At 74.4% G+C, this 56,226-nt stretch carries 49 protein-coding genes and 2 pseudogenes (1 of these 51 cut by a window edge); 29 read left to right on the top strand and 22 right to left on the bottom strand.

The window, feature by feature from the left end:
* Window positions 1-1,231, bottom strand: partial view of a Tex family protein gene (locus ACGF13_RS04805; RefSeq protein WP_392868978.1) — the 5' portion only. The gene continues 1,250 nt to the left of window position 1, outside the view; the window shows 1,231 of its 2,481 coding nt (coding positions 1-1,231); it begins with the start codon at window positions 1,229-1,231; its stop codon lies beyond the left edge, outside the window.
* 260 nt (window positions 1,232-1,491) lie between these two features.
* Here ACGF13_RS04805 and ACGF13_RS04810 point away from each other — a divergent pair, with 260 nt between their 5' ends.
* The 4 genes from ACGF13_RS04810 (at window position 1,492) to ACGF13_RS04825 (ending at window position 4,518) form a co-directional block, all read left to right on the top strand.
* Window positions 1,492-2,391 (top strand): aminoglycoside phosphotransferase family protein, encoded by a 900-nt coding sequence (locus ACGF13_RS04810; protein WP_392868980.1) that lies wholly within the window; start codon window positions 1,492-1,494, stop codon window positions 2,389-2,391.
* 96 nt (window positions 2,392-2,487) lie between these two features.
* Complete coding sequence (locus tag ACGF13_RS04815; RefSeq protein ID WP_392868982.1) at window positions 2,488-3,123, top strand: TetR/AcrR family transcriptional regulator; 636 nt, start codon at window positions 2,488-2,490, stop codon at window positions 3,121-3,123.
* A 22-nt stretch (window positions 3,124-3,145) separates the two neighbouring features.
* Window positions 3,146-3,880 (top strand): tyrosine-protein phosphatase, encoded by a 735-nt coding sequence (locus ACGF13_RS04820; RefSeq protein ID WP_392868984.1) that lies wholly within the window; start codon window positions 3,146-3,148, stop codon window positions 3,878-3,880.
* 68 nt (window positions 3,881-3,948) lie between these two features.
* Complete coding sequence (locus ACGF13_RS04825) at window positions 3,949-4,518, top strand: DinB family protein (protein ID WP_392868986.1); 570 nt, start codon at window positions 3,949-3,951, stop codon at window positions 4,516-4,518.
* 15 nt (window positions 4,519-4,533) lie between these two features.
* On the opposite strand, the gene ACGF13_RS04830 is transcribed toward ACGF13_RS04825, so the two are convergent.
* The gene (locus ACGF13_RS04830) at window positions 4,534-5,460 is read right to left on the bottom strand and encodes a pentapeptide repeat-containing protein (protein ID WP_392868988.1); all 927 of its coding nucleotides are present in this window, start codon (window positions 5,458-5,460) and stop codon (window positions 4,534-4,536) included.
* Between the two features lie 130 nt (window positions 5,461-5,590).
* On the opposite strand from ACGF13_RS04830, the gene ACGF13_RS04835 reads away from it, so the two are divergent.
* Window positions 5,591-6,259: a GNAT family N-acetyltransferase gene (locus tag ACGF13_RS04835; RefSeq protein ID WP_392868990.1), complete on the top strand. Its 669-nt coding sequence runs from the start codon at window positions 5,591-5,593 to the stop codon at window positions 6,257-6,259.
* 8 nt (window positions 6,260-6,267) lie between these two features.
* On the opposite strand, the gene ACGF13_RS04840 is transcribed toward ACGF13_RS04835, so the two are convergent.
* Entirely contained in the window at window positions 6,268-7,041 is a 774-nt protein-coding gene (locus ACGF13_RS04840) for an SGNH/GDSL hydrolase family protein (protein WP_392868992.1), read from the bottom strand.
* A gap of 164 nt (window positions 7,042-7,205) precedes the next feature.
* A pseudogene (locus ACGF13_RS04845) lies at window positions 7,206-7,559 on the bottom strand (winged helix-turn-helix transcriptional regulator); the annotation flags it as partial.
* A gap of 97 nt (window positions 7,560-7,656) precedes the next feature.
* Here ACGF13_RS04845 and ACGF13_RS04850 point away from each other — a divergent pair.
* Together ACGF13_RS04850 and ACGF13_RS04855 are read left to right on the top strand one after the other, a co-directional pair.
* Complete coding sequence (locus ACGF13_RS04850; protein ID WP_392868994.1) at window positions 7,657-8,871, top strand: pyridoxal phosphate-dependent aminotransferase; 1,215 nt, start codon at window positions 7,657-7,659, stop codon at window positions 8,869-8,871.
* A 19-nt stretch (window positions 8,872-8,890) separates the two neighbouring features.
* On the top strand, window positions 8,891-9,223 hold the full coding sequence (locus ACGF13_RS04855; protein WP_392868996.1) for a YnfA family protein: 333 nt from the start codon (window positions 8,891-8,893) through the stop codon (window positions 9,221-9,223).
* Between the two features lie 58 nt (window positions 9,224-9,281).
* Here ACGF13_RS04855 and ACGF13_RS04860 read toward each other — a convergent pair whose 3' ends face one another.
* From ACGF13_RS04860 to ACGF13_RS04870, 3 genes are all read right to left on the bottom strand, one after another.
* On the bottom strand, window positions 9,282-10,949 hold the full coding sequence (locus ACGF13_RS04860; RefSeq protein ID WP_392868998.1) for a purple acid phosphatase family protein: 1,668 nt from the start codon (window positions 10,947-10,949) through the stop codon (window positions 9,282-9,284).
* Window positions 10,950-11,158: 209 nt separating this feature from the next.
* Window positions 11,159-11,413, bottom strand: coding sequence for a hypothetical protein (locus ACGF13_RS04865; RefSeq protein ID WP_359912273.1), 255 nt, complete (start codon window positions 11,411-11,413; stop codon window positions 11,159-11,161).
* 150 nt (window positions 11,414-11,563) lie between these two features.
* Entirely contained in the window at window positions 11,564-11,980 is a 417-nt protein-coding gene (locus tag ACGF13_RS04870) for a (2Fe-2S) ferredoxin domain-containing protein (protein ID WP_392869000.1), read from the bottom strand.
* Window positions 11,981-12,312: 332 nt separating this feature from the next.
* On the opposite strand from ACGF13_RS04870, the gene ACGF13_RS04875 reads away from it, so the two are divergent.
* On the top strand, window positions 12,313-13,302 hold the full coding sequence (locus tag ACGF13_RS04875; RefSeq protein WP_392869002.1) for an AraC family transcriptional regulator: 990 nt from the start codon (window positions 12,313-12,315) through the stop codon (window positions 13,300-13,302).
* Between the two features lie 132 nt (window positions 13,303-13,434).
* Here ACGF13_RS04875 and ACGF13_RS04880 read toward each other — a convergent pair whose 3' ends face one another.
* Window positions 13,435-15,090: an FAD-binding dehydrogenase gene (locus ACGF13_RS04880; RefSeq protein WP_392869004.1), complete on the bottom strand. Its 1,656-nt coding sequence runs from the start codon at window positions 15,088-15,090 to the stop codon at window positions 13,435-13,437.
* 336 nt (window positions 15,091-15,426) lie between these two features.
* Here ACGF13_RS04880 and ACGF13_RS04885 point away from each other — a divergent pair, with 336 nt between their 5' ends.
* Window positions 15,427-16,365 (top strand): SGNH/GDSL hydrolase family protein, encoded by a 939-nt coding sequence (locus ACGF13_RS04885; RefSeq protein WP_392869006.1) that lies wholly within the window; start codon window positions 15,427-15,429, stop codon window positions 16,363-16,365.
* A 124-nt stretch (window positions 16,366-16,489) separates the two neighbouring features.
* Here ACGF13_RS04885 and ACGF13_RS04890 read toward each other — a convergent pair whose 3' ends face one another.
* Window positions 16,490-17,611 (bottom strand): HoxN/HupN/NixA family nickel/cobalt transporter, encoded by a 1,122-nt coding sequence (locus tag ACGF13_RS04890; protein ID WP_392869008.1) that lies wholly within the window; start codon window positions 17,609-17,611, stop codon window positions 16,490-16,492.
* A gap of 247 nt (window positions 17,612-17,858) precedes the next feature.
* Here ACGF13_RS04890 and ACGF13_RS04895 point away from each other — a divergent pair.
* From ACGF13_RS04895 to ACGF13_RS04910, 4 genes and pseudogenes are all read left to right on the top strand, one after another.
* A pseudogene (locus tag ACGF13_RS04895) lies at window positions 17,859-18,809 on the top strand (hydrolase); the annotation flags it as partial.
* Window positions 18,810-18,960: 151 nt separating this feature from the next.
* Window positions 18,961-20,814: a CocE/NonD family hydrolase gene (locus tag ACGF13_RS04900; RefSeq protein ID WP_392869010.1), complete on the top strand. Its 1,854-nt coding sequence runs from the start codon at window positions 18,961-18,963 to the stop codon at window positions 20,812-20,814.
* Between the two features lie 84 nt (window positions 20,815-20,898).
* Window positions 20,899-21,891, top strand: coding sequence for a helix-turn-helix domain-containing protein (locus tag ACGF13_RS04905; RefSeq protein ID WP_392869012.1), 993 nt, complete (start codon window positions 20,899-20,901; stop codon window positions 21,889-21,891).
* A gap of 128 nt (window positions 21,892-22,019) precedes the next feature.
* Window positions 22,020-22,550, top strand: coding sequence for an RICIN domain-containing protein (locus ACGF13_RS04910; protein WP_392869014.1), 531 nt, complete (start codon window positions 22,020-22,022; stop codon window positions 22,548-22,550).
* Between the two features lie 55 nt (window positions 22,551-22,605).
* On the opposite strand, the gene ACGF13_RS04915 is transcribed toward ACGF13_RS04910, so the two are convergent.
* The 5 genes from ACGF13_RS04915 to ACGF13_RS04935 form a co-directional block, all read right to left on the bottom strand.
* On the bottom strand, window positions 22,606-23,502 hold the full coding sequence (locus tag ACGF13_RS04915; RefSeq protein WP_392869016.1) for an aminoglycoside phosphotransferase family protein: 897 nt from the start codon (window positions 23,500-23,502) through the stop codon (window positions 22,606-22,608).
* Between the two features lie 78 nt (window positions 23,503-23,580).
* On the bottom strand, window positions 23,581-23,784 hold the full coding sequence (locus ACGF13_RS04920) for a hypothetical protein (RefSeq protein WP_392869018.1): 204 nt from the start codon (window positions 23,782-23,784) through the stop codon (window positions 23,581-23,583).
* A gap of 102 nt (window positions 23,785-23,886) precedes the next feature.
* The gene (locus ACGF13_RS04925) at window positions 23,887-24,552 is read right to left on the bottom strand and encodes an HAD family hydrolase (RefSeq protein ID WP_392869020.1); all 666 of its coding nucleotides are present in this window, start codon (window positions 24,550-24,552) and stop codon (window positions 23,887-23,889) included.
* A 102-nt stretch (window positions 24,553-24,654) separates the two neighbouring features.
* A complete protein-coding gene (locus ACGF13_RS04930; RefSeq protein WP_392869022.1) occupies window positions 24,655-26,205 on the bottom strand; it encodes a putative Ig domain-containing protein in 1,551 nt (516 codons plus the stop codon).
* Window positions 26,206-26,381: 176 nt separating this feature from the next.
* On the bottom strand, window positions 26,382-27,272 hold the full coding sequence (locus ACGF13_RS04935; protein ID WP_392869024.1) for a hypothetical protein: 891 nt from the start codon (window positions 27,270-27,272) through the stop codon (window positions 26,382-26,384).
* Between the two features lie 148 nt (window positions 27,273-27,420).
* Between ACGF13_RS04935 and ACGF13_RS04940 the strand changes: the two genes are divergently transcribed.
* Together ACGF13_RS04940 and ACGF13_RS04945 are read left to right on the top strand one after the other, a co-directional pair.
* The gene (locus ACGF13_RS04940) at window positions 27,421-28,542 is read left to right on the top strand and encodes an alpha/beta hydrolase (RefSeq protein WP_392869026.1); all 1,122 of its coding nucleotides are present in this window, start codon (window positions 27,421-27,423) and stop codon (window positions 28,540-28,542) included.
* A gap of 71 nt (window positions 28,543-28,613) precedes the next feature.
* Complete coding sequence (locus ACGF13_RS04945) at window positions 28,614-31,055, top strand: glycosyltransferase family 39 protein (protein WP_392869028.1); 2,442 nt, start codon at window positions 28,614-28,616, stop codon at window positions 31,053-31,055.
* 64 nt (window positions 31,056-31,119) lie between these two features.
* Here the strand turns inward: ACGF13_RS04945 and ACGF13_RS04950 are convergent, their stop codons facing one another.
* Both ACGF13_RS04950 and ACGF13_RS04955 read right to left on the bottom strand, forming a co-directional pair.
* Window positions 31,120-32,688 (bottom strand): alpha/beta hydrolase, encoded by a 1,569-nt coding sequence (locus ACGF13_RS04950; protein WP_392869030.1) that lies wholly within the window; start codon window positions 32,686-32,688, stop codon window positions 31,120-31,122.
* Window positions 32,689-32,771: 83 nt separating this feature from the next.
* Window positions 32,772-33,551: an HNH endonuclease family protein gene (locus tag ACGF13_RS04955; RefSeq protein WP_392869032.1), complete on the bottom strand. Its 780-nt coding sequence runs from the start codon at window positions 33,549-33,551 to the stop codon at window positions 32,772-32,774.
* Between the two features lie 216 nt (window positions 33,552-33,767).
* Here ACGF13_RS04955 and ACGF13_RS04960 point away from each other — a divergent pair, with 216 nt between their 5' ends.
* The 4 genes from ACGF13_RS04960 (at window position 33,768) to ACGF13_RS04975 (ending at window position 37,584) form a co-directional block, all read left to right on the top strand.
* Window positions 33,768-34,385 carry an NTP transferase domain-containing protein gene (locus ACGF13_RS04960; protein WP_392869034.1) on the top strand — a complete coding sequence of 206 codons (618 nt, stop codon included), beginning with the start codon at window positions 33,768-33,770 and terminating at the stop codon, window positions 34,383-34,385.
* A gap of 174 nt (window positions 34,386-34,559) precedes the next feature.
* Window positions 34,560-35,408 carry a hypothetical protein gene (locus ACGF13_RS04965; protein WP_392869036.1) on the top strand — a complete coding sequence of 283 codons (849 nt, stop codon included), beginning with the start codon at window positions 34,560-34,562 and terminating at the stop codon, window positions 35,406-35,408.
* 252 nt (window positions 35,409-35,660) lie between these two features.
* Entirely contained in the window at window positions 35,661-36,503 is an 843-nt protein-coding gene (locus tag ACGF13_RS04970; RefSeq protein ID WP_392869038.1) for a hypothetical protein, read from the top strand.
* Between the two features lie 160 nt (window positions 36,504-36,663).
* On the top strand, window positions 36,664-37,584 hold the full coding sequence (locus ACGF13_RS04975) for a (2Fe-2S)-binding protein (protein WP_392869040.1): 921 nt from the start codon (window positions 36,664-36,666) through the stop codon (window positions 37,582-37,584).
* A 327-nt stretch (window positions 37,585-37,911) separates the two neighbouring features.
* Here ACGF13_RS04975 and ACGF13_RS04980 read toward each other — a convergent pair whose 3' ends face one another.
* Window positions 37,912-40,239, bottom strand: a complete 2,328-nt coding sequence (locus ACGF13_RS04980; protein ID WP_392869042.1) for a SpoIIE family protein phosphatase — start codon at window positions 40,237-40,239, stop codon at window positions 37,912-37,914.
* 423 nt (window positions 40,240-40,662) lie between these two features.
* A complete protein-coding gene (locus ACGF13_RS04985) occupies window positions 40,663-41,037 on the bottom strand; it encodes an ATP-binding protein (RefSeq protein ID WP_392869044.1) in 375 nt (124 codons plus the stop codon).
* Between the two features lie 695 nt (window positions 41,038-41,732).
* Here ACGF13_RS04985 and ureA point away from each other — a divergent pair.
* The 4 genes from ureA to ACGF13_RS05005 all read left to right on the top strand — a co-directional run bounded on the left by ureA (window position 41,733) and on the right by ACGF13_RS05005 (window position 45,932).
* Window positions 41,733-42,443, top strand: coding sequence for an urease subunit gamma (gene ureA / locus ACGF13_RS04990; RefSeq protein ID WP_392869046.1), 711 nt, complete (start codon window positions 41,733-41,735; stop codon window positions 42,441-42,443).
* Window positions 42,440-44,161, top strand: a complete 1,722-nt coding sequence (locus ACGF13_RS04995; protein WP_392869048.1) for an urease subunit alpha — start codon at window positions 42,440-42,442, stop codon at window positions 44,159-44,161. Before ureA ends, ACGF13_RS04995 begins: the two co-directional genes overlap by 4 nt.
* A gap of 43 nt (window positions 44,162-44,204) precedes the next feature.
* Window positions 44,205-45,254, top strand: coding sequence for an agmatine/peptidylarginine deiminase (locus ACGF13_RS05000; protein ID WP_392869050.1), 1,050 nt, complete (start codon window positions 44,205-44,207; stop codon window positions 45,252-45,254).
* Window positions 45,255-45,332: 78 nt separating this feature from the next.
* Window positions 45,333-45,932 (top strand): TetR/AcrR family transcriptional regulator, encoded by a 600-nt coding sequence (locus tag ACGF13_RS05005; protein WP_392869052.1) that lies wholly within the window; start codon window positions 45,333-45,335, stop codon window positions 45,930-45,932.
* A 67-nt stretch (window positions 45,933-45,999) separates the two neighbouring features.
* On the opposite strand, the gene ACGF13_RS05010 is transcribed toward ACGF13_RS05005, so the two are convergent.
* On the bottom strand, window positions 46,000-47,748 hold the full coding sequence (locus ACGF13_RS05010) for a hypothetical protein (protein ID WP_392869054.1): 1,749 nt from the start codon (window positions 47,746-47,748) through the stop codon (window positions 46,000-46,002).
* Window positions 47,749-48,134: 386 nt separating this feature from the next.
* Between ACGF13_RS05010 and ACGF13_RS05015 the strand changes: the two genes are divergently transcribed.
* The 4 genes from ACGF13_RS05015 (at window position 48,135) to pth (ending at window position 50,961) form a co-directional block, all read left to right on the top strand.
* Window positions 48,135-48,602: a hypothetical protein gene (locus ACGF13_RS05015; RefSeq protein WP_392869056.1), complete on the top strand. Its 468-nt coding sequence runs from the start codon at window positions 48,135-48,137 to the stop codon at window positions 48,600-48,602.
* Between the two features lie 100 nt (window positions 48,603-48,702).
* The gene (locus tag ACGF13_RS05020; protein WP_392869058.1) at window positions 48,703-49,368 is read left to right on the top strand and encodes a DUF3105 domain-containing protein; all 666 of its coding nucleotides are present in this window, start codon (window positions 48,703-48,705) and stop codon (window positions 49,366-49,368) included.
* The gene (locus ACGF13_RS05025; RefSeq protein WP_392869060.1) at window positions 49,365-50,093 is read left to right on the top strand and encodes a DUF305 domain-containing protein; all 729 of its coding nucleotides are present in this window, start codon (window positions 49,365-49,367) and stop codon (window positions 50,091-50,093) included. The genes ACGF13_RS05020 and ACGF13_RS05025 overlap by 4 nt, the downstream gene beginning before the upstream one ends.
* A 280-nt stretch (window positions 50,094-50,373) precedes the next feature.
* The gene (gene pth, locus ACGF13_RS05030; protein ID WP_392869062.1) at window positions 50,374-50,961 is read left to right on the top strand and encodes an aminoacyl-tRNA hydrolase; all 588 of its coding nucleotides are present in this window, start codon (window positions 50,374-50,376) and stop codon (window positions 50,959-50,961) included.
* A gap of 51 nt (window positions 50,962-51,012) precedes the next feature.
* Here the strand turns inward: pth and ACGF13_RS05035 are convergent, their stop codons facing one another.
* Window positions 51,013-52,527 carry an MFS transporter gene (locus ACGF13_RS05035; protein WP_392869064.1) on the bottom strand — a complete coding sequence of 505 codons (1,515 nt, stop codon included), beginning with the start codon at window positions 52,525-52,527 and terminating at the stop codon, window positions 51,013-51,015.
* A 215-nt stretch (window positions 52,528-52,742) separates the two neighbouring features.
* On the opposite strand from ACGF13_RS05035, the gene ACGF13_RS05040 reads away from it, so the two are divergent.
* Window positions 52,743-53,291 (top strand): MarR family winged helix-turn-helix transcriptional regulator, encoded by a 549-nt coding sequence (locus tag ACGF13_RS05040; RefSeq protein ID WP_392869066.1) that lies wholly within the window; start codon window positions 52,743-52,745, stop codon window positions 53,289-53,291.
* A gap of 43 nt (window positions 53,292-53,334) precedes the next feature.
* Window positions 53,335-53,844 carry a GNAT family N-acetyltransferase gene (locus tag ACGF13_RS05045; RefSeq protein ID WP_392869068.1) on the top strand — a complete coding sequence of 170 codons (510 nt, stop codon included), beginning with the start codon at window positions 53,335-53,337 and terminating at the stop codon, window positions 53,842-53,844.
* Between the two features lie 83 nt (window positions 53,845-53,927).
* Here the strand turns inward: ACGF13_RS05045 and ACGF13_RS05050 are convergent, their stop codons facing one another.
* Together ACGF13_RS05050 and ACGF13_RS05055 are read right to left on the bottom strand one after the other, a co-directional pair.
* Entirely contained in the window at window positions 53,928-54,437 is a 510-nt protein-coding gene (locus ACGF13_RS05050; RefSeq protein ID WP_392869070.1) for a methylated-DNA--[protein]-cysteine S-methyltransferase, read from the bottom strand.
* Entirely contained in the window at window positions 54,434-56,083 is a 1,650-nt protein-coding gene (locus ACGF13_RS05055) for a DNA-3-methyladenine glycosylase 2 family protein (protein WP_392869072.1), read from the bottom strand. Before ACGF13_RS05055 ends, ACGF13_RS05050 begins: the two co-directional genes overlap by 4 nt.
* Window positions 56,084-56,226 lie beyond the last annotated feature (143 nt).

The raw sequence follows: 56,226 nt of genomic DNA on the forward strand, positions 1-56,226 counted from the left end.
CGGCGAGCTTGTCGGTCTCCCGGGAGGCGGTGCCGTTGCCGATCGCGACCAGGTCGACGTCGTGCTTCTTCGCCAGCGCCGCCAGGGTGGCCAGCGCCGCGTCCCACTTGTTGGCGGGCTGGTGCGGGTAGATCGTGTCGTACGCGACGACCTTGCCGGTGGCGTCCACCACGGCGACCTTCACCCCGGTCCGGAAGCCCGGGTCCAGGCCCATGGTGGCGCGGGTGCCGGCCGGGGCGGCGAGCAGCAGGTCGCGCAGGTTCGCGGCGAAGACCCGCACCGCCTCGTCCTCGGCCTCGGCGCGCAGCCGGGACCGCAGGTCGATGCCGAGCCGGACCAGGACGCGGGTGCGCCAGGCCCAGCGGACGGTGTCGCCGAGCCACTTGTCGGCCGGACGGCCGCGGTCGGCGATGCCGAAGCGGGCGGCGATCCGCTGCTCGTAGTCGTTCTCGCCGGGCAGGTCACCCTCGGTCTCGCCGTCGTACGGGGAGAGGTCGAGGTCGAGCACCTCCTCCTTCTCGCCGCGCAGCATCGCGAGGATGCGGTGCGAGGGGAGCTTGGTGTACGGCTCGGCGAAGTCGAAGTAGTCGGCGAACTTGGCGCCGTCGCCCTCCTTGCCGTCCCGGACCCTGGCGACCAGCCGGCCGCGGGTCCACATCCGCTCGCGCAGCGAGCCGACCAGGTCGGCGTCCTCGCCGAAGCGCTCGACCAGGATCGCCCGGGCGCCCTCCAGCGCGGCGGGGCCGTCCGCGACCGACTCGTTCAGGTACCGCGCGGCCAGCGCGGCCGGGTCCTGGGACGGGTCGGCGAGCAGAGTGTCCGCGAGCGGCTCCAGGCCGGCCTCGCGGGCGATCTGCGCCTTGGTGCGCCGCTTCGGCTTGAACGGCAGGTAGATGTCCTCCAGGCGGGCCTTGGAGTCGGCGCCGAGCACCCGGGCGCGCAGCGCGTCGTCCAGCTTGCCCTGCGCCTCGATCGACTCCAGGACGGCCGCCCGGCGGTCCTCCAGCTCGCGCAGGTAGCGCAGCCGCTCCTCCAGGGCGCGCAGCTGGGCATCGTCCAGGGAGCCGGTGACCTCCTTGCGGTAGCGGGCCACGAACGGGACGGTCGCGCCGCCGTCGAGCAGTTCGACGGCCGCCTTCACCTGCCCCTCGCGGACGCCCAGTTCCTCGGCGATCTTCCGCTCGATCGCCTGCTGGGCCTGCCGGGCCACCTGTTCGACTGGCGTGGTCACGAAGCCGGTCACCTTCTCCATCAGTGCTTTCGCCGTACGCCCTGCATTCTGGCAGGTGCCGACGGCGACGCCCGGGCGCCCCCGGGGCGGCCGGGCGTGGCGCGGTGCCGCGCCTCGGCGGGGGCGGCGGCGCCGGGGCTTCGGCCGGCCGCCTTCCGGCGGGCCGTGATCGGGCGGATCCTCCCCGAACCGGCCTCGGAACGTGCGCAGTTCGGGAATCCTGCTGAACGGAAACGATCGGGCGCTGTACGCTGCCGGACATGTGCGCTGCCACCCGGATGCACCCCGACGGACCGGTGGTCGACGCGGCCCTGGTGCGGCGGCTGATCGCCGCCCAGTTCCCACAGTGGGAGCGCCTCCCGATCACCTCCGCCTCCGCCCCCGGCGCGGACAACGCGATGTTCCGCCTCGGGCCCGAACTCGCCGTCCGGCTGCCGCTGGTGGCCTGGGCCGCCGACGGCCTGCGGCGGGAGCGGCAGTGGCTGCCCCGGCTGGCGCCACGACTGCCGCTGGCCGTTCCGGCACCGCTCGAGGTCGGCCGGCCCGCCGCCGGCTACCCCTGGCAGTGGTCGGTGCTGCGCTGGCTGGGCGGCGCCAACCCGGTGGTCAACTCGCTGGCCGCGCCCGGGGACCTGGCCGGCGACCTGGCCGGCTTCGTCAACGCGCTGCGCGCCGCCGACCCGACCGGCGCCCCGCCCTCCCAGCGCAGCGTCCCGCTCGCCTCCCGGGACGGCGCCACCCGCGCGGCCATCGCCCAGCTCGCCGGCTCGATCAACACGGCGGCCGCAACCGCCCTGTGGGACAAGGCGCTTCGGCTGCCCGAGTACGCCGGGCCGCCGGTCTGGACGCACGGCGACCTCACCCCCGGCAACCTGCTGGTCGCCCCCACCGGCCGGCTCTCCGCCGTCCTCGACTTCGCCCTGATGGGCGTCGGCGACCCGACCGCCGACCTGATCGCCGCCTGGAACCTGCTGCCCGCCACCGCCCGGCCGGCCTTCCGCGCCGCCCTCGGCGCGGACGAGGCCATGTGGGCCCGCGGCCGGGCCTGGGCGTTCTCCATCGCCCTGGTGACGATCCCGTACTACCGCCACACCGACCAGGCACTGACCGCCAACGCCCGCCACGTCGTCCGCGAGGTGCTCGCCGACCGCAGCGTGTAGGGGCCGTCCTCCGGGGCGCGTCCGCCGGGGACACACCCGACGGGCGACCGGGTCCAAAACCTGCCCCGGTCAATGCCCGCTGCTAGCCTGAGCCGCATGACCGGACTGCGGGAGCTGAAGAAGGAGCGGACCAGGCGGGCCATCTCGGAGGCGGCCATCGCGCTCTTCCTCGAGCACGGCTTCGACCGGGTTTCGGTGGCGGATGTCGCGGCGGCCGCCGAGGTCTCCAAGCCGACGCTGTTCTCCTACTTCCCCAGCAAGGAGGACCTGGTCGTCCACCGCTTCGCCGACCACCAGGAGCAGTCCGCGGAGGTGGTCCGCACCCGGCTGCCCGGCGAGCCGGTGCTCGACGCGCTGCTGCGGGACTTCCTGGCCGGCCTCGGCCGGCGCGACCCGGTCACCGGCCTCAACGACCACCCGGCGGTGCTCGCCTTCACCGGCCTGGTCTACGGCACTCCCAGCCTGGCCGCCCGGGTCGGCGAGTACGTGGCCCGCGCCGAGCAGTCGCTGGCCTCGGCGCTGCGCGAGGACCCCGGGCTGCCCGGGCCTCGGGAGCTCACCGCCGCCCTGCTCGCCGCCCAGGTCACCGCCACCCAGCGGGTCCTCGCCCTGCACAACTGGCGCCGCATCCAGGACGGCCGCACCGCCGACGACCTGCACGCCGAGGCCGTCGGGGACGCCACCCGCGCCTTCGACCTGCTCGCCCACGGCTACCCGCCCGCCGGGGCCTGAGGCCTTCTTCTAGAGTGCGCGCATGACGACGCGCCACCACTCCTTCGACGCCCTGCACAACTTCCGCGACCTGGGCGGCTATCCGGCCGCCGGCGGACGGACCGTCCGGTGGGGACTGCTCTACCGTTCCGACTCGCTCGGCAAGCTCACCTCCCCGGCGGACCTCGACCGGCTGCGGGCGCTCGGCGTACGGACCGTGATCGACCTGCGCTACCCCTGGGAGATCGCCGCCAAGGGCCGGGTGTCCGAGTTCGAGGGCCTGGAGTACCACAACCTCTCGATCGAGCACCGCCCGTACGACCAGGCCGAGATCGACCCGGAGCTCGACCCCTGGCGCTACCTCGCGGACCGCTTCGCCGAGGTCGCCGAGGACGGGGTGAAGGAGATCCGCCGGGCCCTGGACGTGATCACCGCCGCCGAGGCCCCGGTGGTCTTCCACTGCGCCTCCGGCAAGGACCGCACCGGGCTGATCGCCGCCCTGCTGCTCACCCTGCTCGGCGTCGACGAGGACGTCATCGCCGCCGACTTCGCCCTCACCGAGCTCGCCACCGCGCACTTCGTCGCCGAGTGGCACGCCGCCCACCCGGGCCGCACGCTGCGCTGGCCCGGCTACGGGCGCGCCCCCGAGACCGTGATCCGGCTCGCCCTCGCCGACCTCGCCGACCGCCACGGCTCCGTCGAGGCCTACCTCACCGGCGCCCTCGGCGTCGACCGCGCGCAGGCCGACGCCCTGCGCGCGCGGCTGCTGACCGGCTGAGCGCGCGGGCGCCCCACCGGGCCGGAGGGGCGATAACCGGTGGCGGGGAGGGGCGGCCGGGAACGACGATGCACGGCATGAGCGAACAACCCGCGCGATGGACCGAGGCGACCGTCCACCCCGACATGTGGGCCGACCCGGACGACGACCCCCGCAACAACGAAGGCCTCGGCCCTGACGGTGAACTCGCCACGCTCCAGGACTTTCTGACGAACTACCGGCTGACCCTGCGGATGAAGTGCGACGGCCTGGCCCCGGAGCAGCTGGCCCGCCGCTCGGTGCCGCCGTCGACGATGTCGCTGCTCGGACTGGTCCGGCACCTGGCCGAGGTGGAGCGGGACTGGCGGAACTGGATCACCGACGGCGAGCCGCTGCCCAAGCTGTACGGCGCACGGGACGCGGACTTCGACGGGGCCGTCGGCGAGCAGGCCGTGGCGGACGCCGCGTTCCGCGACCTGGAGCGCGAACAGGCCGCGCTGGACGCCGAGTTGGCTGGCTACCCGGACCTGGGCGAGCGGGTCGGCAAGGAGCGGATCTCGATCAGGGAGCTGCAGGTGCACCGGATCGAGGAGTACGCCCGCCACTGCGGCCACGCCGACCTGCTGCGCGAGTGCGTCGACGGTCGGGTGGGCCAGTAGAGGCGCCGGCAGGCGTCAGCGGCGGCGGTTGCCCCGGGCGGGGCGGCCGCCGCCCTTTCCGGAGCGGGGTCCGGAGCCGCCCCTGGCCGCCGGGGCCGGAGCGGTCTCGGGCCAGTGGCCGGGCCGGGCGAGGGCGTCCGGGAGGCGGGTGGTGGCGTCGCCGCGGGCGGCGTCGAGCTGGGCCTGGGTGAGGAAGAGGGCGGTGCTGAGGTCCGCGCCGGCCAGGTTGGTGTCCCGCAGGTCGGCACCGACCAGGTCGGCGAGGCGCAGGTCCGCGCCGGAGAGGTCGGCCGCGACGAGCAGGGCGCCGCGCAGGTTGGCGCCCTGGAGGTCGGCGCCGCGCAGGCGGGCGCCGAAGAGGTCGGCGCCCCGGTGCTCGCGGCGGCGCGGGACGGCGGCGCGGACCAGTTCGCTGGCGCGCAGCAGCAGGTCGCTGACCCGCTGCCGGTGGGCCGGGACGTCGACGGCGAGGATCTCCTCGGGGGTGCCGCCGGCCAGCCGGTCGGTCTCCGCCAGCGCCCGCCGCAGTTCGTCGTGGACGGGGAGGGCGGGGGCGAAGGTGAGCGCCTCGGTGAGGTACCGGAGCAGCTCGTGCAGCTGCCGCACGATCGGGAAGACGTCGAACATCGCCTTGGCGCTGTCCGGCTCCTCGCGCCAGCTGCGGCCGCCGAAGGTCACCTGGGAGACCCGCTGCCCGGCGCCGAAGCAGTCGTAGACGGTGCAGCCCTGGAAGCCCGTGTCGCGCAGCCGGGTGTGGATGCCGCAGCGGAAGTCGGCCTGGAGGTTGTGGCAGGGGCTTCCGGCCAGCTTGTTCATGGCGAAGTCGGTGCCGGCGGCGAACGGCAGGGCGACGCAGCAGAGGCCGAAGCAGCTGCCGCAGTCGGCCCGGAGCGGGTTCGGCGCGGCCGCCGTGGGGTCCTGCGGCGACTCGGTCTCGCGCACGTTCCGGGGTCCTTCCAGCAGTCGGGCGCCGGGCGGCGCCGTGGACCCGGAAATCCTACTGGGCAGACGACCCTCCGCGTCGGTAAGTTATGCAGCTCACTAGAGACCATTACACGCGGAGGTGGGCGGCATGCGGGACCCGGACGTCAGGGAGCTGGTCCGGATGTGGATCTCCGGCTGGGCCGTCTCGCGCGGCTCCGCCGAGCCGGTGGACCAGCCCTGGGGCTGGAGCATCGACGTCGGCGCACCGGTCGGCGAGGTGGGCCGGCACGTGTTGCCGGAGCCGACCGAGGCCGAGGTCCGCAAGCTCGCCGAGACCGTCACCGCGCCGACCACCTGGCTGAAGCTGTTCGCCGAGGACGACACCGTGCGCCCCTGGCTGGACGAGCAGTGGCGAATGGACGTACCGGGCTTCCTGATGAGCGTCCCGCTCACCGCCGAGCGGCCCGGGGCCCCGGCCGGGTACACCGTGACCGCCTGGGAGCGGGGCGGGGTCCTCCGGGTGCTGGTGCGCACCGAGGACGGGCACCTCGCGGCCCGCGGCCAGGCGGGCCTGGCCGGGCCGGTGGCCGTACCGGACCAGATCACCACCGCGCCCGAGCACCGCCGCCGGGGCCTGGGTGCCCTGGTGATGCGGACACTCCAGTGCGCCGCGTACGAGCGGGGCGCGCGCACCGGCGTGCTGGTCGGCACCCCGGAGGGACAGGCGCTCTACACGGCGCTCGGCTGGACCACCCACGCCCCGATGGCGAGCCTGGTCCTGGACCCGACGGCCCCGGGAGCCCAGCGGCGGCCCTAGCGGAGGGCCTAGCGGTACGGCAGCAGCTCCGGCCGCTTCGCCGGGCGGCCGTCGCCGGAGGAGCGGCCGGTGAGGCGGCGGCCGATCCACGGGCCGACGTGGGTGCCCAGCCAGCGGGCGTCCTCGCGCAGTCGATCGGCGCGGCCGGCCGGGGCGGCGGCGGGCAGCGGGGCGCGCCAGTCGAAGGCGGCGGGGCGGCCGAGCGCCTCCAGCACGCCCTCGGCGACCCGGCGGTGGCCCTCCGGCGACAGGTGCAGGCGGTCCTCGGCCCACAGCCGACGGTCGTCGAAGCAGGGCGCGGAGAACAGGTCGACCACCGCGAAGCCGTCCTGCCGACCCAGCTCCTGGACGAAGGCCTTCAGCCGCAGGATGGCGGGGAGCAGCCGGGCGCTGCCGGCCAGGCGACGGGTGGGGTCGGTGCTGGTGAACAGCACGACGGTGGCACCGGTGGCGCGCAGCTCGGCGGCGCAGCGGCCGAGCTGCCGCTCGACGGTGGCGATGTCGCAGCCGGGGCGCAGCACGTCGTTGAGGCCGCCGGCCAGGGTGATCAGCTCGGCGCCCATCGCGGCGGCGGGGGCGAGCTGCTCGTCGTGGATCTGGCCGATGAGCTTGCCGCGGACGGCGAGGTTGGCGTACCGGAAGTTGGTGCCGTTCTCGGCGGCCAGTGCCGCGGCGACCCGGTCGGCCCAGCCCCGGTAGTGGCCGTCCGGCAGCAGGTCGTCGCACATGCCCTCGGTGAAGGAGTCTCCGACGGCGACGTAGCTGCGGTAGGGGGTGGGCACGGGCTGGCCTCCGCTCTCCTGGGCCGACCAAGGCGGTTCGACGATCCGACGATCGTACGTGCGTGCCCGCCATCGGCCGCAGCGGGCCCCACCGCCCACCGCGGCGAGTGGGCGCACGGCCGTCAGCCGGCCGCGACCGCCTCCTCCTCCGGCTTCCGGGGCGTGAACCAGTGCTCCCGGACGGCGTCGGTGGGCCGCTGCTCGCCGAGGGCGGCCAGGCCCCACTCCCCCAGGGCCTCGACGACCGGCCGCAGTTCGCGGCCGCGCCCGGTCAGCTCGTAGACCATCGCGTTGGCGGGCCGCTCCAGCCGGCGGCGGAGGATCAGCCCGTCGCCCTCCAGCTGCTTGAGCCGGGCGGCCAGGATGTCGGTGGAGACGCCGGGCAGGTCGGCGTGCAGGTCGGTGTAGCGGCGCGGGCCGCCGAGGAGCTCACGGACGATCAGGAGGCTCCAGCGCTCCCCCACCGCGTCCAGGGCGCGGGCGACGGCGCAGTACTGGTCGTAGCTTCGGCGTGACATGCGGATCAGCATAGCCAAGAGGTTGGACTTTCCAAGTACACACTTGGTAGAACAAAGCTGAAGCAGCGGAGCGGTGGTGACGGTCGGGAGGCCGCAGATGGAGTTTCGGCAGTCCAGCAAGCTGAATGACGTGTGCTACGAGATCCGGGGCCCGGTGGTCGACCAGGCCAACGCCCTGGAGGAGGCCGGGCACAGCGTGCTGCGGCTGAACACCGGCAACCCCGCCCCGTTCGGCTTCGAGGCGCCCGAGGAGATCATCCAGGACATCATCCGCAACCTGCCCGCGGCGCACGGCTACAGCGACTCGCGCGGCATCCTGCCGGCCCGTCGCGCGGTGGTGCAGTACTACCAGCAGCGCGGCGTGCAGGGCGTCACCGTCAACGACGTCTACCTCGGCAACGGCGTCTCCGAGCTGATCCAGATGGCCGTCACCGCGCTGGTGGACGACGGCGACGAGGTGCTCGTGCCGATGCCCGACTACCCGCTCTGGACGGCCGCGGTCCGGCTGGCCGGCGGCAAGGCCGTGCACTACCTGTGCGACGAAGAGGCCGAGTGGTACCCGGACCTCGACGACATCGCCGCCAAGATCACCGCCCGCACCAGGGCGATCGTCGTCATCAACCCCAACAACCCCACCGGCGCGGTCTATCCGAAGGAACTGCTGGAGGGCATCCTCGACCTGGCCCGCCGCCACCACCTGATGGTGCTGGCCGACGAGATCTACGACAAGATCCTCTACGACGGCGCCGAGCACCACTGCCTGGCCGCGCTGGCCGACGACGTGCTGACGCTCACCTTCAACGGCCTCTCCAAGGCCTACCGGGTGGCCGGCTTCCGCAGCGGCTGGCTGGTGGTCTCCGGCCCCAAGCAGCACGCCACCGACTACCTGGAGGGCCTGACCATGCTCTCCGGCATGCGGCTGTGCCCCAACGTGCCCGCCCAGTACGCCGTGCAGGCCGCGCTCGGCGGCCACCAGTCCATCAACGACCTGGTGCTGCCCGGCGGCCGGCTCACCGAGCAGCGCGACATCGCGGTCAAGGCGCTCAACGAGATCCCCGGCGTCAGCTGCGTCAAGCCCAAGGGCGCGCTGTACGCCTTCGCCCGACTGGACCCGGCCGTGCACCGGATCGTCGACGACGAGCGGTTCGTGCTGGACCTGCTGCTGCGCGAGAAGATCCACGTCGTCCAGGGCACCGGCTTCAACTGGCCCCGCCCGGACCACTTCCGCTTCGTCACCCTGCCCCGGGCCGACGACCTGGAGACGGCCATCAACCGGATCGGCCGCTTCCTGGCCACCTACCGCCAGAGCTGACCACGTACGCTGGGCGGCCATGACCGTCCTGCGCTCCGTCGCCCTGTTCGCCCTCGCCGCCCTCGCCGAGATCGGCGGCTGCTGGCTGGTCTGGCAGAGCGTGCGCGAGTCGCGGCCGTGGTGGCTGGCCGGCATCGGCGTGGTGGTGCTCGGCGCGTACGGCTTCGTCGCCGCGCTGCAGCCGGACAGCCACTTCGGCCGGGTGCTGGCCGCCTACGGCGGGGTGTTCGTGGCCGGCTCGCTGCTGTGGGGCATGGCGGTGGACGGCTTCCGGCCGACCCGCTACGACGTGCTGGGCGCGCTGATCTGCCTGGCCGGGGTCGGCGTGATCATGTACGGGCCCCGGCGCTGACGTGCACGGGCCCCGGCGCCGGACCTCCGGCGCCGGGGCTCCCCAGGGCCCGACGGGACTACCAGCCCCAGCCGCCGCCCTGGCCGTCGTCGTCCCGGTTCGAGTCCCAGCCCTCGCCGACCTCGCGCAGGATCGTGTAGTTGTCGATCTGCGTGCCGTCCTCGGCGAGCGCGGTGACCTTCATGACCGACTTCTGCCCCAGGTGCTTCGGGGTGACGTCGACCTTGATGAAGGAGTAGCCGGTGTAGCGCACCCGCGACCACTGGATGGTCTCGGGGGTCTTCACCCTGCCCTTGCTCCAGTAGTAGGTCTTGACCTCGTCCTGGTGGTTCTCGTGCCCCTCGTAGGTGTCCGGCACGTCGAACTTGTACAGGCTGCGGCCGGCCGCACCGGCGGTGACGTAGACCACGCCGTCCTTGGCCGGCTCGATGGTGGCGCCGCTCGGCACCTGCTTCGAGACCTTGTTGCCGAGGATCGCGTCGGTGCGCTCGTAGATGTGGTTGTGGCCGTTGATGACCAGGTCCACCCGGTACTTCTCGAACAGCGGCACCCAGGCCTCGCGGACACCGCCCTCGGAGGCGTGGGCGACGGTGGTGGAGAAGGCGCAGTGGTGGAAGAAGACCACGACGAAGTCGATGGTCTCGTCGTTGCGCAGGTCCTTGAGGGTGCGCTCCAGCCACTTGGTCTGCTTGTTCGCCGAGATGCCCAGGTTGGCCGGGATCTCGTAGGAGACGTCGTTGGCGTCCAGCGAGACGACGCCGACGTTCTTGTAGCGGAAGGTGTAGACGCCGGGGACGGCGCGCGGGTCCGGGCCGTTGTCCGGCAGGAAGAAGCGGGCGTTCTCGCCGCCGTAGCCGTTCGGCGAGTACCAGGCCTCGACGTCGTGGTTGCCGTACGCGACCATCCACGGGATCTCGGCGGCGACCGTCTCGGTCTGCACCAGGAAGTCGTCCCAGGTCTTCGCGTTGAAGACGGACTTGTCCGGGTCGGTGCCGGAACCGGCCGGGTCGGCGTAGCAGATGTCGCCGGCGTGCAGGTGGAAGGCCGGGTTCTGGGCCTTGATGATGTGGTCGTTGCCGGCCGCGTGCGCGCTGACGCCCTGGTCGCCGAAGGCGGTGAAGGTGAACGGCTCGTACACCTTGCCCCAGCGGTGGTCGCGGGAGGGCGCGGTGCGGAAGGTGTGCAGGGTGGAGATCTGCTGCTGCGAGGCCGGGTCGAAGCCCTCGTGGCCGACACCGTAGTAGTAGGTGGTGTCGGGGCGCAGGTCCTCCAGCGCCACGTGCAGGTAGTACTGGTCCACCGGCTGGCCGGTGGGGGTCAGCGCCGGGGTGTGCAGGGCGCGGACCTCGGCCTGGACCTTGTGGCTCAGCTCCCACGGGGTCTTGCCGAAGCGCAGGAACGGCTTCTTGACCGGGGCCGGCACCTGCCAGGAGATGCGGAACTGGGTGTCCGGCTCCGGGCCGAACTGGAGGTGACGGCCGATCGGCGCGACCAGCGACCCGTCGATGCCGTCGGTCGTGCCACCGGTCAGCAGCTGCGGGCCGGCCGGGGCGGCGAAGGCCGTCCCGCCGCCCAGCGCGCCGCCGACGGCGACGGCGCCCACGGTCACGGCACCGGCGCGCAGCATCCGGCGGCGGGAGAAGCGGGCCCGCAGGTACTCGTGCTGCTCGGCCATGCTCATGCGGTCGGCAAGCTTGGCCGGCACGCCCATGTTGGGGATATCCATGCGCGGGACTCTTCCAGCGGCGCGTTGATCACGCACGGACGGCGGGTGAACGGGTCGCAGCGTACCCCCCATTCGAACGCCAATGTTCGACCATGGTTCGGTAAAGGGCGTGTCCGTACCGTTCCGACGCCGCATCATGGCCCCCTTCCGCCCCTCGGCTTGAGGGTCCGTCGGGTGGCGGCGGGGCCGCCCGCGCGGGTGACCGGGGTTCAGCCGGAGGGCTCGTCCCACTGGGTGGCGGCCCGGTTGCCGGTGCCGTCGCAGGTGCGGCAGATCTCGTCCCGGTAGGCGTGCTTGGCGCCGGTCGCGTCCACCCGGTAGCGCACGTACACCCCGGTGCCGTCGCAGAGGAAGCAGTTGCCGCCCCCGCCGCCCACCTCGGTGGTGCCGGTGCCCTGGCAGGTCCGGCAGCTGAGCCCGGCGGTCCGGCCGGTGCCCGCGCAGATGCGGCAGACCGTCGTCATCGGCTTCCTCCCTCGCGCGCAGACGGCTCGGCGCCGTCCGGGACGGTCCGACGCCACCGGTCATGGTAGTGGTGACGACCCGGGGACAGGCCCTGCTCCGTCCCCGGTGGATACGATCTGACGATCAGCCCGTAGTGCCGGAGCACCGTCTCACTCGGGCAGACCCTCGCGCACCCGCCGGGAGACCGAGATCAGCTGGAGGTCGAGCAGCCCCGGCGGATCGGCGAGGCCGGGACCGCCCGCGCGCACCCAGGCGGCGATGTCGTCGATCATCTCGTCCATCAGCACGAAGCCCAGCCAGACCGGCCGGCCGCCCGCCGCCCGGCCCTCGGTGGAGGGGCCGACCACCACCACGTTGGACTGGGTGCACACGTCCAGGCAGGTGACCGCCCGGACCCGGCCCGCCGAGCCCACCGCCGTCCGCAGCCGCTCGTACTGGCCCGCGTGGTCCACCCCGGGGTGCTTCGCCTCGGTGCCGCAGCAGCAGCCCCGGCAGACCGTGACGGTCACCGGGGCGCCGGCGCCCCGCTTGCGGTCCCGGGCACCGTCGCGGTCTCGGCGGCTCATCGGTTCTCCTGACCCCTCCTGGTCGGCGGCGCGCTGCGCACCGGCCTCCGCACTGTACCCGTCACCCCACCGGCGCCCCGGCCGCGGGTCCCGGCGGACGGCCGCCGGGGCCCTGTCCCTCGGACCTACGCGGAGCCGGCAAGGACCCAGGAGACGGGCCCCGGAGGCACAGACCAGTAGATGTCGGCCACCGGGACGCCACTCCCGAAGTGTCGCCGCCGGAGTGTCGCTCCCGGGGTGTAGATCGGGGGGTTCAGGCCGGGGGCGGCGGATCGGGGGGTCCGATCGGGTTGCGGTCCCACGGCGTCGATCTCACGGCCCAGGGGGAATCCGTGGTCACCGAAACAGCACCGCCCAGACCCACGACCGGTCCGGTCTCGCTGTACGAGGGGAACAGCATCGAGGAGCTCCGCCACGTGGTGGGCGAGCACCTGGCCCCGCACCGGCTGACGGTGCTGGGCGAACAGCGGCTCCCGGGCCGGTTCCGGTCCTTCCACGAGGGCCCGGTGGCGCTCTACGACCTCGGGTACGGGGCACCGGTGTGCCTGCGGACCGGGGAGCTGCCGGACTTCTACAACGTCATCCTGCCGTACGCCGGGGGCGGCCGGGTCGTCGCCAACGGCACCGAGCTGGCGTCCGTGCGGTCCGTGGCCGGGCCGGGCGACCGGGTCACCATGGTGTGGGACGCCGCGGCCCTGAACGGGGCCCTGGCGATGTCCCGGCAGACGGTGGAGCAGGCGCTCGCCGTCCGGCTGGGCGACCTGCCGCAGGAGCGGCTGCGTTTCGCGCCGGTCCTCGACCCGGCCGACCCGGCCGTCCGGTCCTGGCTCGAACTGGCCGGGGCCTTCCGCGAGTTCGCCGTCTCGGCGCTGGGCCGCCAGTCCCGCCTGGGCCTGCAGCACTTCGAGAAGCTGCTGGTCGAGGGCCTGCTGGACGCCCAACCCCACTCGCTGGGCCGGGAGACGGCCGACCGCGGCTGCGCGCTGCTGCCGAGCGCCCTGCGCCGGGCCGCCGACTACTGCGCCGAACACGCCGACGAGGCGCTGTCCGTGGCCGACATCGCCCAGGCCGCCCGGGTCAGCCTGCGCACCCTGCGGGAGGGGTTCCGGCGCCACCTGGACACCACGCCGCTGGCCTACCTGCGGCGCGTACGGCTCGACCGCGCCCACCACGACCTGCTCGCCATCGCCGACGGCCGGGCCACCGGCACGGTGACCGAGGTGGCGTGCCGCTGGGGCTTCACCCATCTCGGGCGGTTCAGCGCGGACTACCGCCGCGTGTACGGGCACTCGCCCTCGCAGACCCTCGGCCGCAACGCCTGACCGAGGACCCGGCAGCCGGTGCGCCCCCGACCGGGGAGGGGGCGCACCGGGTCGCGGGGCCCGCTCGCCCCTCCCCCGCCCACCCCGTGCCACGCTTCCGCACCCCGGCGCTCCCGCGCTCCTCGCACCCCGCTACCCGACCGCCCGCGCCGCCGCCCGTCCCGCCGTACGGCCCGAGAACAGGCAGCCGCCCAGGAAGGTCCCCTCCAGCGAGCGGTACCCGTGCACGCCCCCGCCGCCGAACCCGGCGGCCTCGCCGGCCGCGTACACCCCGGGCAGCACCTCGCCGTCCGGCCGCAGCACCCGGGAGGACAGGTCGGTCTCCAGTCCGCCCAGCGACTTGCGGGTCAGGATGTTCAGCCGGACGGCGATCAGCGGGGCGGCGGCCGGGTCGAGGATGCGGTGCGGGGCGGCGGTGCGGATGAGCCGGTCGCCGAGGTGGCGGCGGGCGCCGTGGATCGCGGTGACCTGGAGGTCCTTGGCGAAGGGGTTGACCACCTGCCGGTCGCGGTCCTCGACGGTGCGGCGCAGCCCGTCCGGGTCGATCAGCGGCTCGCCGGCCCTGGCGTTCATGCCCCGGGCGAGGTCGGCGAGGTTCCCGGCGACCACGAAGTCCGGCCCGTGCCGCAGGTGGCCGCGGACCGGCCCGGGGGCGCCGGGCAGCGCGCGCCCGAGCACGCCGCGCACCGACTTCCCGGTCAGGTCGGGGTTCTGCTCGGAGCCGGAGAGGGTGAACTCCTTCTCGACGATGCGCTGGTTGAGCACGAACCAGGTGTACTCGTACCCGGTGGACATGATGTGTTCGAGCGTCCCGAGGGTGTCGAAACCGGGGAACAGCGGGACGGGCAGCCGCTCGCCGCGCGCGTCCAGCCAGAGCGAGGAGGGGCCGGGCAGGATGCGGATGCCGTGCCGGGCCCAGATCGGGTCCCAGTTCTCGATGCCCTCGGTGTAGTGCCACATCCGGTCGCCGTTGATCAGGCTGGCCCCGGCCCGGCCGGCGATCTCCAGCATCAGTCCGTCCACGTGCGCGGGCACGCCGGAGAGCAGCCTGGCGGGCGGGGTGCCGAGCCGGGCCGGCCAGGCCTTGCGGACCAGGTCGTGGTTGCCGCCGATGCCGCCGGAGGTGACGACCACGGCCTGGGCGCGCAGTTCGAAGCTCCCGGCGACCTCGCGCGAGCTGGCCTCGCCCCGGCCCGCCGGGCTCGGCACCAGCACCTCGCCGGTGACGGTGTCGACGGCGCCCGCGGTGGCGGACAGCCCGGTGACCCGGTGCCGGAAGCGCAGGTCCACCAGGCCGCGCGCGGCGGCCGCCCGGACCCTGCGGACGAAGGGCGCCAGCAGCCCGGGCCCGGTGCCCCAGGTGATGTGGAAGCGCGGCACCGAGTTGCCGGGCCCGTCGGCGAGGAAACCGCCGCGCTCGGCCCAGCCGACCACCGGGAAGAACCGCACGCCCATGCCGTGCAGCCAGGAGCGCTTCTCGCCCGCCGCGAAGTCCACGTACGCCTCGGCCCAGCGGCGCGGCCAGGCGTCCTCGGGCCGGTCGAAGCCGGCCGTGCCGAGCCAGTCCTGCCAGGCGAGGGCGTGCGAGTCGCGGATCCGCATCCGGCGCTGCTCGGGCGAGTCGACCAGGAAGAGGCCGCCGAAGGACCAGTGCGCCTGGCCGCCGAAGGAGGCCGCGGGTTCCTGGTCGAGCAGGATCACCTTCCGTCCCGCGTCGGCGAGTTCGGCGGTGGCGGCGAGGCCCGCGAGGCCCGCCCCGATGACGATGACGTCGGCGTCCAGGGCCATGCGCAGTCCTCCGTCGCGGCTCGCGGTGGCGGCGCGCCCGGGACACGCCGTCGCTGTGCGCCCGATACTGCGGTCTGCGGCGAGGTCCGGTCAACCGGCGGGTGACAACCGTCGGGCCGAATTCCGCTCCGGGGCGTTTCGGAATTGCCGTCGATAGCCGCGCGGCCCGTGGTCGGGCGAATTGCGAAATGCCGTCCGGGGCCGTCTGACGGAATATCGGCAATTTCTGCGCAAACCATGGACGCCCGGGAAACCTGGCAGTAACTTACCTGCGAGTAGCTGCGGCCCGGCTCGGCACGACCCCCACCCGTCGTTTCTCTCCCCCCAGGAGGAACCGTGCTCCGCCCTGCCCGGAAATCCACGCACCTCCGGAATTCCACCGCACTCGCCGCCGTCGCCCTCGGCGCCGCGCTCGCGCTCACCTCCACCGCCGCCCAGGCCGCCACCCCGGCGCCGAAGCACTACGTGGCGCTCGGCGACTCCTACGCCGCGGGCGCCGGCGTGCCGGGCCAGTCGGCCGGCCTGTGCCTGCGCTCCGACCGCAACTACGGCCACCTGGTCGCCGCCGCCCTCAAGGCCGGCGCGTACACCGACGCCACCTGCTCCGCCGCCAAGATCAAGGCGATGACCCAGCCCCAGTACGACGCCTTCATCCGGGTCAACGACCCCCAGCTGGACTCGGTGACCGCCGACACCGACCTGGTCACCCTCGGGATCGGCGGCAACGACCTCGCGGCCAGCGACCTCGGCCTCGGCGAACTGGTCGCCACCTGCATCGCCGGCGCCGTCGTCAACCCACTCGGCACGCCCTGCAAGGACGTCTACCACCACGGCTACTGGGACTGGAGCAGCATGTCCTGGCGCTACGGCACCGACGACCTGGCCGAGCGGATCCGCACCACCATCGCCCCGCAGCTGGCCGACACCCTCCGGCGGATCCACGCCAAGGCGCCGGGCGCCAGGGTGCTGCTGGTCGGCTACCCGTCCGTGCTGCCCGCCGACGGCTCGAAGTGCGTCCTGCGCCAGCCGGTGACCCCGGGCGACGTCGAGTACATGCACGGCGTGCTGGACAAGCTGAACGCCGCCCTGAAGTCCACCGCCGCCGCCAACGGCGCGACCTACGTGGACACCGCCACGCCGACCCTCGGGCACGACGTCTGCTCGGACGACCGCTGGATCGAGGGCGCGCTGCCCGGCTCGCCCGCCGTGCCGTTCCACCCGAACGCGACCGGCGAGCGGGTGATGGCGCAGGCGGTGCTCGCCGCGCTGAAGTAACACCGCCGCCGGCCCCGCCCATCCGCCCATCCGTCCGCCCGCCCGCCCGTCGGCCCGGGCCCGGAAAGCCCCGAGGGGCCGGTGACCAGACCCCGGTCACCGGCCCCTCGGTTCGGTACGCGCGCTACTCGGACTTCGCGGCGGTGGTGGCGGTGGTGGCGGCACCGGCGGCCAGCCCGGCCGACCACTTCTCCTCGACGTTGCCGAACTTCCAGTAGGCGATCGCCGCGGCCCAGGTGAGCACGAACAGCCCGACGATCGCGTAGCCGACGAAGTTGAGGTCGAGCCCGCCGACCCAGGCGATCGGGCCGCTGGTGATGTCCAGCTTCTCGCCGAGCAGGCCGATCAGCTCGATCGAGCCGATCACCAGCGCGACCAGCACGGACAGCCCGGTGACGGTCAGGTTGTAGTAGATCTTGCGGACCGGCTTGGAGAAGGCCCACTCGTACGCGAAGTTCATGAACGAGCCGTCGATGGTGTCCAGCAGGCTCATCCCGGCCGCGAACAGGATCGGCAGGGTGAGCAGCGCGTACCAGGGCAGCGAGAAGGCCGCCGCGCCGCCCGCCAGCACCAGCAGGGACACCTCGGTGGCGGTGTCGAAGCCCAAGCCGAACAGCAGGCCCACCGGATACATGTGCCAGGGCTTGGTGACGGCCCTGGTGACCCGGCCGAGGATGCGGTTCATCAGCCCGCGCCGCTCCAACTGGCGCTCCAGCTCCGCCTCGTCGTAGTCACCGTGGCGCATCCGGCGGAAGACCTTGAGGATGCCGTTGAAGGCGCCCAGGTTGATCAGGCCGAGCAGCAGCAGGAAGGTGCCGGAGACGGTGACGCCGATCAGGCCGGTCATCTCGTGCAGCGTCGAGTCGTCGGACTCCACCTGGCCGGCCAGCGAGCGGATGCCGAAGGCCAGCAGCGCGCAGAGGCCGAAGACGATCGAGGAGTGCCCGAGCGAGAACCAGAAGCCGACCGACAGTGGACGCTTGCCCTCGCCCATCAGCTTGCGGGTGGTGTTGTCGATGGCGGCGATGTGGTCCGCGTCGAAGGCGTGCCGCATGCCGAGGGTGTAGGCGGTCAGGCCCATGCCCGCGCCGAACACCTGGCCGCCGACGTCGTAGTGCTCGGGCTCCACCAGGGCGAGCAGCGTGAACCAGCCGATGACGTGCAGCGCGAGGATGAAGCCGCCCATTCCGGCCAGGCGGATCCACTCCTCACGGGTGAGTCGGTCGCGCCATCGGGGGGCGGTCATCGTCGTGTCCTTTCGGTCGGGCGGTCGAAGCTGGGCCATCTTTCCGCCTCGATGCGCGCAGTTGCAAGTCATGCGCAATTACGGATTCGTCTCCCTTCGTCTCCACCCCCCTCCCGAAGATCGTCACGACTCGTACAGGGCTTCGTAACCTCCGGGGACTTTCACCACGCGCTCTACGCGCGGATACTCCCGTTCTACGCGCGAAACCTGAGCGCTGCCCCCTCAACTCCCCACGGAGGAACGGCTCATGACGATCCGTATTCGAACCGCTGCCGCCCTCGCCGGAGCGGCGCTGCTCGCGGCCGGCCTCACCACCCCCGCCGCCACCGCCGCGCCCGCCACCCCCACCGCCAGGGCCGCCGCGGTCAGCGCGACCCCGCACCGGGTGCTGTTCGACAACAGCAAGGCCGAGACCGCGGGCAACGCCGACTGGATCATCAGCACCAGCCAGCCCGACCCGCTCGCCCAGAACGCCAACCCCACCACCGAGAAGAGCTGGACCGGCGCGCTGTCCGCCTGGGGCGTCGCCCTCCAGAAGACCGGCCAGTACAGCCTGAAGACGCTCCCGGCCGGCTCCACCATCAGCTACGGCACCGGCGCCGCGCTCGACCTCGCCAACTTCGACACCTTCGTGATCCCGGAGCCCAACATCCGGTTCAGCGCGAGCGAGAAGACCGCGATCATGAAGTTCGTCCAGAACGGCGGCGGGCTCTTCCTGATCTCCGACCACGTCAACAGCGACCGCAACAACGACGGCTGGGACTCCCCGAAGATCATCAACGACCTGCTGACCAGCAACGGGGTGAACAACAACGACCCCTTCGGCTTCTCGGTCGACCTGCTCAACATCACCACCGACAACCCGCGCGCGGTCAACGACGCGACCGACCCGGTGCTGCACGGCTCCTTCGGCACCGTCACCGGCTCGATCCTGCGCAACGGCACCACCTTCACCCTCAAGCCCGCCGACAACCCGAACGTCAAGGGCCTGGTCTACCGGACCGGCTACAGCGGGAACACCGGCGCGTTCTTCGTCACCAGCACCTTCGGCTCCGGCCGGGTCGCGATCTGGGGCGACAGCTCCCCGATCGACGACGGCACCGGCCAGTCCGGCAACACCCTGTACAACGGCTGGGACGACCCGGCGGGCACCGACGCCGCCCTCGCCCTCAACGCCACCGCCTGGCTGAGCAAGGCCTGACCGGCCGCGCACCCGAGGGGGCGCCCCGTCTCCGGCGGCGGCGCCCCCTCGGCCTGGCCCCTCTCATCAGGCCAAGGACCGCGCCCTCCCCTACTGTCGAAGTACCGAACCGTCGCGACGCCGACGCCCGGGACCGATGGGAGCGGCCATGCCGTCCTACCCCTTCCACACCACCCGCGAGGACCTGCGCGTCCCGCTGCCCGACGGCACCCGACTGGCCGCCCGGCTGTGGCGGCCGGTCGGCGGCGAACCCGGCCCCGCACTGCTGGAGTACTCCGGCGGCCGCCTCAGCGACCGGACCGCCGCCGAGGACTCCCGCCGCCACCCCTGGTACGCGGGCCACGGCTACGCCGCCGTCCGGGTCGACACCCGTGGGCACGGCAACTCCGAGGGCACCCCCGGCGAGCCCGGCGGCGCGCAGGAGCTGGCCGACGGCACCGCCGTGGTCGACTGGCTCGCCCGCCGCCCCTGGTGCAACGGCCGGCTCGGCCTGCTCGGCGTCGGCACGGCCGGCACCACCGCCCTGCGCCTCGCCGCCCGGACCCCCGGGGCCGTCGGCGCCGTCGTCACCGCCTGCCCCGAGGGCGGCCACCGGCTCGGCGGAGCCGTACTCGCCGCCGACCTCCACAACCGGCTCACCACGCTGATCGCCGACGCCGCCCTGCCGCCGGACCCGCGGCACGTCGGCGACGCCTGGCGCACCGCCTGGCTCGCCCGGCTGGAATCGCTGCGGCCGCCCGTCGAGGACTGGCTCGCGGCCGGCGAGTCCACCGTCCCGGTGTCCGTCCCCGCCCTCGCGGTGACCGGCTGGGGCGACCCGTCCTGCTCCTTCGTGCTGCGGCTGCTCGCCGAGTCCCCCACCGCCCGCGCCCTGATCGGCCCCTGGCCGCACGGCCTGCCCGAGCCCGCCCTGCCCGACACCCTGCGCTGGTGGGACCACTGGCTGCGCGGCATCGACACCGGCGCCCTCAAGGAACCCGCCCTGCGCAGCTGGCTCGGCACCCGCTGGACCGGTGACGAGGCCTGGCCCTCCCCCGACGTCCGCGAGATCCACTACGGCCTGGACGGGCCGCTGAGCACCGCCGGCACCGCCTCCGACGACCGGTACGTACGGGTCCGCTCCCCGCAGCACACCGGCCTCAACGCCGGCGCCTACGTCCCGCACGGCCGCCCCGCCGACCGGCCGCCGGACCAGCGCGAGGAGGACGGCCGCTCGGTCTGCTTCGACTCCCAGCCGCTGCCCGAGCCGGTCGAACTGCTCGGCGCCCCCACCGTACGGCTGCGGCTGCGCGAGGACGGCGCGCCCGCCCAGGTCGCGGTGCGGCTGTGCGCCGTCGGCCCGGACGGCACCTCCGAGCTGGTCACCCGGGGCGTCCTGGCCGCCGAGGGGCCGGACGCCGAGGTCGAACTCGCGGCCTGCGCCTGGACCTTCCCCGCCGGGCACCGGCTGCGCCTCGCCCTCTCCTCGGTCTACTGGCCCTGGGTGTGGCCCCCGGCCGAGGACACCGGGTACGGCGTCGACCCGTCCCGCTCCACCCTGAGCCTGCCGGTGCGCCACCTCGCCGCCGACGTCGGCGCCCCGCCCGTCACCTTCGAGACCCCGGAGCTGCCCGACCCCCTCGACGTCCACCTCACCGAGCCGCTCACCGCCCGGCCCGAACACCTCACCGTGCACGACATCGGCCGCCACGAGTGGCGCACCGAACTCTCCCCCGCCGGCGACGGCACCCGCACCCACCCCGACGGCCTGGTCCGCGACGAGCACACCGTCACCGCCTACCGCGTGCTCACCGGCGCCCCGCTCAGCGCCCAGGCCCGCACCGACCACACCGTCCGGCTGGAGCGGCCCGACATCGGCTGGGACGTCACCGTCCAGACCCGCACCCAACTGCGCTGCGACGCCGGACACTTCATCAGCATCGTGCAACTGCGGGCACTGGAGGCGGGCTCCGTGGTGTTCACCCGGGAGTGGCAGCACCGGGTGACCCGGGACCGCCCCTGAACCTTCACCAAGTCCGCCCCCGGCCGGGGTTGTCGGCAGTGTGACAATGCCGGGACAGGGAAGCACGCGTCGGGGAGGGCGAGCATGCTGGCCGAGTCGGTGTACCGGACCGAGGACGTGGAACCGTCCGACCGCTTCGAGCACTGGCGGCACCGACTCGCCGGGATGAACGCGCCGATCGAGGCCAGCAGCGAACACGCCGCCGACTTCCGGGCGGAGTTGCGCGTCCTGACGCTCGGCGAGCTGCGGCTCTGGAACATGGAGAGCCCGCCGATCACCGTACGCCGGCCGACGCGCCTGATCCGCTCCTCCGACCCGGAGCTCTACCTCTTCTCTGTCCCGATCGCCGACGCCGGGCCCGCGGCCCGGTCCGACGACCGCGGCGAGTGGCGCCCGCGGGACCTGGTGATGTACGACAGCACCCGGCCCATCGCCCTCCGAGTCAGCACCGACGATCCGAGCCGGCGGATCCGCGGGGCCTGGCTGAGCCTCCCCCGACAGGCGCTGCCGCTGCCGCCGGGCCGGACCGACACGCTGATCGCCCGCCGGATGCCCGGGGACACCGGCGTGGGCGCCCTGCTCGTCCAGCTGCTCACCGGCATCGCCGCCGACCCCGGCGCCTACCGGACCGGCGACGCGCCCCGGCTGGGCACCGCCGCCCTCGACCTGGTGACGGCGACGCTCGCCCACCACCTCGACGCCGAGGACGCCGTACCGCCGGAGAGCCGGCGCCGGGCCCTGGTCCAGCGCATCCGGGCCTTCATCCGGGCCCACCTGCACGAACCGGACCTCGCCCCCGGCGCCGTCGCCGCCGCGCACCACATCTCGGTCAGCTACCTGCACCGCCTCTTCGAGGGCGAGGAGGAGACCGTCGCCGCCTGGATCCGCCGCCAGCGCCTCGAACGGGCCCGCCGCGACCTCGGCGACCCGGCTCTGGCCGCCACCCCCGTCCACGTCATCGCGGCCCGCTGCGGATTCCCCCGCGCCGCGGACTTCACCCGCGCCTTCCGCGGCGCGTACGGCCTGCCGCCCCGCGACTACCGCCACGGCGCCGTGACGGCCGGCGGTGGACTCTGAACCAAGCGGCAGTGGACCGCATGCCAACGACAACCACCGGGTGGGATCGGCAAGCTGATGGTGCGTCCGACACGGGGGATCGAGTGGCGGACGCGACCAACACCGACACCCTCGAAGGGGGACCATCCATGTCCAGCAACGGACTCCGCAGGACCCGGCGCTCCGCCGCCGCCGTCGGCGTCGCCGCCCTGGCGCTCACCCTGACCGGCCTCGGCGGCGGCCAGGCCTTCGCCGACTCGCACGCCGGCCTCACGGCCTCGATCGAGATCAAGAACGACAACGGCAAGTGCCTGGAGATCACCAGTTCCTCCACCGCGAACGGCGCCAGGGCCCAGCAGTGGGACTGCAAGGGCCAGGCCGGCTCGAAGTGGCAGTGGCAGTCCGCGGGCAACGGCTACTGGAACCTCGTGAACGCCCACAGCGGCAAGTGCCTGGAGATCCAGAGCTCCTCCACCTCGAACGGCGCCGAGGCCCAGCAGTGGTCGTGCAACGGCCAGGACGGCGCGAAGTGGCGGGTGGAGTCGGTCAGGTCGAACCGGGCGGTGATCCGGAACCACAGCGGCAAGGTCCTGGAGATCACCAGCTCCTCCGGCGCGAACGGGGCCAACGCCCAGCAGTGGGAGTACAAGGGCCAGTCCGGCGCGCTCTGGCACTGGTGACGAGCCACCGGCCGCTCCCCGCCCGCCGTCGCGCGGGCGGGGAGCGGCCGGCCCGCTACGCGTGGTCGGCCAGGACCTCGGCGATGACGTGGCGGGCGATGGAGGTCATCCTCGGGTCGCTGTCCCGGTAGTAGGACACCTCCATCAGGGCGATGGACAGGGCCCAGCCGCGGGCGCGGTCCCAGGCCGCGTCGTCGGGGGCGGCGGCCGCGCGGAAGGTCTCGCGGGCGGCGGCGGGCAGGACGTACCAGGCGGGGATCAGATCGACGGCCGGCTCGCCGAGGCCCGCGCAGCCGAAGTCGATGACGGCGGCGAGCCGACCGTCCGGGCCCACCAGCAGGTTGCCGGGCTGGAGGTCGCCGTGGAGCCAGACCGGGGGGCCGGTGGGCGCCGGGGCGTCCAGGGCGTGCTCCCAGGCGGCGGTCGCGGCGGCGGCGTCGACCAGGTCCGGCACGGCCGCGATCGCCTTCCTGGTCTCGGCGTCGCGCTCGGCCAGCGACTCGTTGCGGTAGGCGGCGGGCCCGCCGACCGGGTCGATCCGGCGGATGGCCGTCACGAAGCCGGCCAAGTCCCGGGCCAGCAGCCCGGGTTCGGCGATCCGCCCGGTGACCGGGGTGGCGCCGTCGAGCCAGCGCAGCACCGACCAGGGCCAGGGGCAGCCGTCGACCGGCCCGCCCACGGCCAGCGGGACCGGCACCGGGACGGGCAGCCGGGGGGCCAGGCGCCGCAGCCAGCGGTCCTCCTTGGCGATCTCCTCGACCACCCCGGGGATCCGCGGGATGCGCACCACCAGCTCCGCGCCTAACCGGTACATCGCGTTGCTGGTCCCGGTCGGCGTCACCGGCTCGACCGGCAGGCCGGCCCACTCGGGGAAGTGCTCGGCGACCATCCGGCGCACCAGCGACTCGTCGATGTCCAGTTCGTCGGGGTGCAGCTTGCGGGAGGAGGCCATGGTGCCCGACCCTGCCAGCCGCACGCCGGGCCCGGCAACCGAATTGGCGCCGGGACCGAAGGCCGCCGCGGCCCCGGGTCAGCGCCTGCGCCCGGCTCCCCCGGGCTTCCGTCCGTCGGCGTGGATCCACCGCCGGTTGACGGCGCAGGCCACGAACGGGCCGATGAACACGAGCAGCCACCACAGGAGCCCGAGCGTCCACTGGCGGTCGCGCTCCCCCCAGCGGCCCGGAAGCAGCGGCATAAGGGGCACCACCACCAGGAGTGCCGCCCATGTCGCCATCCACGTGATCACCCTGCGCGCCCAGACCTCCATGCGTCCCCCACCCTTCGAGTCACATCTGAACGTGTTCAATATAGCGCTCGGGGTGCGCCGGGCGAGCCGCTACCCCCGGTGGACGGCGCCCGCGGCGATCAGCCCGGGCAGGTCCCGCATGTCGTCGAAGACCACGGTGCCGGGCCCGGCCAGCCGCTCCGCGGCCGTGACGCCGCCCGCGTAGCCGAGCGCGCGCATCCCGGCGGCGCGGGCGGCCTCCACGCCGGGCCGGCTGTCCTCGACCACCACGCAGGCGGCCGGGTCGACGCCCATCGAGCGCGCGGCGTGCAGGAAGAGGTCGGGCGCGGGCTTGCCGCGCCCGACCTCGGTGGCGCTGAAGATCCGCCCGGCGAAGTGGTCGTGCAGGCCGGTGCGGCCCAGGGTGTGGCGCATCTTCTCGTGGGTGCCGCTGGAGGCCACGCAGGTGGGCAGGGTGATCGCGGCCAGCGCCTCCGGCAGGCCGTCCACCGGGGTCAGCCCGGCGTCGACCGCCTCGGCGTGCAGCTCGTGGAAGCGCCTGCCCCACACGGCCGCCACCTCCGCCCCGAGCCGCTCGGCGACCAGCGCGTTGTTGGCCGGCTCCGACCGACCGACGAAACGCTCGATCGCCTCCGCCTCGGTCAGCGGCCAGCCGTACTCCCGGCCCAGCCGCACCAGCACCCGGACGGCGATCACCTCGCTGTCCACCAGGACTCCGTCACAGTCGAATATCACCAGCTCGATGGGCTTGATCATCCGACCAGGATAGGGAGGCCGCCACGAGAAGGGCCCGGCAGCCGTAGCCACCGGGCCCCTCACCTGTCCTGGTTCACCGGCCCGTCAGGAGCCGGTCCGGGCTCAGCCGGTCTGGACGGAGGTGTCGTCGATCACGAAGCTGGTCTGGAGCGAGGCGTCCTCGGTCCCGGCGAACTTCACCGTGACCGACTGGCCCGCGTAGGACGACAGGTCGAAGGTGCGCTGCTGGTAGCCCGCCGCGGCGTCCACGTTGGAGTAGGTCTTCAGCGTGGTGCCGTTGACCGACACGGCCAGCTTGTCGTACGCGGTGCTGCCCGACTCGGCGGTGTCGATGTGCAGCCAGAAGCTCAGCGTCGCCTTGCAGCCCGCCGGGATGCTCACCGTCTGCGACAGCGAGTCCGAGTGGGTGGAGCCGTAGCCGTTCATCCACGCCTTCCAGGAGCCGCTGTGGGCCGCCTGGGAGGTGCTGCTGTCCACCACGCCGCTGGACGCCGTCCACGGGGTGGCGCTGCCGGTCTCGAAGCCCGCGTTGCCCAGCAGCTGCGCCGGGGTGCAGCCGCCGCCACCGGTCGAGACGGCCCAGGTGAAGCTGGTGGAGGCCGACTTGCCCGCCGCGTCCGTCACGGTGACGGTCACGGTGGAGCTGCCGGCGGCGGAGACGGTGCCGGCGATGACACCGGTCGAGGAGTTGATCGACAGCCCGGCGGGCAGGCCGGTCGCGGCGTAGGACAGCGGGGCGGTGCCGCCGGAGGCGCTGATCTGGAGGTTGACCGAACCGCCCACGGTGGTGGACTGGTTACCCGGGTTGGTGACGGTGACGGCACCGCTGCCGGCCGGCTTGGTGAGCAGGCAGCCGGCCGTGTTGAGGTCGATGGCCCGGGTGGAGGAGTTCAGGCAGGTGGTGAACCAGTACGTCTCCTCGCCGTAGCTCTGGCCCTTGTAGGCCTTGGTGGTGCCGTCGGCGGCCACCTCGCACGGGTTGTTGAGGGTGCACATGGCGCCGTCGTCGTTGCCGGTGTTGTTGATGCCGATGATCCGCCCGCTGGCGGAGTCGACGATCGGCGAACCGGAGGTGCCGTGGGTGGTGTTGCAGCCGGAGCTGTAGCGCAGCGAGTCGTGCCAGGTCCACTCGTCCTCGCGCAGGGTCGGCACGAAGCCGTTCACGGAGCAGTTCCAGACCTGCTTCCAGTACGACGAGGGTATGTACATCGACGCACCGTCGGTCGGGTGCGTGTCACTGATGGTCAGCGCGGTGGCACCGTACTTGGAGGTGATCGACCCGTAGGTGTCGGTGAGTTGGTAGAGCGCGACATCGGTGCCGGTCATCGTCGCGTAGAGCACCTTGTCGGCCTGGACGGTGCCCAGGCTGTTGCCCGCGCCGTCGAGCAGGGTGCCGCTGCGGCTGGCGGTGGCGTTCTGGATCACCTGGCCGGCCGAGGGCATGGTCGGCAGGCAGTGCCCGTTGGTGAGCATCAGCGCGCGGTCGCCGGCCACCGAGGTGGGGTAACGGACCAGCGAGGCCGAGCAGTTGCTCAGGGCGATGGTGGAGGTCAGGTCGGCCGCCTGAACGGCGTGCGCGGGGGCGGCCGCGAAGGCCAGCCCGCCCGCGACGACGGCGCTCGTACCGGCCACCGCGACAATCCTCTTGAACATGGCTCTCCTTGTGGGGGATCGCGGGGTGTACGACTGGTCGCCGACGCCCGCGCCGCACGAAAGTGCCATGGCCACTTCAATGGGTCAAGGATTGTGACCGAACTCGCCACTCCCCATGGCCTGTTGTGCCACCCAGCGGCAACGACCCGTCCCGGTATGCCCGTTACGGGCCGGGGTTATGGCTGCGGGAAGGACTCCACGGTCTCGAACCGGACGTCGGCGCCGTCCCTGCCGTCCGCTGTGGGGACCTTGACCGTCCAGGTCGTCCCGCCCGGCCCGAACTCGCGCTTCTCCCCCACATTGGCGAACAGGCAGTTCTGGGTGAACTGCCTCGCCTCGGAGTCCCAGTCCACCCCGATGGTGACGTGGAAGTCGTACGAACCCTCCTTGACGCCCGAGATGGTGGCCGGCCGACCCTTGGCCACGTACGCCGAGGCCACCGTCCGGCCGTCCAGGACGATCGAGACGACGGCGTCCACCTGGCCGCCGTTCTCGAACGTGAGCTCGCCCTTGCCCTGGTTCCCCCCGTCGGTGACCACGGCTCCGTTCTCCAGGGCCCTCGGCACCGGCTGCGGCTCGGGCAGCTTCGGAACGGTGAGGACAGCCTGGTGGCCGGCCGCCGCCAGCTTGGCGACGGCGGCCCGGGTCGCCGTCAGCCCCGGGCCGACACCGAGCTTCGCCTGGACGAACCCGGCCGAGCAGATCCTGTAGCCGAAGACGTCCTCACGGATCTTCGACGCCTCGGCGGAGAGCGCGTTCAGGCCGGCCACCAGGTCGGCGCGCGCTGCCTCGGCCCCGGCCGGCGGCGCGGCGGACTGCACTCCGCGGACGGCCCGGTCGGCGTTGGACTGGAGGGCGGAGAGCGCGAGTCCGGCATCCCTCGCGGTGGTCGCCGCGGCCACCTTCCCCAGCCCGGTGCCGACCGGCTCCAAGGCCTGGCTGAGCACCGTGCCGTACGGCGTCGCCGAAGCGCTCGGCGCCGCCGCCCCTTCGCCGCCCCCGCCGGAACATGCCGCCAGCAGCAGCACCCCGCCGACCGCCAGGACAGCCCTACCCCTGAACTCCACGACCCCACCCCACCGTCATCCCAGCGCACTCCCCGTACGCGTCGGGCGACATGCTGCCGAGCACGAACCATCCCGGTCAACCCGATTCGGACGGCCACCGGAAGGGGCCGCCCCGGGCCGTTCACGGAGGTCAACTACGATCGGGCCCGTGCTCAGTCTCACCGGACTCCCGCTCCAGATCATCGCCTCCCTCCTCGCGATAGCCGTCTTCGCCGCCACCATGTGGCTGTGGCCGCGGTTCGGCGGGAAGGGCTGGAAGGCGTGGCTGGGCCGGATCGGCGCGTTCCTGGCCACCCAGGTGTCGGTGCTGGCCGCGATGGGTCTGATCGCCAACAGCTACTTCGGCTTCTACAGCTCCTGGACGGACCTGCTGGGCACCAGCGGCGGGCTCGGCACGGTGGTCGACCACCAGCCCAACGCCTCCGGGGTGGCCGTCACCGGCGAGCAGAAGTTCTACTCCGCGCAGGGCTCGGACCCTGAGCGCTCCGGCCAGATCCAGAAGGTCGACGTCCGGGGGGCCGGCAGCGGGCTGACCACCGAGGCGTACGTCTACCTGCCGCCGCAGTACTTCCAGCCGGACTACGCCAAGCAGCGCTTCCCGATGGCCCTGGTGCTCACCGGCTACCCGGGCACCCCGGAGAAGCTGATCTCGCTGATGCAGTACCCGGCGTCGACGCTGGACGCGATAGAGCAGAAGAAGCTGCCGCCGACCGTCCTGGTGATGACCCGCCCCACCCTGGTCGGCGACCGGGACACCGAGTGCGTGGACGTGCCGAACGGCCCCCAGGTGGAGACCTTCTTCACCTCCGACCTGCCCAAGGCCCTCGCCACCACCTACCGGATCGGCACCGACCCGGCCAACCGGGCGGTGATCGGCAACTCCACCGGCGGCTACTGCGCGCTCAAGTTCGCGCTGCGCAAGCCCGACGCCTACCGCGCGGCGGTCGCGCTCTCCGGCTACTACAGCGCCGCCCACGACGCGACCACCGGCGACCTGTTCGGCGGCAGCGCCCAGCTGAAGCAGGAGAACGACCTGCTGTGGCGGCTGAAGAACCAGCCCGCGGCCCCCGTCTCGCTGCTGCTGACCACCGCGTACGACGAGAACAACTACGACGAGACCAAGGCCATGGTCGCCGCCTTCAAGGCCCCCACCAAGATGTCCACCATCACCCTGGACACCGCCGGCCACAACTTCCACACCTGGACCCGGGAGATCCCCCCGGCCCTGGAGTGGCTGGGCAAGCACCTCACCATGCCGCCGTCCGCCTGACGTTCCGGATCACACGCGTCTCACAGCCCCGTCTCACGGTTCTCTCAGCCGCGCCACCCACCGTATGGCGCATGACCACGAGCAGCTACTCCCCTCCGGCCGGCGAACCGTGGCCCGAGGCCGCGAACTACCCGCCGCCGGAGGTGCCGGCCCCGGTCCGGCCGGGCCCGGCACCGCTCTTCCCCGAGCAGCCCCTGCCGGCCGCCGGTCCCAAGGGCCCGGCCTCCTGGTCCGGCCGGCTGCGCACCCTCCCCGCCCGTGCCTGGCGCGGGCGCGCGGACGACCCGCGCTGGGTGCGCCCGGCCCTGCTCGCGCTGCTGGCCGCGACCGCCGTCCTCTACCTGTGGGGCCTGAGCGCCTCCGGCTGGGCCAACTCCTTCTACTCGGCCGCCGTGCAGGCCGGATCCCAGAGCTGGAAGGCCTTCTTCTTCGGCTCCTCGGACGCGGCGAACTTCATCACCGTCGACAAGCCCCCGGCCGCGCTGTGGCCGATGGCGCTGTCGGCGCGGGTCTTCGGTCTCTCCTCCTGGTCGGTCCTCGCCCCGCAGGCGCTGATGGGCGCGGCCACCGTCGGCGTGCTGTACGCGACGGTGCGCCGCCGCTTCTCCCCGCTGGGCGGCCTGCTGGCGGGCGCCGCGCTGGCGCTCACCCCGGTCGCGGCGCTGATGTTCCGCTTCAACAACCCGGACGCGCTGCTGGTGCTGCTGCTGACGCTGGCCGCGTACGGGCTGGTGCGGGCGGTCGAGGCGGCGGGCACCCGGTGGCTGGTCCTCACCGGGGTGATGTTCGGCCTCGCCTTCCTCACCAAGACCCTGGCGGCCTTCCTGGTGCTGCCCGCCTTCGCGGTGATCTACCTGGTGGCGGCGCCCACCGGGTTCTGGCGGCGGGTGCGCCAGAGCCTGCTCGCGGGCGCGGCGCTGCTGGTCTCGGGCGGCTGGTGGGTGGCGGTCGTCGAGCTGATGCCCGCCTCGGCCCGCCCGTACATCGGCGGCTCGCAGGACAACAGCTTCCTCTCGCTCACCTTCGGCTACAACGGCCTCGGCCGGGTCGACGGCAACGAACGCGGCAGCGTGGGCGGCGGCGGCCGGATGCCGGCCGGGCTGGACCTGCCGGGCGGCGCCGCGGCGCACGGCGGCGGCCACGGCTGGGGCGAGACCGGGCTGACCCGGATGTTCGGCACGGACATCGGCGGGCAGATCGCCTGGCTGCTGCCGGCCGCGCTGATCCTGCTGGCCGTCGGCCTCTGGGCGACCCGCCGCCACGCCCGCACCGACACCGCCCGCGCGGCCTTCCTGGTCTGGGGCGGCTGGCTGCTGTCCACCGCGCTGATCTTCAGCTTCATGTCCGGGATCTTCCACCAGTACTACACGGTGGCGCTGGCCCCGGCGGTCGCGGCGCTGGTCGGCATGGGCGTGGACGGGCTGTGGCGGGCCCGGCACCGGCTGCCCTGGGCGCTGGTGCTGGCCGGGACGCTCGCAGTGACGGCGGTCTGGGCGTTCGTGCTGCTCGGCCGCAGCCCGGGCTTCCTGCCGTGGCTGCGCTGGGCGGTGCTGGTCGGCGGTCTGGTGGCGGCGGCCGCGCTGGTCACCGGGCAGGTGGCCGGACGGACCTCCGGCCGGACCGGCGCGCGGATCGCCTCGGTGGCGGGCCTGGTGGGCGTGGCGGCGGCGCTCGGCGGACCGGCGGCGTACGCGGTGGACACGGTGAACACCCCGCACACCGGCTCGATCGTGACCGCGGGGCCGGGCGTGGACGGCGCGTCCGGGCCCGGCGGCATGGGGCGCAGGGGCGGCAACGGCGCGAAGGGCTTCCCCGGCGGCGGCAACGGGCGCTGGTTCGGCCAGGGCGGGCAGAACGGCCAGGGTGGTCAGAACAGCCAGGGCGGCCAGGGCGGCCTGCCGGGCTTCCCGGGTGCCCGGGGCTTCACCGGCGGGCAGGGCTTCAACGGCGCCCAGGGCTTCGACGGCGGCGGTACGGGCTCCGAGCACGCCAACGGCCGCCACGAGCGCGGCACCGGCACCGGTACCGGCACCGACGGCGTCCCCGGTGTGCCGGACCCCCAGGCCCCGGGCGGCCTCACCGGCGGCACGGCCGGCGGCCCGCCGCCCGGCGGCATGGGCGGGCTGCTCGACGGCCCCAAGGTGACCGGCGAGGTCGCCGCCATGATCGAGGAGAACGCCGACCACTACACCTGGGCGGCCGCCACGATCGGCTCGCAGACCGCGGCCGGCTACCAACTCGCCACCGGTGAACCGGTGATGGCCCTCGGCGGCTTCAACGGCACCGACCCCTCGCTGACCCTGGCCGGCTTCCGGAAGTACGTCGAGGAGGGGAAGGTGCACTGGTTCATCGGCGCGGGCGGCTCCCGCCGCGGCTTCGGCGGCGGCGCGGGCGGCGACGAGGGCGGGCAGCAGAGCGAGTCCGCCCAGATCGAGTCCTGGGTGACGGCGCACTACACGGCGAGGACCATCGGCTCCACCACCTTCTACGACCTGACGGCCCCCACCTCCTGAGCCCGAACCCCCGAGGGGGCGTGCCGTGTTCGCACGGCACGCCCCCTCTCCCGTCCCCGCTGCCTCAGTCGGACGGGCAGTGCGTCCCGGACGCCGGCAGCCGGCCGTCCACCAGGTAGGAGGCCACCGCGTCCCGGACGCAGCCGCTCTTGTCGTACCCGGTGTGCCCGTCGCCGTCCCGGGTGAGCAGCACCCCGTGCTCCAGCCCGGCGGCGAGCCGCTGCGCCCAGGCGTACGGGGTGACCGGGTCGCCGGTGGAGCCGATCACCAGGATCGGGGCGCTGCCCGCCGCCCGGATCGGCCGCGGCGGCTCGGGGCTGTGGAACGGCCAGGGGCGGCAGTCCGGGTCGAGCAGGGTGCCCACCGGGTCGTGGCCGCTGACCAGCGGGGCGCGGGCGGCGAGTTCGGCGAGGGCCGGGCGCAGTTCCGCGTCGGTGGGCGGGGGCGGGCCGTCCGCGCAGGAGATGGCGGCGAAGGCGTCGGCCGGGGTCCGGTAGCGGCCGTCCTCGTCGCGGCGGTCGGCGCCGTCGGCGAGGGCGAGCAGGCCCTCGGCCTCGCCCCGGGTGACGGCCGGCGCGAGGGCCTCGCGCAGCCGGGGCCAGGAGCGGCGGCCGTCGGAGAGCACGTCCAGGGCGGCGTCCCAGCCGAGCGCGGCGGTGAGCGCGCGGCCGTCGGCGGCGCGCAGCGGGTGGTCGCGCAGTCCGTCGAGGAAGCGGGCGAGGCGCTGCGGGGCGGCGGCCGGGTCGGCGCCGAGCGGGCAGGCCGCTCCGTCGTCGGTGGCGCAGGCGGCGGCGAAGGCCCGGAGCCCGGCCTCGGCGGCGGCGGCCTGTTCGGTGCCGAGCCGCGCGGCGGGGGCGCCGTGGTCGACGGCGCCGTCGAGAACGAGCCGGCCGGTGCGGTCGGGGAACTGCTCGGCGTAGGTGGCGCCGAGGTGGGTGCCGTAGGAGAAGCCGAGGAAGTCCAGTCGGCGTTCGCCGAGGGCGCCGCGCAGGACGTCGAGGTCGCGGGCGGTGTCGCGGGTGCCGAGGTGCGGGAGCAGGTCGGCGTGCCGGGCGCGGCAGGCCTCGGCGAGGATCCGGCCGTGGTCGTAGGCCGGGTCGTCGGTGGCGTCCCACTGGTCGCGGGTGCGGTCGTCCAGGCAGTGGACCGGGGTGGTGTCCCCGGCGCCGCGCGGGTCGAAGCCGACCAGGTCGTACCGGTCGTGCAGCGGCCCCTGGTAGCCCTTCCATCCCCAACGGACCATGTCGACACCGGAGTTGCCGGGGCCGCCGGGGTTGAGCACCAGGGCGCCGAGCCGGTGCGCGCGGTCGGCGGCGGGCACCATGGCGAGGGCGACGTCGACGGTGGGCCCGCCCGGGTCGGCGTAGTCCAGCGGGACCTTGAGGGTGGCGCACCGCACGGCGGCCCGGTCCGGGTCGTCGCCGTCCTCGTCGGGGCAGTGCCGCCAGTCGATCCGCTGGTCGTAGAGCGCGCGCAGGGCGGGCGCGGCGGTGGCGGCGACCCGCTCGGCCAGCGGCGGCCGGTCGGGCGGGCCGGGGGCGGCGCCCGTGCAGCCGCTCGGCAGCGCGAGGGCGAGTGCGGCGGCGAGGGCGGGCAGGGTGCGCCCGGGCGGGCGGGGGAGCCGGGGGATCATCGGGGCCACCGCCCACAAGTACCACCCGGCACGCGCCGCGCGCACACCGCACCCGCCCCCGGCTTCACGGGATCAACGTTTCGTCAGCCGCCGCACTGCTGGAGCATGGCCTTCTTGTCGGCCTCGGAGACGGGCAGCTGGTACTTCAGCGAGACCTGGGCGAAGCGCACCGCGTAGGAGCAGCGGATCTCGGTGTTGGCGGGCAGCCAGGTGGCCGGGCCGGAGTCGCCCTTGGAGGCGTTCTGCGAGCCGTCGGCGGGGATCAGGTTGAGCGGGTCGTTGGCGATCTGGACGCGCTTGGCCTTGTCCCACTTGCCGGCACCCATCTGCCAGTCGTAGGACAGCGGCATCACGTGGTCGATCTGGATCTTGGAGGCCTGCTGCTTGGTCCACTGGACGCTCTTGCCGGTGTACGGGTCCCAGATGGTCATCGCGGTGACGGTGCAGTCCGAGCCGTCCTTGTGCTCGACGCCGGTGCCGTCCCGGGCGAGCAGGTCGTTGCGGGTGTCGCACTTGTTGCCGCCGAACGGGACGCCGTCGACGTTGTCCGTCCAGGCGGGGCCGAACTCGTTGCGGTCGTAGCCGTCCTTGGTGCCGACGGCGGCGGTGGCGACCTTGGCTATGACGTCCCGGCCGGCCTTCTGCTCCTCGGGGGTGGTCAGCGGCGCCAGGCCGGGCTTGGTGCCGTCCGGGTTCTGCAGCGGGCTGGTGCCGGTGGCCCCTGCGGCGGGGGCGGCGGTGCCGCCGTCGGCCTTGGGGCCGGTCGACTTGTGGTCTCGGCCGCCGATCAACCAACCGACCAGCGCGAGCGCGCATATCAGGAACACGGTGGCGGCGGACAGCGTGGAGCGGCGGGCGGGCACGGAGAACTCCCGGGGTCAGGGGCGGGTTGACGGCGAACCAGCAGATCAGCCGCCCCGAGAGCAGGTCAAGCCGACGCCACGCGACGGCCCGGAGCATGTCGAAGCTCACACCCGCTCACACCCCCTCCCCCGCGAGGGCGTCCGGCCACCGGACGCGGCGCCCCCTCGCCGGCCCCCGCCGCGCACGCCCCGGCCCCGACCGGGCAGGCTGGCCCCATGCAGACACCACCGACACCCGCCGGACCGGGCCCGGTCGCCGCCCTGATCCTCGCCGCCGGGGGCGGGAGCCGCCTCGGCGGGCGCCCCAAGGCACTGCTGCGGTACGGGGGCCGGCCGCTGGTGGAGCACGCGGCGGCGGCGGTCCGGGCCGGCGGCTGCGCGGACGTCACCGTGGTGCTGGGCGCGCAGGGCGACCGGGTACGGGCCACCGCGCACCTGCCGGGCTGCCGGCTGGTCGGCAATCCGGACTGGAAGCAGGGCATGGGCACCTCACTGCGGGCCGGCCTGGCCGCGCTGCCGCCGCACGCCTCGGCGGCGCTGGTGATGCTGGTGGACACCCCGGGCGTCACCCCGGCCGCGGTGTCCCGGCTGCTGGCCGCCCACCGGGCGGGCGCCGACCTGGCCGCCGCGGCCTACGACGGGCGGCGCGGACACCCCGTGCTGATCGGCGCCCGGCACTTCGCCGAGGCGGCGGCGGGCGCCCGGGGCGACGCCGGGGCCCGCGCCCTGCTGACGGCGCACGCGGCGGAGCTCGTCCTGGTCGAGTGCGCCGACGTCGCCGTCCCGGACGACCTCGACACCCCCGCCGACCTGGCCCGCTGGTCCGCGGGGTGAACGTCCAGGTCCGGCCCGCCGGGCATCCCCCTCCGGAAGGATTCCACTCCCACCCGAGCGGGCAGGAGCCCCTGATCCGTCCCTGAGGATTGCCCCATTCCGCGTCCGGCGCCGGACATTTCGGGGAGCATGGGAATCGTCCCACCCACCCGACACCGACGGACGGAGCCCGCGATGGCCGGACTGCCCGACGACTTCACCGGACACGACCCCACGCGACCGGGGCCGGGCGGTGGCGCCCGGGCCATCCGCTGCCCCGCCTGCCGCCGCGAGCACCTCTACGAACCGCCGTCCCTGCCCTGCCCGTGCGGGGCCTCGCTCAAGGTGCCGCTGCTGCGCGGCGGGGTGCCGGTGCAGGTGCGCTTCCGCTCCTGGGAGGACTCCTGGCTGAGCATGCGCTGCCCGCACTGCGGCCGCTCCGACCAGTGGCCGCAGCCCGAGTTCACCTGCAACTGCGGCGCCACCGTCCGGCTGCCGGTCGACCGCGCCACCCGGCTGGGCACCGGCACCGCCGCCCCGCTCGCCGCCCCCGGCCCGCAGGCCGCCCGCCCGTACCCGGCCCACCCGGTGAACGTGCCCACCCCGGCCCCGCCCACGCCGCCCGCGGCCGGCCGCTCCCGCCCGTTCCGCCACCGCACGCCGTTCCGTCCGCACCCGGTGCGCACCTCGCAGGACGCGGTGTTCACCGCCGCCCGCTACCTGGAGTGGCTCGGCTTCGACGACCTGGAGCTGACCGAGGCCCAGGAGCGCGACGGGGTCACCCTGCTGGGCAGCCGGATGGTCGCCCAGGTGGACACCTGGACCGAGCCCGCCGACGTGAAGTCGGTCGAGTGCCTGTGGCTGCAGACCCTGCACGCCGAGGAGATGGCCGCCGCGATGTTCACCCTCGCGGGTTATTCGCACCAGGCCACCGTGCGCGGCGAGCAGCTGCTGGTCGCCCTGTTCAGCCTGGACCTGGCGGGTGTGCCGCAGCCCGCGAACGGCGCCGCCGAGGCCCTGATGGAGACCGGCTGGACCTCCTGACCCACCGGGCCGCCCGGCGGGGCGGCCCCCTTCCCCCTCCTCCGCGTCTCCTCCCGTGCGCACCCCTAGATCATTTTTCCTCCAAAAGCAACAACCTTCGCTCGTGATCTGGTGCACAAGCTCACCCCCGTGTTGAATTGCGGCCACAGCGCGGGCCTTTCGCCCTGTCGTCGTCATGCGCACGGGTCGTGGCGGCAGGGCCTCAGGGGCGGGTCCGCGCCCTTGCCGGATGGCGCACACAAGGAGGTGGCGTTGTCGGAGCACGGATGGGACCCGAGCGGCCCGGAGGGGCGGGGGCGGGCGGCAGCGGAGGAGCCGGGTGACACCGTGTGGCGGCTGAGGTCCCGGGGGTGCTGGCAGGAGGCCGCCGAACTGCTGCGACCGGCCGCCGAGCACGACCCGGCCGCGGCCCTGGGGCGGGCCGAACTCCTCATCGAGCAGTGCCTGTTCACCGCCGCGAACTGGACCCAGGCGGAGCAGGCGCTGCGCCTGGCGGAGGCGCTGGCCTCCGGCACCGAACAGCGCGCGGCCGCCGCCTGCGCCCGCGGCTTCCTCGCGTACGTGGCGAGCGTGCTCGGCCCGCGGGACCGGCTGGACGAGGCGCAGGCCGCGCTCGGCCGCACCTCGGCCCTGCTGCCGCCGGACGCCCCGGGCCGCCCGCTGCTGGACTTCCGGCGCGGGCTGGTCGCCGAGAACCTGCTGCGCGACCGCAGCGCCGCCTGGATCGCCTACCGCCGGGCGCACGACGGCGCCGGCGAGCGCGGGGACGAACTGCTGCGCTCGTACACCTGGCGACACCTGGCCGCACTGGCGCTCTCCCGCGGGGACCGCGGGAACGCCCGGGAGGGCTTCGACGCCTCCCTGCGGCTGCGCGAGCAACTCGGCTTCACGGTGGGGGTGGCGCCGGCGCTCGCCGCGCTCGCCGAGGTGTCCGAGCCGCCCGAGGCCGCGCGGCTGCGGGCCGAGGCGGCCCGGCTGGTGGCCGCCCTGGGCGGAGTGCCGGTCTGGCTCGCGCGCCAGCTGGGGCCCCGCCGCACGCCGGGGGCTCCCACGGACGGACGCACCGCGAGCGAGACCGGGGGGACAATCAGCTAAGGTGAGGCTAACCTGGCCGGGGGGAGCAGTACCCCGGCCAGGTCGCCTTGCCGTTCCCCGGGCACCGCCATGCCCCGGTCCGGCCGCGTCCGGCGCGCCACCGCCGCCGGGCACCGCCGGGCGGACCATGGGCGCCCCGGTCGACCCGATGGGGCCGCCCATGACCGCGAGCACCCGGCCCGGCCCCACGCCGCGCGCCCCCCGTACCACCGGTGCGCGCACCCCCGTCCCCGCTCCCGCGCCCACCACCCCGGGCGCGCCCTCGTACCACCGGCTGTCCGGGCTCACCCCCATCCTGACGGTGCGCTGCGCCCGGCCCCGGCACGGCGACGGCTGGCTGACCGCCGCCGACCTCGCCGCCCGCCCCGAGACGGTCCGCGAGCTGATCGCCCACGACGCCCGGCAGGGCCTCGCCCGCTACGGGCGGCCGCTGCGCCCGGACGTCGCGGCCGGCTTCGGGCTGCACCGCTTCGTCTGGCCGGTCTCGCTGCTGTTCACGCTGCCGTGGTTCCTGGAGCAGCGCGTCCCGCTGCTCGCGCTCGGGGACGTCGCGCTGCGCCGACACCCCGACGCGGTCGAACTGACCGTCCGCCCGGCGGAGTTCGTCTGCCTGCCGGAGGATCCGGCGGCCGGCTCGGGCCAGGCCGGGGCGGTGCCGGACGAGCCGGCGCTGGCCGCCGCGCTGCGGTCCGCGCTGGGCGCCTTCCTGGCCCCGGTGCTCACCGCCTTCGGCCCGGAGGCGCGGCGCGGACCCCGGGTGCTGTGGGCGATGGCCACCGACGCGGTGGTGGAGGGGCTCTGCTACGCGGGCGGGCTGCTCGGGGAGCAGGAGCGGGCGCGCGCCGAACTGTCCGCGCTGCTGGCGCCCGGCGAGCCCCTCGACCCCGCGCACACGCCCGGCGCGGACGACCGACCCGCCCCCGCTCCGGCCCCCTTCACTCCGGGCGCCGGCTTCGCGCCCCCGGCGCCCAGGGCGGACTGCGCCCCGGGCCCGGAGCGGTCCCGGGCCAGTTGTTGCCTCGTCTACACCGCGGATCCGCAGGACATGTGCGGCGGCTGCCCTCGCGTCACGCGACGTTGACGAAAGCCTGTGCGATATCAGGTTCGAAAAGCCCGTCATTCCAGGAACAATCCGCCGCGCATTCCTATGACAGTGCGATCGTCACCAGGTCAGAAATCCCTCTCCTCAGCGCATTGCCGGGGATCCGCCTCCCCCGCCGCCGGCCCGGATTCCCGGGAGCGCTCCGAGGAGCGCCGCCGCCGCAAGGAATCCCTTCACGGCGGCGCCTCCCACACCCTCGCGGCGCCGTCCAACCCGAACGGGACGAAGTACTCCCAGCCGCCGAACAGGCCCCTCGAGCAGCAATTCGGCTGAGCCCCCTGGCACCGGGCCTGAGCCGACGGGGCCTCAGGCCGCCGCCGACGCCGTCCCGCTGAGCTCGAACCACATCCGTTTGCCGGAGCCGCGCGGCTCCACGCCCCAGGAGTCCGCGAGTGCCTCGACCAGCATCAGCCCGCGTCCGGAGGAGGCCTGCTCCCCCGGCGTACGGCGGGTCGGCCAGAGGTCCGACTCGTCCTCCACCTCGACCCGCAGCCGGGCCCGGCCACCGTCCGCCTCCGGCTCCCGGTAGAGCCGGGCGGTGAACATGGCGTCCCGGTCGGTGTGCCGGATGGCGTTGGTGACCAGTTCGGAGGAGAGCAACTCGGCGGTGTCGATGAACTCGGCGACGCCCCAGCGGCGCAGCGCGTCGCGCAGCTCGGCCCGGACCTCGGCGACCCGCGCGAGGTCGGCCTGGCCGATCCGGCGGCGCAACTGCTGGGCGGCCAGGCCGCCGGCCGGGCCGTCCCAGCGCAGGAGCAGCAGCGCTATGTCGTCCTCGCGCTCGCTGGAGTCGGCGGCCTGGGAGGCGATCCGGTCGGCCAGCTCCTCCAGCGGGTCGCGGGCGGCCTCGGCGGCGTCCGGCAGCGGGCGAGCGAGCGTCCGGGTGAGCCGGGCGACGCCCTCGTCGAGGTCCATGCCGCGCGCCTCGACCAGGCCGTCGGTACAGAGCAGCACGGTCTCGCCCGGGTCCAGGCTGAACCGGGTGACGCGGTACTCCTGGTCCGGGTCGATGCCCAGCGGCAGCCCGCCGGCCACCGGCACCACGGCGGCGGTGCCGTCCGCGCGGCGCACCACCGGGTCGAGGTGGCCGGCCCGGACCGCGTAGACCACGCCGTAGTCCACGTTGACCTCGGCGTAGGTGCAGGTCGCGAAGTGGTCGGTGTCCAGGTCGGCGAGGAAGCGGGAGGCGCGGGCCATCACGGCGGCGGGCGGGTGGCCCTCGGCCGCGTAGGCGCGCAGCGCGATCCGCAGCTGGCCCATGATCCCGGCGGCGTGCACGTCGTGGCCCTGGACGTCGCCGATCACCAGGCCGACGTGCCCGCCGGGCAGCGGCACCACGTCGTACCAGTCGCCGCCGATCTGGAGGCCGGAGCCGGCCGCGAGGTAGCGCACGGCGGTGGTCACGCCCGGGACGGACGGGACGGTGCGCGGCAGCATCACCCGCTGGAGGCCGGCCGCGAGCTCGTGCTCGGCGTCGTGCAGCCGGGCCCGGGCCAGCGACTGGGCGACCAGCCCGCCCAGGGTGGACAGCAGGGTGCGCTCGTCGGCGTCCAGCTCGCGCTCGTCGTCGAAGCTGACCACGCAGACGCCGATCGCCCGGCCGCTGGCGACCAGTGGCAGGTACGCCCAGGAGCCCCGGCCGCCGCGGCTGGTCGGCTCCCACACCTCGGGGTAGCGGTCGCGGAACTCCTCGCGGGTCGAGACGAAGACCGGCGCCCGGTGGCGCAGCGCCTCGGCGGCCGGGTGGCCGGCCGGCAGCACGGTGCGGTCCCAGACGGCCAGCGTGTCGGCGCGGTAGCCGGAGGCGCCGAGGATCTGGGCCCGTCCGGCCTCGAAGGAGGCCAGCACCAGGCCGTCCGGCGGCAGTCCGGGCAGCGGCAGCTCGGTGAACACCCGGGCCACGTCACGCACGGTGACGGCTTCGGAGAGGGCGCGCGCCGCCTCCTTGATGAACCGGGAGCGCTCCTCGCGCAGCAGGGCCATCCGGTCGGCGTGGTCGCGCTTGTGCAGCTCGACGGTGGCGTCCCAGACGAAGCCGACCATCCGGGAGGCCCGGCCGAAGGCGTCGGCGAGCACCCGGCCGCGGAAGCGCACCGCGCGCATGCCGCCGTTCGCCCCGACGGTGCGGTAGTAGGCGCCGCACTGGCCCAGCTCGGCGACCGCGCGCTCGACCCGGCGGCGCACCACGGGCGCGTCCTCGGGGTGCAGCAGGGTCAGGAAGGAGGCGGCGGTGCGGTCGAAGCGGACCCGCTCCAGGGCGTCCAGTCCGACGATCGCGCAGGCCCGCTGGTCGCCCTCCAGGACGTCGCGGCGGATGTCCCAGTCGAAGGAGCCGATGCCGTTGGCGGCCATCGCGGGCTCCAGCCAGTCCGGCATGGTGTCCGCGGTGGAGGGCGGCAGCCCCCCGGAGAGCACGGGCGCCAGCCGGGCGGCGGCGAGGCTCGGGGAGGGGCGCACCGCGGAGCCGCGGCGCGAGGGCTGGGCGGGCGGCCTGACCCGGCCGCTCCCGGGGGTGCGCGGCTCCGGGGCGCCCGGCTGCTCGGCGACGCGCGGTCCGACGGCTCCCGGCTCCACGGCTCTCGGCTCGGCGGTGCGCGGTTCCACGGTCCTCGGCTTGGTGGTCCTCGGCTCCACGGTCCTCGGCTCTACCGTTCGCGGCTCGACGACGGGCGACGCGCCGGGAGGAAGCGCCGGCCCCGGCGACTCGGGCTCAGTGGGCATGCTGCTCCTGCCGCTGCCGTGGCGGACCGCGCCGACCGTCCGGACGGGCCGCGTGGCGGTGTGATGGGTCGTGCTGGATAGGACGGTGCGACGGACGGTGGCCAGTCGAGGTTCGGTCTCCCCGCTGCTTCCCGCACGTGGACACACATTCCCACCATCCTGGCCAATGTTCGGCCGAGCGGCAATGCCAACGGGCCGGAAACCTTCCGTTCCGCCTTCTGTTCAGGGCTTGCTTCGACAGCGAATCAATCGACGACGAACAATCGTACGACCATGCCGGCGATGGCGGCCCGGAACCGCAAGGGCGCAGGTCCCGGGCGTCGACGGGTGCGCGGCTCAGGGCGTGGCGAGTTCGAACCAGGTGACCTTGCCGTCGCCGCGCAGCTGCACACCCCAGGAGTCCGCGAGCGCCTCCACCAGCTGCAGGCCGCGCCCCGAGGTGGCGTACTCGGCCTCCGGATCGCGGCGGCGCCCGGGAAGTCTGCTGGTGCCGTCCTGCACCTCGATGCGCAGCCGGTGGTCCGTGCCGAGCACCGCGTCGAACACCGCGCCCTTGCCCGTGTGCAGCAGCGCGTTGGTGACCAGTTCGGAGGAGAGCAGCTCGGCGGTGTCGGACAGCTCCGGCACCCCCCAGTGGCTCAGCGCCGAACGCAGCCGGTGCCTGACCGCGCCCACCCCGACCAGGTCCGCCGGGTCGAGCGTGAGGTGCAACCGCCGGTGCAAGGCACACCCCGGAGCCGGCGTGCCCGGCAGGGTCGTCCCGGTGCCGACGACCGGCCCCTGGACCGGCCCGGACCGGTAGGCGTCGCCGGAACTCGTCCGCTGCCGCGGGAATCGCGACTGACCGTCCATCAACACATGCCCCCGCCCTGGAATCCGGGCCCCCCGCCTCCGGATCCCCCGCCGGCCGGGTGGCCCCCTCGTTCTGACCACTCATCCTCATGCCCAGTTGACGGCGTTTGCAACAGTGTGCGTCCGATCACGTGGGGTGAAAGGGGCACGGGGTGGTTCGCGTGATCCAACTGCCCGCGCCGGACAGGTTTGCGAAGCGCAGAGGCCGTTTTCGAGGCCGCCCCCGCCCGATCCCGCGCACACCCGGCGCCCGTACGGACCGCACGCCCGACCACGCGCCCCTGCCCCGCTCCCGCCGCGCGCCGGGCCCGGGCGCCGGCCCACGGCCCCGTCGGAGCCGTCGCCCCCGCTTCCCCGCCGGGCCCCTCACCCCCATCCCCCGCCCGGCAGGCCGAACGCCCGCGGAGCGGCAACGCTGGACAGGGCGGCCCGGTCCGGGTTCAATGACCCGAGATGTTTGAACGACGTTCTAACATCTCCCCAGGCGGCCCCCGAGGCCCGAGCCGACGCCCCCTGCCTGCCCGAGGGGCCCGACGACCCGCGAGCGAGGAACCGTGCGACTGACCCCCACCGAACGGGACCGGCTGCTGATCTTCACAGCAGCCGAACTGGCCCGCGCCCGCCGCGCCCGGGGCGTGCGCCTCAACATCCCCGAGGCCACCGCCCTGATCGCGGACACCGTCTGCGAGGCCGCCCGCGACGGCCGGCGCCTGGCCGAGGCCATCGAGGCCGGCCGCTCCGTGCTGACCGCCGCCGACGTGCTGCCCGGCGTGCCGGACGTGGTGACCGTCGTCCAGGTCGAGGCCGTGTTCGAGGACGGCACCCGCCTCGCCGTCGTCAACGACCCGTTCAAGGGCGCCGGCTCGCTCGGCGACGAGGCCCCCGGCAGCGCGCTGATCGGCGACGGCACCGGCTACGACCCGGTCGAGGAGACGCTGCTGCTCCCCGTCCACAACACCTCCGGGGTGCCGATCTCGGTCACCTCGCACTTCCACTTCTTCGAGGCCAACCCGCGTCTGGCCTTCGACCGGGCCGCCGCCTACGGCACCCACCTGGCCGTCCCGGCCGGCTCCTCGGTGCGCTTCGACCCCGGCGCCACCGTCGAGGTCGGCCTGGTGCCGATCGGCGGCGAGCGGGTCGCGATCGGCTTCGCCGGGCTCGTGGACGGCCCGCTGGACGCGCCCGGCGCCAAGGAGGCCGCCCTGGCGAAGGCCCGCGCGACCGGCTACCTGACCAGCTTCGACGACCCGGAGGTGGGGGAATGACCTCGATCACCCCGCACGACTACATCGCCGTCCACGGCCCGCGCGCCGGGGACCGCGTCCGGCTCGGCGACAGCGGACTGATCGTCCGCGTGGAGTCCGACTCCCAGGCGCCCGGCGACGAGTTCCTGGCCGGCTTCGGCAAGACCGCCCGCGACGGCCTGCACCTCAAGCCCGCCGCCGTCCGGGACACCTGCGACGTGGTGATCAGCAACGTGCTGGTGATCGACGCGGCCCAGGGCATCCGCAAGACCTCGATCGGCCTGATCGGCGGCCGGATCGCCTCGATCGGGCGGGCCGGCAACCCGGACACCCTGGACGGCGTGGACGTGGTCGTCGGCACCGGCACCACCATCGTCTCCGGCGAGGGCCTGATCGCCACCGCCGGCGCCATCGACACCCACGTCCACCTGCTCTCGCCGCGGATCATGGAGGCCTCGCTGGCCTCCGGCGTCACCACGATCATCGGCCAGGAGTTCGGCCCGGTCTGGGGCGTCGGCGTCAACTCCCCCTGGGCGCTGCGCCACGCCTTCAACGCCTTCGACGCCTGGCCCGTCAACATCGGCTTCCTGGGCCGCGGCTCGTCCTCCGACGAGGCCCCGCTGATCGAGGCGCTGGCCGAGGGCGGCGCCTCCGGCTTCAAGGTGCACGAGGACATGGGCGCCCACACCCGCGCCCTGGACACCGCGCTGCGGGTCGCCGAGGAGTACGACGTGCAGGTCGCCCTGCACACCGACGGCCTGAACGAGTGCCTCTCCGTCGAGGACACCCTGAAGGTCCTCGAAGGCCGCACCATCCACGCCTTCCACATCGAGGGCTGCGGCGGCGGACACGTCCCCAACGTGCTGAAGATGGCGGGCGTGCCGAACGTCATCGGCTCCTCCACCAACCCGACGCTGCCGTTCGGCCGGGACGCCCTCGGCGAGCACTACGACATGATCGTCTCCGCCCACGACCTCAAGCCCGACCTGCCCGGCGACGCCGCGATGGCCCGCGACCGCATCCGGGCCGGCACCATGGGCGCCGAGGACGTGCTGCACGACCTCGGGGTCATCGGCATCACCTCCTCCGACGCCCAGGGCATGGGCCGGGCCGGCGAGACGGTGCGCCGCACCTTCGCCATGGCCGGGAAGATGAAGGCCGAACTCGGCCCGCTCGACGGCACCGGCTCGTACGGGACGACGGAGGGCGGCGACGACAACGAGCGCGTGCTGCGCTACATCGCCAAGCTCACCATCAACCCGGCCATCGCCCACGGCCTCTCCCACGAGGTCGGCTCGATCGAGGTCGGCAAGCTCGCCGACATCGTGCTGTGGCGCCCGGACCACTTCGGCGCCAAGCCGCAGCTGGTCCTCAAGGCCGGCTTCCCCGCGTACGGCGTGGTCGGCGACCCCAACGCCTCCACCGACCGCTGCGAACCCCTCGTCCTGGGGCCGCAGTTCGGCGCCCACGGCGCGACCGCCGCCGACATCTCGGTGGCCTTCGTCGCCCAGGCCGCCGCCGACGGCGCCTACCTCGACCAGGCCGCCGACGGGCTGCCCACCCGCCGCCGCCGGGTCGGCGTGCGCAACACCCGCGGCATCGGGCCGCGCGACATGGTGCGCAACGCCCGCATCGGCCAGGTCGAGGTCACCGAGACCGGGCTGGTCTCGCTGGACGGCTCACCGCTGCGCTCCGAGCCCGCGGACAGCGTCTCGCTCAGCCGCCTCTACTTCCTCTGACCCCCGACGATCCGGCCAAGGCCCAGGATTCCCTTAGGACTTGATGATGACCACCCCCACGCCCGCCTCGCTCGGCTACCGGATGCCCGCCGAGTGGCACCCGCACGAGCGCACCTGGATGGCCTTCCCCACCGCCAACCCGACGTTCGACGGCCCCGAGCAGCTGCACGCCGCCCGCCAGGCCTGGGCCGCCGTCGCCGACACCATCGTCGGGTACGAGCCGGTCACGCTGATCGTCAACACCGGCGAGACGGAGGAGGCGCGCAAGTACGTCTCCGAGCGGGTCGAGATCGTCGAGCGCCCGCTGAACGACGCGTGGATGCGCGACATCGGCCCGTCCTTCCTGATCGACGGCAAGGGCTCGCTGGCCGCCGCCGACTGGATCTTCAACGGCTGGGGCGCGCAGTCCTGGGCCCGCTGGGACAAGGACCAGCACATCGCCGAGCACATCAGCGAACTGACGGAGGTCCAGCGCTTCGCCTCCCGGCTGATCAACGAGGGCGGCGGCATCCACGTCGACGGCGAGGGCACGGTACTGGTCACCGAGACCGTCCAGCTCGGCGAGGGCCGCAACGCGGACTGGACCAAGGAGGAGGTCGAGGCCGAGCTGCACGCCTTCCTCGGCACCACCAAGGCGATCTGGCTGCCGCGCGGACTCACCCGCGACTACGACGAGTTCGGCACCCGCGGACACATCGACATCGTCGCCTCCTTCGTGCGCCCGGGCGTCGTGGTCGCCCACGTCCAGCCCGACCCCTCGCACCCGGACCACGAGGTCTGCCGCGAGCTGGTCGCCGTCCTGCGCGCCTCCACCGACGCCCAGGGCCGGCCGCTGGAGGTCGTCGAACTGCCCGCCCCCACCGTCCTGCTGGACGAGGACGGCGAGCCGGTCGACTACTCGTACATCAACCACTACGTGGCCAACGGCGCGGTCGTCCTGTGCGCCTTCGACGACCCGCGCGACCAGGAGGCCGCCGCGATCCTCGCCGAGGCCTACCCGGGCCGCACCGTCGAACTCGTGGACGCCCGCGAGATCTTCGCCAACGGCGGCGGGATCCACTGCATCACCCAGCAGCAGCCGAAGGCGCTCTGACGACCCACCCGGGTGGGCGCGCCCCGCGCGCCCACCCGGGCAGCCTTCCGAGCGCCGTTCCACCGAGGAGACCCGCACATGGCCGACCCCCGCCCGCGCCGGCCGGCCCGCCCCCGCGAGGAGGTCTTCGCCACCGCTCGGGCCGCGATCGCCGAACACGGGCTCGCCAAGCTCACCATGGCCGGGCTCGGCAAACAGCTCCAGATGAGCGCCGGACACCTGCTCTACTACTTCGGCAGCAAGGACCAGCTGCTGCTGGAGACCCTCCGCTGGAGCGAGGACCAGCTCGGCGCCCGCCGCCGCGAGGCCCTCGCCGACCGCGCCCTCGACCCCTGGCAGCGCCTCGACGCCTACCTGCGCCTCTACCTGCCGGAGGGCCCGGGCGACCCACGCTGGATCCTCTGGGTCGAGGTGTGGGGCCGCTCCCCCGCGAGCGCCGAGATCCGCCAGGGGCAGCAGGAGATCGAGGCCCCCTGGCAGGCCGACCTGGTCGCCCTCATCGAGGAGGGCGCCGCCGCCGGCCACTTCACCCCGGGGCCCGCCGCCGACCGCGCGGTGCAGATCCGCGCCCTGCTCGACGGCCTCGCCGTCCCCGTCGCCATCGGCCTCCCGGACGCCCACCGCCCCGCCGCCCTCACCCAGGCCACCGCCGTCACCGGCATCCTGCTGCGCGCCTGACGCGCCCCGGGCCCGGCCGGTCCTGGCTGTTCCGGCCCTGGTTGTTCCGGCCCTGGCCGGTGCGGTGTCACTCGGTCCAGATGGCGGCGGCCGTGCGGTCGTCGGCGTAGCCCTTGGCACGGACCTGCACCTGGCGGAGGAAGTCGACGGTGCCCGGGGGGTGGGGGTGGGTCCAGTGGGTGGACAGAAAGTGGGCGACGGCCGGCTCGTCGGCGACGGGGCGGGCGAGACCCGGGGTGCAGAGGAGCAGGATGTCGCCCGGCGTCGCGGGGACGAGCCGGAAGCGGAACGGACGCGGGCCGGGCACCGGGGCCTCCGGCACCGGCGGCTGACCGTCCGGGTGGTGCAGCAGGCGGGCCGCGTACGCGTCGATCCAGTGGCCGGAGCGCAGCAGGTAGAGCCCGCCCGGGCCGACACCGAAGGCCGCGCGGTAGCCGGCCCCCGGGTCCAGTGACACCAGCAGGCAGTGCAGCGAGGCCGGGGACGGCGTCTCCTCCGGCCGGGGCGCCAGGGCGCGCAGCGGGGCGGCCGCGCCGGTGGCCAGCCGCTGGAGGCCGTAGCGGAGCCGGTCGCGGGCGCCGTCACGCAGGTCGGCGGCCAGGCCGGCCCGGCTGCGCCCGATCGCGGCGGCGAGCTGGTGGCACGCCTCGCCGGTGGCGGCCGCGACCGCCTCCGGGGCGGGCGCCTCGGCCTCCGCGCCGCCGCCCGTACGGTCGAAGCCGCCGAGGACGGCGAGCAGCAGGCCGTCGGGGCCCTCGCCGAACCGGGTGACCAGCAGGGCGTCGCGGCGCGGCTCGCCCCGGTAGCGCGCGGAGTCGCCCCGGACGGAGGCGGCGCGCAGCACGGTGGGGCCGTACTGGGCGCCGTCCAGCACGGTGTCCGGTACGAGGGCGTGCAGGGCGCCCGGGTCCGCCTCGGGTACGGCGGTCGGCTCGGGTCCGTACGTCGGGGGGCGTTCGCCGACGTGCGGGACGGCGGCGCCGCCGTCGGCGAGCGGTGCGCGGACGGCCAGGCGGGGATCGAGGACGGCCTGGGCCGCGGGCTCCGGGTCGGGCTCGGGGGTGTGGACGGGTTCGGGCTCGGGGGTGGGGGCCGCGGGCTCCGGGTCGGGCTCGGGGGTGTGGACGGGTTCGGGCTCGGGGGTGGGGGCCGCGGGCTCTGGTTCGGGATCCGGGTCGGGGGTGGGCGGCGGGGTGGGCTTCTCCAGCGAGACCGGGTCCGAGACGGGCGCGGCCGTGGGCTCCGGGGCGGGTTCGGCTGCCGATGCCGGCTCAGGGACGGGCTCGGGCGTCGGCTCGGGCGTCGGCTCGGGCGTCGGCTCGGGCTCGGGTTCAGGGACGGGCGCGGGCTCCGGTGCGGGCTCGGCCTTCGGTGTGGGCGCGGCCTTCGGTGTGTCGTCGGCGAAGGCGGGGGCCGGGAACCGGTGGGTCTCCGTGGAGGTCCGCTGTCGCCCGATCCCCACCGATCCGCCGCCGATCACGCCGACCGCGGTGTCGAACCAGTCGTCGATGCTGTCCCGGGCGTCCGGGCCCGCCGGGGCGTCGGGTTCCGCGGGAGGCTCCGCCGCAGCCTCGGCAACCGACCCCGACGCCGACGCCGACGCTGGCTCCGGCTCGGACGCCGGCTCCGGCTCCGGCTCCGCCGACCGCTGCTGCCCGATGAGCCCGGCCGCCGTGTCGAACCAGTCGTCCACGCTGCCGTCGCCGGGGTCGGCGTGCGGGGTGTCCGGAAGGGTGCCCGCCGGACCGTCGTAGACGGCGTCCCACCAGCCGTCGTCCGGCCGGTGCGGCTCTGCGGGTGCACCCTGCTTGCTCATCTGGCGGCTCCTGGTCGTTCCGTGGTCGCGCCGCCCCGGCGGGCCGGGCTGACGACATTGTTCTCCACCCGCGAGGACCCTGTCCGGGTTTCGACGACAACCGGACACCCACCGGAAAGTCCCGGCCACCGCGCTCACCAGCCGGTTCGCCGGACCGCACCGGGTGCGTCATCGGTTCGTCCGCTTCCGTTCCGTCCGTGCTTGCCGGATGTGTCCGGAGCAGGGCGTTTCCTGGTCATCCGGGCGCTCGGGCCGCCGAAAATGGGGGCCGATGGGGGGCATCGCATCACTCGTTCGGCTGATTAAATGTGCGCATGACCGCGTCGGCCCCCAGTTCGCCCCGACCGGGGAGGGCCGCATCCGCGGGCCGCCCGGCGGGTGGGCTGTTGGTCCTGCTGCTCGTCACCCTGTTGACGCTGCTGCCCTGCGCGGGCCAGTCGAAGGCGGCGGACGGCTCCGGCCATCCGGCGCCGCCGCGGGCCCCGGTCAGCGCCGTCACCGTGGTCAGCGTGGTCAGCGTCCAGGTCGCCACCGGGCAGACCTCCTACACCGGCCGCGCCGCGAAGGTCACCAAGTCCGCGAAGCCCTCGGACCACCACCGGACGGCCGAGGAGCAGGGGCACTGGATCCTCTGCACCGCCGGCGGCGAGCCGCCGCGCAACAACGGCTGCTCCAGCCACCCGTTCTGCCCGCAGGACGCCCAGCTGCCGAACCCGCCGCCGCAACCGCACCCCGCCGTGTCACCGCTGACCCCGACCGCGCCCGAGGCGCCGCCCCGGGTGGTGCCCGCCGGTCTGCTGGACGGCGCGCACCCGGTTCCCGACCTGCACGAACTCCAGGTCCACCGGTCCTGAGTGGAACCCACCGCCGGCGCGCCGCCGGCGGATCCGCCCTTCCTCTCACTCCAGCTGACCGCCGCCACCGACCGGTGCGGCGGGGACAAGGACGACCACCATGGGTTCCGCCTCCAAGCAGTCCAACAAGCCCGGCGGCAAGCAGGACGGCCTCGACCGCCGCGCCCGGATCGCCGAGCTGCGCGCCGCCGAGCAGCGCCGCGACCGCCGCAACAAGATCGTCGCCTCGGTGGCGGCCGGTGTGCTGGTGGTCGGTGCGATCGCCACCGGCACCTGGATCGTCATGGACCAGAACCAGAAGAAGAAGGACAAGGAGGTCGCCGCCAACGCGGACATCCCGGGCGTGAAGACCTTCGGCGACCTGAGCCGCACCCACGTCAAGGACAAGGTCACCTACCCGATGACCCCGCCGGTCGGCGGCGACCACAACGCGATCTGGGCGGACTGCATGGCCCACGTCTACGACCAGCCGCTCGAGAACGAGCGCGCCGTCCACTCGCTGGAGCACGGCGCGGTCTGGGTGACGTACAACGGCAAGGCCACCCCGGACGACCTCAAGATCCTCTCCGACAAGGTCAAGAAGACCCCGTACTCGATGATGAGCCCGTACCCGGACGAGCAGGGCACCATCACCCTGAACGCCTGGAGCACCCAGCTGATCGTGGACAGCGCCACCGACCCGCGGGTGGAGGAGTTCTTCACCAAGTACGTCCAGGGCAAGCAGACCCAGGAGCCGGGCGCCTCCTGCACCATGGGGCAGATGTGACCGCCGCCGACGCCGGCCGCCCCGACGCGTCCGCCCCGGCAACGGCCGCGGCGGACGCCGTCGAGGAGGGCGGGGCCCCGCGCCGCCGCCGCATGTGGTGGCCGGCCGCGCTGGCCGCCGCCGTGGCGCTGGCGCTCGGGGTGCCGGCCCTGGTGGCGAGCGGGACCTCCGCGTCCGGCTCGTCCACACTGTCCGTCCCCGCGGACGACTCCCCGGAGGCCGGGTTCGCCCGCGACATGGCGACCCACCACCAGCAGGCGGTGGACCTGTCGTTCGTCGTCCGGGACCGCACCGCCGACGAGCCGACCCGCACCCTGGCCTTCGACATCATCAACACCCAGGCCAACCAGCGCGGGATGATGATGGGCTGGCTGGACCAGTGGGGGCTGTCCCAGCACTCGACCGCCACGCCGATGGCGTGGATGAAGATGGGCCACGACTACCAGGCCCACGACGGTTCGCTGATGCCCGGCATGGCCACCAACACCCAGATCGCGAAGCTGCGCACGCTCAGCGGGCGGGACGCCGAGGTGTTCTACCTCCAGCTGATGATCGAGCACCACAAGGGCGGCGTCGAGATGGCCCAGGGCTACGTCGACAAGGCCCGGAACGATTCCGAGAAGCGGCTCGCGCAGACGATGGTGGTCGCCCAGACCTCCGAGCTCCAGCTGATGACCGACATGCTCAAGGAGCGCGGCGCCGAACCCGGCGTGCCCGCCTCCTGAGCGGTCGTCCGCGGGGCGCGCGCTCTGCGTGTTCCGCGCACCTCGCATGTTCCGCACGTTTCGCGTGCTCCACGTGTGCTGCGATGGCCGTGTGTGTGCCGCGCATGCCGTGTGTGCCGCGCGTGCCGTGTGTGCCGCGCGTGCCGTGTGTGTGCCGCGCGTGCGACGTGTTCCGTGCGTTTCCCGGACGGCCGGAGCGCCGGCGGGGACGGTCCCGTACCGTCCCCGCCGCGCTCCGGCCGTCCGCCGTCCTCCCCCACACCCTCCGGAGACTCCCCGCATGACCCCCGACGCCCCCTGGCTGATCGCCGGACTGGGCAACCCCGGCCCGTGGTTCCGGCTCACCCGGCACAACGCGGGCTTCCTCGCCGTGGACCGCCTGGCCGAGCGCCACGGCGCCCGGTTCCGCCGCCGCGGCATCGCCACCCGGGTGGCCGAGATCGACGTCGACGGCCACCGGGTGCTGCTGGCCAAGCCGCTGTGGTCCATCAACCTGTCCGGACGCCCGGTGGCCGCGCTGCTGCGCCGCCACGGCGTCCCGGTCGAGCGGCTCGTGGTGGTGCAGGACGACCTGGACTTCCCGTTCGGCTCCGCCCGGCTCAAGCGCGCCGGCGGACCCGGCGGCCACAACGGCGTGCGCTCGGTCGGCGAGGTGCTCGGCACCCGGGACTTCGTCCGCCTGCGGTTCGGCATCGGCCGTCCGCCGAAGGGCCAAAGCGTCGGGGACTTCGTGCTGAAGAAGTTCTCGGAGGAGGAACTGGCCGCCCTGCCGGGCGAGTTGGACCGCTGCGCGGACGCCCTGGAGACCCTGGTGCGGCGCGGCCTGAACCGGGCCCAGGACATCCTGAACGCCCGTACGGACGCCTAGGGGCTGGTTCTGCCGGCTCGTCTCGGGGTGCTCCGGCGTGATTCGCGGGGCTCAGGGGCCGGCGGGCCGGGCGGGTCGGGTGAGCAGCGCGGCGGCGGCCGCGACGGCGGCGAGGACGAAGAGCACCGTCCGCCCACCGGACTCGGCGCCCGCCAGGTGGACACCGAGGACGGAGAGCGCCATGCCGAGCGCCGTGCCGAGGCTGCGGGCCATGTTCACCATGCCGCCGCCGACCGCCGAGCACTGCGCCGGGATCGCCCGCATCACCAGGGCGTTGTTGGCGGGCAGCAGCAGGCCCAGCCCGTAGCCGGTGGCCAGCAGCGGGAGCGCCGACACGTCCGAGGCCGGCAGCAGGGCGAACAGCAGCAGTCCGACGGCCGCGAGCAGCGCACCGGCGCGGCACCTGGTCACGTCCGACCAGCCCCTGGGCAACAGCCCGCCGCCGACCGTCGCGGCGAACGCGAACGCGGCGGGCAGCAGGGTGACCACCAGGCCCGCGTGCGCCGTCGACACCCCCGCGCCGGTGAGCAGCACCGGGCCCAGCACCAGCGGGCAGAACAGCAGCAGGTAGCCGATCAGCGCCACCACCAGCCCGGAACGCACACCCGGGGTGTTGACCAGTCCGGGCGCCAGGATCGGCCGGGCGGCCCGCCGCTCCTGGCGCACCAGGGCCAGGGCCAGCACGGCGGAGGCGAGCAGCAGGGCGGCCACCGCCCAGCCGGGCAGGGGCAGGCCAGAGGCGGTGGACAGGGCGAGCAGCAGCGAGGTGGTCGCCCCGGTGAGCAGCAGCATGCCGGGCAGGTCGAAGCGGGCGGCGGGGTCTCGGGGGGCGCGGGATTCGCCGGTCTCTCGGGTCTCTCGGGTCTCTCGGGGATCGATCCGGCGGGGGCCCGGCACGGCGGTGGGGGCGCCGGTGGGGAGGTGGGCCGGGGCGTCGGCCGTCCGGGTGCGGGGCAGCAGGTACCAGCCCGCCAGGATGCCGAACACCGCGATCGGCACGTTGACCCAGAACACCCAGCGCCACGAGGCGTGTTCGACCAGAAGCCCGCCGAGGCTGGGCCCGAGCGCCAGGCCGAGACCCTGGGCGGAGGCCTGGATACCGAGCGCGCGCCGCATCGCGTGCCCGGGGACGCCGCGCGCGACCAGGGCGACGCTGTTGGCCTGCATCATCGCGGCGCCGACCGCCTGGACGGCGCGGCAGCCGACCAGCACCCAGAGGCTGCCGGCGAATCCGGCGCCGAGGGAGGAGAGGCCGAAGACCGCGAAGCCGCCGATGTACATCGTCTTGCGGCCGACCCGGTCGGACAGCCAGCCGATCGGGGCCAGCAGAGCAACCAGGACCAGCAGGTAGGCGAGGGCGACCCACTCGACGGCGGCGAAGCCCGCGTCGAAGTGGCGGCCGAGCGCGGGGAAGACCAGGGCGATGACGCTGGCGTCTAGCTGGCCGAGGAAGGCGCCGAGACAGACCGTGCCGACGGCGAGCCAGTGAGCGTGGCGCCAGCCGGCTATGCCGCGCGGCCGGGGCCGCTCGGTGAGCAGCCGCGAGGCAAGGGCGGTGGCGTTCATGGCACAAATATATCGGATACAGATATGTTCGTGCTACGAGCAGGTCGCTCTGCGACAGGAAGCGTCCCACGGTACGGACAGTGCGGTACGGACAGTGCCGGACGGCGCCCGGCGGACACCTGCCGCGAGGTCCGCAACAGAGCCGCGACCCAGCGCGCCCACGGGACCCGAACCGGCCGCAGAACCGCCCCGCACCAGGCGATACGCTGTCCGCCATGCCGTCGTCACCACACGTTCCCGACCCCGCCACCGGAAGCCCCGACCCGGCGGTCGAGCACGCCCGACAGCTGACCGACACCGTCACCCGGCTGCGCCGCGCGCTGCGCAGCAGCATCCGCACCGACTACCCGTGGGAGTCCCTGCCGATGGCGCAGGTCGAACTCCTCCAGACGCTGGCCGCCGCCCCGCTGCGGGTCGGCGAGCTGGCCGCGCGGCAGCGTCTCGCCCCCAACACCGTCAGCGGGCTGGTCGGGAAGCTGCTCGACGCCGGGTTCGTGGACCGCCAGGCCGACCCCGGCGACCGCCGGACCGCCCGGATCGCCCTCACCCCGGCCGGACGCCGGCAGCTGGACGACTGGCAGCACGCCCACGAGCGCCGGATCGCCGCCGCGCTCGACACCCTCGACCCGGCCGACCGCGCGGCGGTCGTCGACGCCCTGCCCGCGCTGGACCAGCTCGCCCGCGCCCTCGCCCAGCCGGGCGCCGGCCAGCCGGGCGCCGGCCAGCCGGGCGCCGGGACCGAGCAGGCGCCCGCGGCCGGGTGAAAACCGATGGTCGCCGGGGCTCGCCCGGCACTACCGTCCCCGTATGACCACCGCAGAGGTACGGATCGAACCCTGGGCGGACGGCGACCTCGCGCTGCTGCGCCGGATCAACACGCCGGAGATGAAGAAGCACGTCGGCGGGCCGGAGAGCGAGGAGCAACTGCTCGTACGGCACCGGCGCTACCTGGGCTTCGTCCCGTCCGGGCTCGGCTGCATGTACCGGATCGTGCTGCTGCCCGAGGGCGAGGCGGTCGGGTCGGTCGGCTACGGCACCCGGACGTGGGAGGGGCGGACCGTCCACGAGATGGGGTGGAACGTGCTGCCCGGCCACCAGGGCCGGGGCATCGCCGTCGCCGCCACCCGCGCGGCGGTCGCGGCCGCCCGCCGCGAGGCAGCCCACCCCCACCTGCACGCGTTCCCGTCGGTGGACAACCCGGCCTCCAACGCGGTCTGCGCGAAGGCCGGGTTCACGCTGCTCGGCGAGACGGACTTCGAGTTCCCGCCCGGGCGGTTCATGCGCAGCAACAACTGGCGGGTGGAGCTGAGGAGTTGAGCGCTCCGACTGGACGCTCGGGCTGAGCGCTCGGGTTGAGCGCTCAAGCTGAGCGCTCCGGTTGAGCGCTCGGGCCCCGGTGGTCAGAACAGGGTTCCGCTCTCCAGGTCCAGCAGCCAGCGCTTGCGGTCCACGCCGGCGGCGAAGCCGGTGAGCGCCCCGCTGGCGCCGAGCACCCGGTGGCAGGGGCGGACGATCAGCAGCGGGTTGGCGCCCACCGCGCCGCCGACCGCCCGGACCATGCGCGGCTCCTGCCCCGCCAGCACGGCGAGTTCGCCGTAGGTGACGGTCTTGCCGTACGGGATCTCGTCCAGCGCGGCCCAGATCCTGCGGCGGAACTCGGTGCCCTCGGGCGCGAGCGGGAGGTCGAAGTCCGTGCGCTTGCCGGCGAAGTAGTCGGTCAGCTGGGCCACCGGCTCGGCGAGCGCCTCCGGGTCGAGCACCCAGTCGTCGGCGGGCTCGGCCAGCGCGTACTTCTGGCCGGGCGCGGTGACGGTGGCCAGCGCGGCCGGGCCGCCGTCCTCCGGCAGCACCCCGCTGAGCAGCAGCCGACCGAAGGGGCTCTCCATGGTGGTGTAGACGGTGGTGCTCATGCTCGTTCGTTCTCCGTTCCGGTGCTGGTGGCGCTGGTGCTGGAGGCGCTGTTGCTGATGCCGCTGCTCGCGGGGGCGGTGCCGGCGGGACCGGTGCCGGCCGGGCCCGTGCCGGCGGGACCGGCCCACAGCCGGTGGACGGCGTAGGAGCGCCACGGCGCCCAGGCCTCGGCGGCGCGGGCGGCGGACTTCGGGTCCCCGGCGGCGCCGAGGCGGAGCAGGCCGTGCTTGACGCCCACGTCGCTCGGGAGGAAGACGTCCGGGTCGGCCAGGGCCCGCATCCGCAGGTAGCCGACCGTCCAGGGGCCGATGCCGGGCAGCGCCAGCAGACCGGCCGCGGCGTCCTCCCGGTCGACCCCGCTGTCGAGCCGGACCACGCCCTCGGCCAGCGCGGCGCACAGGCCGGTGAGCGCGCGGCGGCGGGCGGCGGGCATCGCGAAGTCCTCGGGGTCGGCGGTGGCCAGGGCCGCCGCGGTCGGGAAGAGCAGGCGCAGACCGCCGCTGGGCTCGGGCAGCGGAGTGCCGTACTTCTCGGCGAGCCGCCCCGCCAGGGTACGGGCGGCGACGACGCTGATCTGCTGGCCGAGGACGGCGCGGACGGCGAGCTCGTGCGGGTCCACGTGGCCGGGCGAGCGCAGACCGGGGCGCTCGCGGACCAGCGGGCCGAGCAGCGGGTCCGCGCCGAGCTGCTCGTCGACCGCGAGCGGGTCGGCGTCCAGGTCGAAGAGGATGCGCAGGCGCTGGACGGCGGTCGGCAGGTCGCGCAGGTCGGTCAGCAGCAGGCGGCAGTCGAGCCAGCCGCGGGTGGGCGGCTCGCCCGGCGCCAGGCCCTCGACCTCGGCGATGCCGTGGCCGTACGGGAGCGCGAGGGTGCGGCGGTACACGCGCACGCCGGGGCGCGCGCCGGGGACGACCTCCTCCACGCCGGGGACGGCGCGCAGGGCGAGGAAGTCGATCAGGTGCTCGCTGTCGAGCGCACCGCGGTAGGCCAGGCGCAGAGTGAGGCCGCCGGCCGGGGTCGCGCCGCGGCGGCCGGCGGCGACCTCGGCGCGCAGGCCGCTGGGGGTGCGGTCGTAGACCTCGCGCACGGTGTCGTTGAACTGGCGGACGGAGGCGAAGCCGGCCGCGAACGCGACGTCGGTGACGGGCAGTTCGGTGGTCTGGAGGAGCAGGCGGGCGGTCTGCGCGCGGCGGGCCCGGGCCAGCGCGATGGGGCCGGCGCCGAGCTCGGCGGTCAGCTGGCGCTGCACCTGGCGGGCGCTGTAGCCGAGGCGGCCGGCCAGGCCGTCGACGCCCTCGCGGTCCACCACGCCGTCGCCGATCAGACGCATCGCGCGGCCGACCAGGTCCGCGCGGTGGTTCCACTCGGGCGAGCCCGGCACGGAGTCGGGGCGGCAGCGCCGGCAGGCGCGGAAGCCTGCGCCCTGGGCGGCCGCGGCGCTGGGGTAGAAGACGCAGTTGACGCGCTTGGGAGTCACGGCGGGGCAGCTCGGACGGCAGTAGATGCCGGTGGTGGTGACCGCCGTGAAGAAGACCCCGTCGAAGCGGGAGTCACGGCTGTCCACGGCTCGGTACCGGATGTCGTCGTCGATCACGCTGTCCAGTTTGCGGCACTGGGTGGGGGGTGACTGGCGGAAATCGGACATTGCCGTTGATCGCCACTTCGGGGGGCCCTCCCCCTCCCCCCGCCCCCACCCGCCACCCGGTGGGGCCATAACCCACGGCCTACGGCCCATAGAGCCCCATGGCCCCATGACCCACGGGCCCATCACCACCGGCTCTCGGCCCA

The organism is Kitasatospora sp. NPDC048286, assembly GCF_043201735.1.
Taxonomy (GTDB): Bacteria; Actinomycetota; Actinomycetes; order Streptomycetales; family Streptomycetaceae; genus Kitasatospora.

Bases quoted from the DNA above. Each gene is read 5' to 3' on its own strand.
- ACGF13_RS04855 (WP_392868996.1), top strand. From the start codon at position 8,891: ATGACCGTCCTGCGCTCCGTCGCCCTGTTCGCCCTCGCCGCCCTCGCC.
- ACGF13_RS04950 (WP_392869030.1), bottom strand. From the start codon at position 32,688: ATGATCCCCCGGCTCCCCCGCCCGCCCGGGCGCACCCTGCCCGCCCTC.
- ACGF13_RS04920 (WP_392869018.1), bottom strand. From the start codon at position 23,784: ATGGCGACATGGGCGGCACTCCTGGTGGTGGTGCCCCTTATGCCGCTG.
- ACGF13_RS04965 (WP_392869036.1), top strand. From the start codon at position 34,560: ATGGCCGGACTGCCCGACGACTTCACCGGACACGACCCCACGCGACCG.
- ACGF13_RS04890 (WP_392869008.1), bottom strand. From the start codon at position 17,611: ATGACCGCCCCCCGATGGCGCGACCGACTCACCCGTGAGGAGTGGATC.
- ACGF13_RS04910 (WP_392869014.1), top strand. From the start codon at position 22,020: ATGTCCAGCAACGGACTCCGCAGGACCCGGCGCTCCGCCGCCGCCGTC.
- ACGF13_RS05000 (WP_392869050.1), top strand. From the start codon at position 44,205: ATGATGACCACCCCCACGCCCGCCTCGCTCGGCTACCGGATGCCCGCC.
- ACGF13_RS05035 (WP_392869064.1), bottom strand. From the start codon at position 52,527: ATGAACGCCACCGCCCTTGCCTCGCGGCTGCTCACCGAGCGGCCCCGG.
- ACGF13_RS04820 (WP_392868984.1), top strand. From the start codon at position 3,146: ATGACGACGCGCCACCACTCCTTCGACGCCCTGCACAACTTCCGCGAC.
- ACGF13_RS04870 (WP_392869000.1), bottom strand. From the start codon at position 11,980: ATGAGCCGCCGAGACCGCGACGGTGCCCGGGACCGCAAGCGGGGCGCC.
- ACGF13_RS04945 (WP_392869028.1), top strand. From the start codon at position 28,614: ATGACCACGAGCAGCTACTCCCCTCCGGCCGGCGAACCGTGGCCCGAG.
- ACGF13_RS04810 (WP_392868980.1), top strand. From the start codon at position 1,492: ATGTGCGCTGCCACCCGGATGCACCCCGACGGACCGGTGGTCGACGCG.
- ACGF13_RS04835 (WP_392868990.1), top strand. From the start codon at position 5,591: ATGCGGGACCCGGACGTCAGGGAGCTGGTCCGGATGTGGATCTCCGGC.
- ACGF13_RS04825 (WP_392868986.1), top strand. From the start codon at position 3,949: ATGCACGGCATGAGCGAACAACCCGCGCGATGGACCGAGGCGACCGTC.
- ACGF13_RS04880 (WP_392869004.1), bottom strand. From the start codon at position 15,090: ATGGCCCTGGACGCCGACGTCATCGTCATCGGGGCGGGCCTCGCGGGC.
- ACGF13_RS04815 (WP_392868982.1), top strand. From the start codon at position 2,488: ATGACCGGACTGCGGGAGCTGAAGAAGGAGCGGACCAGGCGGGCCATC.
- ACGF13_RS05020 (WP_392869058.1), top strand. From the start codon at position 48,703: ATGGGTTCCGCCTCCAAGCAGTCCAACAAGCCCGGCGGCAAGCAGGAC.
- ACGF13_RS05010 (WP_392869054.1), bottom strand. From the start codon at position 47,748: ATGAGCAAGCAGGGTGCACCCGCAGAGCCGCACCGGCCGGACGACGGC.
- ACGF13_RS04975 (WP_392869040.1), top strand. From the start codon at position 36,664: ATGACCGCGAGCACCCGGCCCGGCCCCACGCCGCGCGCCCCCCGTACC.
- ACGF13_RS04930 (WP_392869022.1), bottom strand. From the start codon at position 26,205: ATGTTCAAGAGGATTGTCGCGGTGGCCGGTACGAGCGCCGTCGTCGCG.
- ACGF13_RS05005 (WP_392869052.1), top strand. From the start codon at position 45,333: ATGGCCGACCCCCGCCCGCGCCGGCCGGCCCGCCCCCGCGAGGAGGTC.
- pth (WP_392869062.1), top strand. From the start codon at position 50,374: ATGACCCCCGACGCCCCCTGGCTGATCGCCGGACTGGGCAACCCCGGC.
- ACGF13_RS04995 (WP_392869048.1), top strand. From the start codon at position 42,440: ATGACCTCGATCACCCCGCACGACTACATCGCCGTCCACGGCCCGCGC.
- ACGF13_RS04915 (WP_392869016.1), bottom strand. From the start codon at position 23,502: ATGGCCTCCTCCCGCAAGCTGCACCCCGACGAACTGGACATCGACGAG.
- ACGF13_RS05050 (WP_392869070.1), bottom strand. From the start codon at position 54,437: ATGAGCACCACCGTCTACACCACCATGGAGAGCCCCTTCGGTCGGCTG.
- ACGF13_RS05045 (WP_392869068.1), top strand. From the start codon at position 53,335: ATGACCACCGCAGAGGTACGGATCGAACCCTGGGCGGACGGCGACCTC.
- ACGF13_RS04850 (WP_392868994.1), top strand. From the start codon at position 7,657: ATGGAGTTTCGGCAGTCCAGCAAGCTGAATGACGTGTGCTACGAGATC.
- ACGF13_RS04925 (WP_392869020.1), bottom strand. From the start codon at position 24,552: ATGATCAAGCCCATCGAGCTGGTGATATTCGACTGTGACGGAGTCCTG.
- ACGF13_RS05040 (WP_392869066.1), top strand. From the start codon at position 52,743: ATGCCGTCGTCACCACACGTTCCCGACCCCGCCACCGGAAGCCCCGAC.
- ACGF13_RS04900 (WP_392869010.1), top strand. From the start codon at position 18,961: ATGCCGTCCTACCCCTTCCACACCACCCGCGAGGACCTGCGCGTCCCG.
- ACGF13_RS04860 (WP_392868998.1), bottom strand. From the start codon at position 10,949: ATGGATATCCCCAACATGGGCGTGCCGGCCAAGCTTGCCGACCGCATG.
- ACGF13_RS04905 (WP_392869012.1), top strand. From the start codon at position 20,899: ATGCTGGCCGAGTCGGTGTACCGGACCGAGGACGTGGAACCGTCCGAC.
- ACGF13_RS04960 (WP_392869034.1), top strand. From the start codon at position 33,768: ATGCAGACACCACCGACACCCGCCGGACCGGGCCCGGTCGCCGCCCTG.
- ACGF13_RS05055 (WP_392869072.1), bottom strand. From the start codon at position 56,083: ATGTCCGATTTCCGCCAGTCACCCCCCACCCAGTGCCGCAAACTGGAC.
- ACGF13_RS04865 (WP_359912273.1), bottom strand. From the start codon at position 11,413: ATGACGACGGTCTGCCGCATCTGCGCGGGCACCGGCCGGACCGCCGGG.